Annotated in this window: 46 protein-coding genes (2 of these 46 running past the window's edge); 33 read left to right on the top strand and 13 right to left on the bottom strand. The window is 35.5% G+C overall.

What is annotated here, in order from left to right; genetic code table 11:
* Positions 1 to 465, top strand: partial view of an aldo/keto reductase gene (locus AR685_RS03730; RefSeq protein ID WP_059123751.1) — the 3' portion only. It extends 480 nt beyond the left edge of the window; only the last 465 of its 945 coding nucleotides appear in the window; its start codon lies off the left edge, out of view; it ends in the stop codon at positions 463 to 465.
* Between the two features lie 94 nt (positions 466 to 559).
* Here AR685_RS03730 and AR685_RS03725 read toward each other — a convergent pair whose 3' ends face one another.
* The 5 genes from AR685_RS03725 to AR685_RS03705 all read right to left on the bottom strand — a co-directional run bounded on the left by AR685_RS03725 (position 560) and on the right by AR685_RS03705 (position 6,649).
* Positions 560 to 2,821: a glycoside hydrolase family 3 C-terminal domain-containing protein gene (locus AR685_RS03725; RefSeq protein WP_059123750.1), complete on the bottom strand. Its 2,262-nt coding sequence runs from the start codon at positions 2,819 to 2,821 to the stop codon at positions 560 to 562.
* Between the two features lie 278 nt (positions 2,822 to 3,099).
* Positions 3,100 to 3,909, bottom strand: coding sequence for a methionine ABC transporter substrate-binding lipoprotein MetQ (gene metQ / locus AR685_RS03720; protein WP_059123749.1), 810 nt, complete (start codon positions 3,907 to 3,909; stop codon positions 3,100 to 3,102).
* A gap of 51 nt (positions 3,910 to 3,960) precedes the next feature.
* Entirely contained in the window at positions 3,961 to 4,617 is a 657-nt protein-coding gene (metI, locus tag AR685_RS03715; RefSeq protein ID WP_059123748.1) for a methionine ABC transporter permease MetI, read from the bottom strand.
* Positions 4,610 to 5,638 carry a methionine ABC transporter ATP-binding protein gene (locus tag AR685_RS03710; protein ID WP_059123747.1) on the bottom strand — a complete coding sequence of 343 codons (1,029 nt, stop codon included), beginning with the start codon at positions 5,636 to 5,638 and terminating at the stop codon, positions 4,610 to 4,612. The genes metI and AR685_RS03710 overlap by 8 nt, the downstream gene beginning before the upstream one ends.
* 12 nt (positions 5,639 to 5,650) lie before the next feature.
* Positions 5,651 to 6,649: an EamA family transporter gene (locus AR685_RS03705; RefSeq protein ID WP_059123746.1), complete on the bottom strand. Its 999-nt coding sequence runs from the start codon at positions 6,647 to 6,649 to the stop codon at positions 5,651 to 5,653.
* Between the two features lie 354 nt (positions 6,650 to 7,003).
* Between AR685_RS03705 and AR685_RS03700 the strand changes: the two genes are divergently transcribed.
* The 3 genes from AR685_RS03700 (at position 7,004) to AR685_RS03690 (ending at position 10,882) form a co-directional block, all read left to right on the top strand.
* On the top strand, positions 7,004 to 7,750 hold the full coding sequence (locus tag AR685_RS03700) for a metallophosphoesterase (protein ID WP_047445946.1): 747 nt from the start codon (positions 7,004 to 7,006) through the stop codon (positions 7,748 to 7,750).
* An 83-nt stretch (positions 7,751 to 7,833) separates the two neighbouring features.
* Positions 7,834 to 8,388, top strand: a complete 555-nt coding sequence (locus AR685_RS03695) for a DUF2652 domain-containing protein (RefSeq protein WP_047445948.1) — start codon at positions 7,834 to 7,836, stop codon at positions 8,386 to 8,388.
* A 376-nt stretch (positions 8,389 to 8,764) separates the two neighbouring features.
* Positions 8,765 to 10,882, top strand: coding sequence for a type IA DNA topoisomerase (locus AR685_RS03690; protein ID WP_059123745.1), 2,118 nt, complete (start codon positions 8,765 to 8,767; stop codon positions 10,880 to 10,882).
* Between the two features lie 40 nt (positions 10,883 to 10,922).
* On the opposite strand, the gene AR685_RS03685 is transcribed toward AR685_RS03690, so the two are convergent.
* Both AR685_RS03685 and AR685_RS03680 read right to left on the bottom strand, forming a co-directional pair.
* On the bottom strand, positions 10,923 to 12,227 hold the full coding sequence (locus tag AR685_RS03685; RefSeq protein WP_047445951.1) for a helix-hairpin-helix domain-containing protein: 1,305 nt from the start codon (positions 12,225 to 12,227) through the stop codon (positions 10,923 to 10,925).
* A 490-nt stretch (positions 12,228 to 12,717) separates the two neighbouring features.
* Complete coding sequence (locus AR685_RS03680; protein WP_047445952.1) at positions 12,718 to 13,062, bottom strand: MerR family transcriptional regulator; 345 nt, start codon at positions 13,060 to 13,062, stop codon at positions 12,718 to 12,720.
* Positions 13,063 to 13,177: 115 nt separating this feature from the next.
* On the opposite strand from AR685_RS03680, the gene AR685_RS03675 reads away from it, so the two are divergent.
* Positions 13,178 to 14,056: an AraC family transcriptional regulator gene (locus AR685_RS03675; protein ID WP_047445953.1), complete on the top strand. Its 879-nt coding sequence runs from the start codon at positions 13,178 to 13,180 to the stop codon at positions 14,054 to 14,056.
* A 3-nt stretch (positions 14,057 to 14,059) separates the two neighbouring features.
* Here the strand turns inward: AR685_RS03675 and ccoG are convergent, their stop codons facing one another.
* Positions 14,060 to 15,502 carry a cytochrome c oxidase accessory protein CcoG gene (gene ccoG, locus AR685_RS03670; RefSeq protein ID WP_047445954.1) on the bottom strand — a complete coding sequence of 481 codons (1,443 nt, stop codon included), beginning with the start codon at positions 15,500 to 15,502 and terminating at the stop codon, positions 14,060 to 14,062.
* A 246-nt stretch (positions 15,503 to 15,748) separates the two neighbouring features.
* On the opposite strand from ccoG, the gene AR685_RS03665 reads away from it, so the two are divergent.
* Positions 15,749 to 16,639 carry an SMP-30/gluconolactonase/LRE family protein gene (locus AR685_RS03665; protein WP_047446436.1) on the top strand — a complete coding sequence of 297 codons (891 nt, stop codon included), beginning with the start codon at positions 15,749 to 15,751 and terminating at the stop codon, positions 16,637 to 16,639.
* 156 nt (positions 16,640 to 16,795) lie between these two features.
* On the opposite strand, the gene AR685_RS03660 is transcribed toward AR685_RS03665, so the two are convergent.
* Positions 16,796 to 18,103, bottom strand: coding sequence for a DEAD/DEAH box helicase (locus AR685_RS03660; RefSeq protein WP_047445955.1), 1,308 nt, complete (start codon positions 18,101 to 18,103; stop codon positions 16,796 to 16,798).
* Positions 18,094 to 18,921 carry a hypothetical protein gene (locus AR685_RS03655; protein WP_131777592.1) on the bottom strand — a complete coding sequence of 276 codons (828 nt, stop codon included), beginning with the start codon at positions 18,919 to 18,921 and terminating at the stop codon, positions 18,094 to 18,096. The genes AR685_RS03660 and AR685_RS03655 overlap by 10 nt, the downstream gene beginning before the upstream one ends.
* 249 nt (positions 18,922 to 19,170) lie before the next feature.
* On the opposite strand from AR685_RS03655, the gene AR685_RS03650 reads away from it, so the two are divergent.
* The 4 genes from AR685_RS03650 to AR685_RS03635 all read left to right on the top strand — a co-directional run bounded on the left by AR685_RS03650 (position 19,171) and on the right by AR685_RS03635 (position 22,796).
* Positions 19,171 to 19,569 (top strand): PaaI family thioesterase, encoded by a 399-nt coding sequence (locus AR685_RS03650; RefSeq protein ID WP_228376381.1) that lies wholly within the window; start codon positions 19,171 to 19,173, stop codon positions 19,567 to 19,569.
* A gap of 101 nt (positions 19,570 to 19,670) precedes the next feature.
* Complete coding sequence (locus tag AR685_RS03645) at positions 19,671 to 20,015, top strand: phage holin family protein (protein WP_059123742.1); 345 nt, start codon at positions 19,671 to 19,673, stop codon at positions 20,013 to 20,015.
* A 196-nt stretch (positions 20,016 to 20,211) separates the two neighbouring features.
* A complete protein-coding gene (locus AR685_RS03640; RefSeq protein WP_059123741.1) occupies positions 20,212 to 22,206 on the top strand; it encodes a S9 family peptidase in 1,995 nt (664 codons plus the stop codon).
* 101 nt (positions 22,207 to 22,307) lie between these two features.
* Positions 22,308 to 22,796 carry a DNA-deoxyinosine glycosylase gene (locus tag AR685_RS03635; protein WP_059123740.1) on the top strand — a complete coding sequence of 163 codons (489 nt, stop codon included), beginning with the start codon at positions 22,308 to 22,310 and terminating at the stop codon, positions 22,794 to 22,796.
* A 56-nt stretch (positions 22,797 to 22,852) separates the two neighbouring features.
* On the opposite strand, the gene AR685_RS03630 is transcribed toward AR685_RS03635, so the two are convergent.
* Positions 22,853 to 23,545: an AIM24 family protein gene (locus tag AR685_RS03630; protein WP_047446439.1), complete on the bottom strand. Its 693-nt coding sequence runs from the start codon at positions 23,543 to 23,545 to the stop codon at positions 22,853 to 22,855.
* Positions 23,546 to 23,745: 200 nt separating this feature from the next.
* Here AR685_RS03630 and queA point away from each other — a divergent pair, with 200 nt between their 5' ends.
* The 4 genes from queA to AR685_RS03610 all read left to right on the top strand — a co-directional run bounded on the left by queA (position 23,746) and on the right by AR685_RS03610 (position 28,064).
* Positions 23,746 to 24,795 (top strand): tRNA preQ1(34) S-adenosylmethionine ribosyltransferase-isomerase QueA, encoded by a 1,050-nt coding sequence (gene queA, locus AR685_RS03625; protein WP_047445966.1) that lies wholly within the window; start codon positions 23,746 to 23,748, stop codon positions 24,793 to 24,795.
* Positions 24,796 to 24,888: 93 nt separating this feature from the next.
* Positions 24,889 to 25,923, top strand: a complete 1,035-nt coding sequence (gene rlmN, locus AR685_RS03620) for a 23S rRNA (adenine(2503)-C(2))-methyltransferase RlmN (protein ID WP_059123739.1) — start codon at positions 24,889 to 24,891, stop codon at positions 25,921 to 25,923.
* A gap of 213 nt (positions 25,924 to 26,136) precedes the next feature.
* Complete coding sequence (locus AR685_RS03615; RefSeq protein ID WP_059123738.1) at positions 26,137 to 27,015, top strand: hypothetical protein; 879 nt, start codon at positions 26,137 to 26,139, stop codon at positions 27,013 to 27,015.
* A gap of 71 nt (positions 27,016 to 27,086) precedes the next feature.
* Positions 27,087 to 28,064 (top strand): polyprenyl synthetase family protein, encoded by a 978-nt coding sequence (locus AR685_RS03610; RefSeq protein ID WP_059123737.1) that lies wholly within the window; start codon positions 27,087 to 27,089, stop codon positions 28,062 to 28,064.
* A gap of 57 nt (positions 28,065 to 28,121) precedes the next feature.
* Here AR685_RS03610 and AR685_RS17835 read toward each other — a convergent pair whose 3' ends face one another.
* Positions 28,122 to 28,418 carry a hypothetical protein gene (locus AR685_RS17835; RefSeq protein ID WP_047445974.1) on the bottom strand — a complete coding sequence of 99 codons (297 nt, stop codon included), beginning with the start codon at positions 28,416 to 28,418 and terminating at the stop codon, positions 28,122 to 28,124.
* Positions 28,419 to 28,556: 138 nt separating this feature from the next.
* On the opposite strand from AR685_RS17835, the gene AR685_RS03605 reads away from it, so the two are divergent.
* Positions 28,557 to 30,989: a transketolase C-terminal domain-containing protein gene (locus tag AR685_RS03605; RefSeq protein ID WP_059123736.1), complete on the top strand. Its 2,433-nt coding sequence runs from the start codon at positions 28,557 to 28,559 to the stop codon at positions 30,987 to 30,989.
* A 107-nt stretch (positions 30,990 to 31,096) separates the two neighbouring features.
* A complete protein-coding gene (locus AR685_RS03600; protein ID WP_059123735.1) occupies positions 31,097 to 31,903 on the top strand; it encodes a hypothetical protein in 807 nt (268 codons plus the stop codon).
* Between the two features lie 157 nt (positions 31,904 to 32,060).
* On the opposite strand, the gene AR685_RS03595 is transcribed toward AR685_RS03600, so the two are convergent.
* Entirely contained in the window at positions 32,061 to 33,263 is a 1,203-nt protein-coding gene (locus AR685_RS03595; RefSeq protein WP_059123734.1) for an aminopeptidase C, read from the bottom strand.
* A 226-nt stretch (positions 33,264 to 33,489) separates the two neighbouring features.
* Between AR685_RS03595 and AR685_RS03590 the strand changes: the two genes are divergently transcribed.
* From AR685_RS03590 to AR685_RS03510, 17 genes are all read left to right on the top strand, one after another.
* On the top strand, positions 33,490 to 34,008 hold the full coding sequence (locus AR685_RS03590) for an RNA polymerase sigma factor (RefSeq protein WP_059123733.1): 519 nt from the start codon (positions 33,490 to 33,492) through the stop codon (positions 34,006 to 34,008).
* An 11-nt stretch (positions 34,009 to 34,019) separates the two neighbouring features.
* Positions 34,020 to 36,473 carry a vWA domain-containing protein gene (locus AR685_RS03585; RefSeq protein WP_059123732.1) on the top strand — a complete coding sequence of 818 codons (2,454 nt, stop codon included), beginning with the start codon at positions 34,020 to 34,022 and terminating at the stop codon, positions 36,471 to 36,473.
* A gap of 67 nt (positions 36,474 to 36,540) precedes the next feature.
* A complete protein-coding gene (locus tag AR685_RS03580; protein ID WP_131777591.1) occupies positions 36,541 to 39,309 on the top strand; it encodes a hypothetical protein in 2,769 nt (922 codons plus the stop codon).
* A gap of 3 nt (positions 39,310 to 39,312) precedes the next feature.
* Positions 39,313 to 43,839 carry a TonB-dependent receptor plug domain-containing protein gene (locus tag AR685_RS03575; protein ID WP_082671880.1) on the top strand — a complete coding sequence of 1,509 codons (4,527 nt, stop codon included), beginning with the start codon at positions 39,313 to 39,315 and terminating at the stop codon, positions 43,837 to 43,839.
* A 624-nt stretch (positions 43,840 to 44,463) separates the two neighbouring features.
* On the top strand, positions 44,464 to 44,967 hold the full coding sequence (locus AR685_RS03570; protein WP_047445991.1) for a GbsR/MarR family transcriptional regulator: 504 nt from the start codon (positions 44,464 to 44,466) through the stop codon (positions 44,965 to 44,967).
* Positions 44,968 to 45,037: 70 nt separating this feature from the next.
* Complete coding sequence (locus AR685_RS03565; protein ID WP_059123729.1) at positions 45,038 to 45,382, top strand: hypothetical protein; 345 nt, start codon at positions 45,038 to 45,040, stop codon at positions 45,380 to 45,382.
* Between the two features lie 6 nt (positions 45,383 to 45,388).
* Complete coding sequence (locus AR685_RS03560; protein WP_047445996.1) at positions 45,389 to 45,766, top strand: hypothetical protein; 378 nt, start codon at positions 45,389 to 45,391, stop codon at positions 45,764 to 45,766.
* A 124-nt stretch (positions 45,767 to 45,890) separates the two neighbouring features.
* On the top strand, positions 45,891 to 46,034 hold the full coding sequence (locus AR685_RS18060; RefSeq protein ID WP_165592792.1) for a hypothetical protein: 144 nt from the start codon (positions 45,891 to 45,893) through the stop codon (positions 46,032 to 46,034).
* 1,060 nt (positions 46,035 to 47,094) lie between these two features.
* Entirely contained in the window at positions 47,095 to 47,544 is a 450-nt protein-coding gene (locus AR685_RS03550; protein ID WP_047446000.1) for an SRPBCC family protein, read from the top strand.
* 16 nt (positions 47,545 to 47,560) lie between these two features.
* Positions 47,561 to 48,292 (top strand): YqjF family protein, encoded by a 732-nt coding sequence (locus AR685_RS03545; protein ID WP_059123728.1) that lies wholly within the window; start codon positions 47,561 to 47,563, stop codon positions 48,290 to 48,292.
* A gap of 219 nt (positions 48,293 to 48,511) precedes the next feature.
* Positions 48,512 to 49,954, top strand: coding sequence for an alpha-L-fucosidase (locus tag AR685_RS03540; RefSeq protein ID WP_059123727.1), 1,443 nt, complete (start codon positions 48,512 to 48,514; stop codon positions 49,952 to 49,954).
* Positions 49,954 to 52,611 carry a glycoside hydrolase family 3 N-terminal domain-containing protein gene (locus tag AR685_RS03535; protein WP_059123726.1) on the top strand — a complete coding sequence of 886 codons (2,658 nt, stop codon included), beginning with the start codon at positions 49,954 to 49,956 and terminating at the stop codon, positions 52,609 to 52,611. Before AR685_RS03540 ends, AR685_RS03535 begins: the two co-directional genes overlap by 1 nt.
* Positions 52,612 to 52,748: 137 nt before the next feature.
* A complete protein-coding gene (locus AR685_RS03530; RefSeq protein WP_059123725.1) occupies positions 52,749 to 54,059 on the top strand; it encodes a PQQ-dependent sugar dehydrogenase in 1,311 nt (436 codons plus the stop codon).
* 115 nt (positions 54,060 to 54,174) lie between these two features.
* Positions 54,175 to 54,438 (top strand): hypothetical protein, encoded by a 264-nt coding sequence (locus AR685_RS03525; RefSeq protein WP_047446011.1) that lies wholly within the window; start codon positions 54,175 to 54,177, stop codon positions 54,436 to 54,438.
* 163 nt (positions 54,439 to 54,601) lie between these two features.
* Positions 54,602 to 55,990 (top strand): dihydrolipoyl dehydrogenase, encoded by a 1,389-nt coding sequence (gene lpdA, locus AR685_RS03520; protein WP_059123724.1) that lies wholly within the window; start codon positions 54,602 to 54,604, stop codon positions 55,988 to 55,990.
* Between the two features lie 138 nt (positions 55,991 to 56,128).
* Positions 56,129 to 56,743: a PH domain-containing protein gene (locus AR685_RS03515; protein WP_047446015.1), complete on the top strand. Its 615-nt coding sequence runs from the start codon at positions 56,129 to 56,131 to the stop codon at positions 56,741 to 56,743.
* Between the two features lie 95 nt (positions 56,744 to 56,838).
* Positions 56,839 to 57,671: the 5' portion of a membrane dipeptidase gene (locus tag AR685_RS03510; RefSeq protein WP_117584614.1), read on the top strand. It continues 742 nt past the right edge of the window; the window shows 833 of its 1,575 coding nt (coding positions 1-833); the start codon lies at positions 56,839 to 56,841; its stop codon lies off the right edge, out of view.

The following is a 57,671-nucleotide window of genomic DNA, read 5'->3' as shown; positions in this document are numbered from 1 at the left end:
AGATTGAAAGAATCTTTTGAAGTAGCAGAAAAAAATAATCTTCCCAAATATGTTGCTTTACAGCCCCATTATAATCTTTTGGAAAGAGAAAAATTTGAAACTCAATACGCGGGTTTAGTCAGAGAATATGATCTAAGTGTTTTTACTTACTGGTCTTTGGCTGCCGGATTTCTGACAGGAAAGTATAGAACTGAAGAAGATCTTGTAAAAAGTGCAAGAGGAGAAGGTGTAAGAAAATATCTAAATGAAAAAGGTTTAGAAGTACTAAAAGCTTTAGATACAATCAGCGAAAAGCATGAAACAACTCAGGCTTCCGTTGCTTTGGCTTGGTTGTTGGCAAATCCCTTGGTTACTGCCCCAATTGTAAGTGCAACAAGCGAATCCCAGTTGAAAACTTTATTTAAGGCTCCGGATTTAAGCTTAAGCGATGCGGATATTGAACTTTTGAATAAAGTGAGTCAATAACTATTCAAAATTTGTACAAATAAAATCCCGGCACTTCGAAAAGCTGAGTGACCGGGATTTTATATAAATGTGATCTGGTATTTTTTCTGTGGACTTACTTTAAAGTAAATTTCACTTTAGTTTTAATGGCATCAGAAGAGTTTCCGATTTGTGCTTCAAAATCACCGGGTTCTGCGACCCATTCGTGCTTATCGGCATCAAAGAAACTTAAAGCAGATTTATCAACGGTAATGCTCACTTCTTTTTCTTCTCCGGGATTTAAAAATACTTTTTCGAAACCTTTCAGTTCTTTCGTTGGTCTTGGAACAGATGATTTCAAATCTGAAATATAGAGCTGTACGACTTCTGCTCCTGCTCTCTTTCCTGTATTTTTTAGGTTAACTGAGAAAGTGATCTTATCATCCTGACCAATCGTCGTTTTGTCAGTCTTTGCTTTTCCAAATTCAAAAGTGGTATAGCTTAAACCGTGTCCAAAACTGAATAATGGTTTAATTTTTTTTGTATCATGCCAACGATAACCAACGAAAACTCCCTCATTATAAGTAATATTGATTGGATTTTGCTGATCTTTTCCTTTTCCGGCAGCCAATTCTTTTTTATTTCCAGGATATTCACCCATTGCATGAGCTGCATTATCTTCCAGTTTAAAAGGGAAAGAGAAAGGCAACTTTCCTGAAGGATTCGCATCACCTGCCAAAACCGAAGCAATAGAATTTCCTGCTTCAGAACCTAAATACCATGATTGAAGAACTGAAGGAACATCTTTGATCCAGGGCATTGCAACCGCATTTCCAGAAACCAAAACCACTGCAAAATTCTTGTTTGCTTTCGCTAAGGCAGCAATGACGTTATCCTGATTATATGGCAAGCCGTAGCTTTTTCTATCGTTTCCTTCACTGTCCTGATAGTCAGATTTATTCAAACCTCCAACAAAAATCACGTAGTCAGATTTTTTAGCTAACTCAACAGCTTCCTTTAATAATTCATCTGCAGAACGATCATCTTTGAGATCTTGACCTGATTTTACCCCATTGTATTCGCCTCCAATATCACCTACATAACCTCTTGCAAACTGTACATCTGTTTGTTTTCCGAATCTTGCTTTAATTCCATCTAAAGGTAAAGTTTCGTATTTCACTTTTAAAGAAGATGAGCCTCCACCGACAGTCATTATTTTGATCGCATTTTCACCGATCACAGCGATTTTTTTTGCTTTATTTACATCGATTGGAAGTACATTTCCCTGATTTTTTAACAAAACAATTCCTTCTTCACCTATTTCTTTAGCAACCGCTTTATGTTCCTCAGAAGCCACATTTCCGAAAGGCTTCTTTGTATTCATCGTAGTTTTGTAAGCTAGATTTAAAAGTCTTGTTACTTTATCATCCAGTTCTTTTGTACCTACTTTTCCAGATTTAATTAAATGTAAGTAAGGTTGTGCTAAATAATAGTTGTCATACGCATTTTTGGTTCCCGCTGAAAGCCCGTTGGTCCAACTTCCGAATTCAAGATCCAATCCGTTGTGGATGGCCTGTTCGGTATTATTTACAGCTCCCCAGTCTGAAACCACAACACCTTTGTAGCCCCATTCTTTTTTAAGAATATCATTTAAAAGATATTGGTTCTGACTTGCATATTGACCTTTATACATATCATAAGCTCCCATGATTGTCCACGAATCTCCTTCGGTAACTGCCGCTTTAAATGGTGGAAGATAAATTTCATACAACGTTCTATCATCAATATTCACATTGCTCGTATGACGGAACATTTCTTGGTTGTTGAGTGCATAATGCTTTACAGAAGTAGCTACTCCGTTTGACTGAACTCCCTTGATATAAGGAACAACCATTTTTGAAGTTAAATATGGATCTTCACCCATGTATTCAAAGTTTCTACCATTAAGAGGAGTTCTGTAAATGTTGACTCCGGGTCCGAGGAGAATATCTTTTTTTCTGTATCGTGCTTCTTCACCTAACGCTTTGCCGTAATTCCATGACATTTTTTTGTTCCATGTTGCAGATAAAGCAGTTAATGCAGGGTAGGCGATTATAGAATCATTCGTCCATCCCGCTTGGTTCCATTCGTCCCACATCACTTCAGGTCTTACACCGTGAGGTCCGTCTGTTGTCCAGAATTCAGGGATTCCCAGTCTAGGAACTCCGGGAGAGCTGAATTTCGACTGTGCGTGAAGCATTGCAATTTTTTCCTCTAAAGTCATTCTCGAAAGTGCATCCTGAACTCTTTGTTCAACAGGTTTAGATTCATCGAGATAAATTGGAAGTGTCGTATTTTGAGCCATAGAATAAGCAGATAGTAGTGTGAATAAACCTACAATGGCAGTTTTCTTTAACATAAAAAACCTTTTTATTGATTGCTAACAAAAATACGCAAAATTATTTATTATCTCAAAATGAGAAAATGAATTTTGGTTATTTTATGGTTAATTGTGATATTAATATATTCCCAATTCTTTTTGCTAAAAGATTTCTTATTTAATAATGAGAATGTAAATTTTTTCCTCCAATCCTGAAAGGAGGCTTTTTTTTGGGTAAAAAAAATCCATCTCAAGGATGGAAATTTTAGGCAATGAAATGACTATTGACCTTTCATAATCAACAATAAAAAAAATCATTAAAATCCTTTCACAGCACCGCCTTTAAAGATTTCATCAGCTTTTTTTGCTACTTCTGCAGATTGATAGGCTTTCAGAAAGTTTTTAACTTTTTCATCATTCTTATTGTCTTCTCTGGAAACGACGACATTCATATACGGTGAATCTTTATCTTCTTTAAAAATTCCGAATTCATTGGCATCCAAACCGGCCTGTGCTGCAAAATTATTATTGATGATAGCAATTATCACTTCTTTATCATCCAAAACTCTGGGTAATTGAGGCGCTTCGATTTCAAGAATTTTTAACTGTTTTGGATTCTCTCTAATATCGGTGACTTTCGGTAATAATCCGACACCGTCTTTCAGTTTCAAAAGTCCGTTTTTCTGAAGAAGAAGCAAAGATCTTCCTCCATTTGTGGGATCATTGGGAATTACTATGGTATTTCCATTCTGTAACTGTGCAATTGTTTTGATTTTTTTTGAATACGCAATAATCGGATAAACAAAAGTATTTCCGATTACAGCCAATTTATAGCCACGCTGTTTTGACTGTTCAGTCAAATATGGAACGTGCTGAAAGGCATTCGCATCGATATCGCCATTATTCAGGGCTTCATTGGGAATCACATAATCGTTGAATGAAATCAATTCAACTTCAAGATTATACTTTTCTTTTGCTACTTTTTTTGCAGTTTCGGCAATTTCCTGTTCAGGACCTGAAGTAATTCCTACTTTTATGTAATTCGGATCATCTTTTTTTGGCGAATTGCATGAAGCCAATAACAACAAACCTGCTGCTGCAAAACCTAAAATCTTTATTTTTTTCATTGTAAATTATTTTTAATTATTGTCTATTATTAACGTTAAAACTTTTTGTACTTAACGATGATCAAACTTCTTCGCCAATCGATCACCTGCAAACTGAATGATAAACACCAAAGCCACGAGTAAACCGAGAACCAAATTCATAATCACAGCATCATAACCGATATATCCATACTGATAACCGATCTGGCCCAATCCACCTGCGCCCACTGCTCCTCCCATTGCGGAATAACCCACCAAAGTAATCAGTGTGATACTCGCATTGTTGATAAGCGACGGCAAAGCTTCAGGCAATAAAACTTTTCTGATAATCTGAAACGGACTCGCTCCCAAAGCTCTTGCTGTTTCAATCAGACCCTGTGGAATTTCGAGCAGGCTGTTTTCAACCAGTCTTGCAACAAACGGAGCTGCACCAATACTTAAAGGAACCAAGGCAGCATTCACTCCAATTGAAGTTCCGACCAATGATCTCGTAAAAGGAATCATCCACACAATCAGAATAATAAAAGGGATAGATCTGAAAATATTAACCAAAACAGACAAAATTCTGTTGTAAATAATATTTTCTAAAAGCTGACCTTTTTTAGTTAAAAACAATAAAATTCCAACCGGTAATCCTAAAGCAAAACCAAAAAAGCCCGATGCGAAAGTCATAAATATTGTTTCCCAAAGTCCTTTAGATAAAAGGGAAATCACGGTTTCATTAAGCATATCCTCTTAGTATATTTTGAATTTTATTCTGGTTAAAATAATAGATTGCTTTTTGATTTTCTTCAGTTTTTCCTTTTAAATGAAGCAACAGTGTTCCGATATTTGCGCTTCCCAAATATTCTACATCGGCTTTCAGAAGCTGGTAAGGAATTTTATATTCATCATATATTTTTGAAAGCAGCTTTTCAACGCTGATGTCTTCGTTAAGTTCAACTTCAACCAACGGAAATAAGCCGTCCTGCGGTTCTTTCTGAAGTGTTTTTGTGAATTCCTGAGGTATTGTCATGTTTCCTGAATTTATAAATTGTTTGATGATCGGATGATCTCTGTTTGAGATAATTTCCTTGAGTGTTCCCTTCACGACCAGTTTACCTTGGTCGATGACGGAAACGTGATTACAAATTGCTTTTATGACATCCATTTCGTGAGTAATCAGTAAAATGGTGATTCCTAAACGGTGATTGATATCTTTTAAAAGTTGAAGAATAGACTTCGTTGTAGCAGGATCGAGTGCGCTCGTCGCTTCGTCACAAAGCAGTAAATAAGGATCGTTGGCTAAAGCTCTCGCAATGGCAACCCTCTGTTTTTGTCCGCCGGACAGACTTTTAGGATAATCATTCGCTTTATCTTCCAATCCGACAATTTTTAAAAGTTCATTGACTTTCTCACGAATCTGATCTTTTTTAAGCTGATCCAGTTCCAAAGGAAGCGCTACATTTTCAAAAACCGTTCTTGAAGAAAGCAGATTAAAATGCTGGAAAATCATCCCGATTTTTTTACGCTCTTTTGCGAGTTGTTTCGAACTTAACTTGGTGAAATCTGTCCCATTGACGATGATCTGTCCCTGATCCGGTCTTTCCAAAAGATTGACGGTGCGAATCAATGTACTTTTTCCAGCTCCGGAAAACCCGATAATTCCTACAATATCGCCTTGTTCGATGTTGAGATTCACTTCATCCAAAGCCTTAAAAGACTGTTTATTCTGATGAAATGTTTTTGATATGTTTTTAATTTCTATCATTATTTATTTTAATTACATGGGTTGATAAGGTCTGCTGATTCTGCTGAAATGTCTTACAGTTCTTCTGATTTTTGCTTTTGACCGTTTTGAAAGTTTGAAATATTTAGTGACGTTCGTTAAAAGAACCCCAATCAGAATGATGAGCAATCCATACAGCTGATTTCGGTTGATTGTCTGATTGGCAATGATAAATCCTGCAATAACCGTAACGATCGGATTGATATAGGTATGCGTGCTCACGATGGCTGCAGGTTTTACCGATAAAAGCCAGATGTACGAGATATATGCGATGATGGATCCGAAAACAATTAAAAAAAGTAAACCCAGCCAGGCCGAAACAGGAACGGTGTTGATGGAAAAACCTGTCCATTCATTTCTGAAAACTGCAACCAAAAATGATGCAAGACCTGCTACAATCAACTGTTGTGAAATATTCATAAAAGTTGAATGATCTGCCGGATTTTTCTTTGAATATAAAGATCCCAAAACCCAGGCAACCGAACTTAACGCGAGAACAATAAAGGCGATAATTCTCAAAGACGCATCCACATTTGCAGTATGTGCATTCACGCTTCCATTTAAAAATAAAAGCAGTCCGGCAAAACCTAACAGCAATCCTATAGGAATAAATTTGTCTGAAAAGTAATAACTCCAGTTCTTTTTATCGATGGCAATGAACCAAAACGGCCCGGTTGCAATAGCGATGGCAGCTTCAGAAGCAGTAACATATTGCTCACCCCATGCGACGAGACCTGTTCCTCCGGTCAGAATCAGAATTCCTGTGACTGCATTTTTCCACCAGTTTTTAAGAGAATTAGCTTTTTCACCTTTTGCCGTCAAATAACCGATGAGTAAAATTCCGGCAGCAAAGAATCTGAATCCCGAAAGTATAAAGGGCGGAAATCCGGTCAATCCGAATGAGATGGCGAGGAAAGTAATTCCCCAGATAATATAGATGTTGGCAAAGGCAATAGGAACCAGCCATTTGTTTTTAAAATCAGTTGTTTTCATATTATTTTTTTTACTGGTTTTTTTAAATAAAAAAGGCTTTACAACGTGGTAAAGCCTTTAAAAATATGTCATAATAAAAGTAAGGTCATCCACTAAAATTCATATATAAAGGCATACAGCAATACATCATCATGTGCATGATGTTTATCTTCTTCATAGAATTGTATCTGAATTTTGTATTTGTTTTCATTTCCAAACCTGATTACGGTGCAAATATAAAACATATATTCTTATTAGTCTACTTTTTTAGTAGACTTTTTAATGGTTCATATGTAAGCTTTTGATTTTTAGATATTTATTTTTCTAATGAAACAATATTTCGTTTTTTTAAAAAAATTAAGTTACTTTTAAAAAATGAACATCCAGATCATCAGTGATTTGCATCAGGAATTTGGTTTTACCGATCTGTCTTTTGATCAGTCGGATGTTGTTGTTTTAGCAGGAGACATCAATTTAGGTACGAAAGGAATTGAGTGGATTAAAACTAAAATTACTAGTAAACCCGTTATTTACGTTCTTGGAAATCACGAATATTACAAAGGTTCTTACCCAAAAACTTTAAACAAAATAAAAGAAGCTGCAAAAGATTCTAATGTATCTGTGCTTGAAGATTCTTCTGTTGACATTGATGGAATTAGATTTCATGGGGCAACTTTATGGACAGATTTTTCGATTTTTGGGGATCCTCGATTTTATGGAATGACCAGCCAGTCTGTGATGAATGATTATAAGAAAATCACCCGAGATCCTTCTTATTCCAAAATGAGATCTATTGACACCTTTAAAATTCATCAATTTTCAAGGCATTGGCTCAAAGAAAGTCTGGAGAATTCAAAAGGTATGAAAAATATTGTGGTTACGCATCATGCACCAAGTTTGCAATCTGTTCCTGAACATTTTAAAAATGATCCGGTCACTTCAGCATATGCTTCCAATTTGGAGGATTTCATTAAAGAACATCAGCCGCTGTACTGGATTCACGGTCATATTCATACGCCATCTAGATATAAAATCGGAGAGACGGAAATTATCTGCAATCCTCATGGCTATATCACTGAAAAATATAATGGTTATGAGAGAGAACTGATTATTGAAGTTTAATTTTTACACGAAAAATCTTCAAATTTTAAAGTAAAAGAAAACTTTCTCCGTCTAAAAAAATAAAGGTTTTAAAACCTAAAATTATGAAGAATACAAACATTCAAAACGGGATTATTCTGATTCCTGATTTCAGTGGATTCACTGAATTTGTGTTCAATACAAAACTTTATACCGGAGAATATATTGTAAGACAACTACTTTCTATTTTGATTGATGTAAACAATCAGTATTTTGATATTTCTGAAATTGAGGGCGATGCGATTTTGTTCTATAAATACGACCAAAAACCTTCCTATCAAAAAGTTTCTAAGATGCTTCGGAATATGAGAAATGCTTTCAATATGAAAATTCTGGAACTGAGCGAAATGTTGAATACCACCATCGAATTATCATTAAAATTCATCGTTCACTACGGGAAATTTACACAATACAACATTGGAAGTTTCAAAAAACTATACGGAAAACCCGTTGTGGAAGCTCACCAAATGCTGAAAAATGATTTGGCTGAGCAACCTTCTTACGCTTTGTACAGTCATTCTTTTTTGGAGAGTTCCCATAAAGACGAAGCAGATTCAAATAAAGAAATAATGCATGTATCAGAAGTTGGAGCGATTCAATATTTTGGAAATGTAGAGTAGTAAATATATTATTAATTCTTTGTTATTTACTTTTAGAGAAATTTGGACGTTTTGTCTTATGATTAAATGTTATCTGAACGAAATTAAATGGAGTGAAGAATCTCTTGTTGAATGTAGATATTGTTCCTTCGTCAGAATGACAAATATTAATTTTAATTATTTGCTTTAATACATCAGGCAAATTAAACTTTTGAATTTGAAAACTGTTTTATTACCAAATAGTTTAATTTATAGTTTGATGGACATTATGACGAGATAAAATGATCAACTATTAATATTTATTAAATTAAATTGTAAAGGTTTTAATCTTAACTAAATTTGGATGAATGCAAAAAAAATCCCGACTTTTGCACCCCTTTCCATAACCCGATTATTCATGAAACTTTGTATTGCCGAAAAACCCAGTGTTGCCAGAGATATTGCCAAAGTATTGGGTGCAACCATGCCTAAACAGGGCTATATGGAAGGAAACGGCTATTGTGTAACATGGACTTTCGGGCATCTCTGTACCCTCAAAGAACCTCATGACTACGGTCCGCAGTATAAATCCTGGAATTTGTTTCTGCTGCCGATTATTCCCACGAATTTCGGGATTAAATTAATTCCGAATCAAGGCGTTGAAAATCAGTTTAAAGTCATTGAAAGATTGGTCGCCGAATGCGATGAAGTCATTAACTGCGGGGATGCAGGACAGGAGGGAGAACTCATTCAGCGTTGGGTTTTGCAGAAAGCAAAATGCGACAAACCTGTACAGCGTCTGTGGATTTCATCATTGACGGAAGAAGCCATTAAAGAAGGTTTTCAGAAATTAAAACCTGCAGAAGATTACAAAAATCTATATCTCGCAGGAAACGCAAGAGCAATAGGGGACTGGTTGTTGGGAATCAATGCCACCCGACTTTTTACCAAAAAATTTGGCGGAAATAAAGCGGTTTTGTCTATCGGAAGAGTGCAGACTCCCACTTTGGCCATGCTTGTTCAACGTCAGAAAGAGATTGATGCATTCTCCACCGAAGAATATTGGGAACTGAAAACCAAATACCGTGACGTTATTTTTAATGCGGCAATCGACCGTTTAAAAACATTAGACCGTGCCGAAAAAGGTTTAGAATATCTGAAAGTGAATCCTTTTGAAATTCTTTCATTTGAAATTAAAGAAGGCAAAGAAAAAAATCCAAGACTGTTTGATCTGACCGGACTTCAGGTGGAAGCCAATAAAAAATTTGGGTATTCTGCAGACAGTACTTTAAAATATATTCAGAGTCTTTACGAGAAAAAGCACGTCACATATCCCCGTGTTGATACGACGTATCTATCCGAAAGTTTATATCCGAAAATTGGTGGCATTCTTCAAAGCATGGTCATTTATAAAGAGTTGATTTCGCCTTTGCTCGAACAGCCGATTCCAAAATCGAAAGCAGTTTTTGATGATGCTAAAGTGACGGATCACCATGCAATTATTCCGACTGAAATTCCGCCTTCTCAAAATTTGACGAGAGAAGAGAAATTGATTTATGATTTAATTGCGAAGCGTTTTATCGCCGTATTTTATCCTGAATGTAAAATTTCAAATACTTTGGTGGAAGCTCAGGTAGGCACAATTCCGTTTAAGACAAGCGGAAGACAAATTCTTGAACCGGGCTGGAGAGCCGTTTATGCCAAAGAGGAATCAACGACGGATAAAGAAAAAGATAAGGACGAAGAACAGACCATTCCTGAGTTTAAAGTTGGGGAAACCGGGCCTCACGAACCGATGATTCATCAGGGAAAAACTTCGCCGCCAAAAGCCTACACTGAAGCAACTTTACTTCGAGCTATGGAAACTGCCGGAAAGCAGGTCGACGACGAAGAACTTCGTGAAATGTTGAAGAATAACGGAATCGGAAGACCTTCAACCCGAGCCAACATCATAGAAACGCTTTTCAAAAGAAAATATATTGAAAGGAAAAAGAAAAATTTAGTAGCGACTTCTACTGGGATTCAATTGATTGATACGATTGAAGATGAGTTGCTGAAAAGTCCCGAATTAACGGGAGAGTGGGAATTAAAACTTCGTAAAATTGAGAGCGGTGAATATGAAGCCAATCAGTTCAAAGACGAATTAATTCAAATGATCAGGGAACTCACCAAAAAAGTTGTTGACGGAAAAGCTAAAGTCTTCACCCTGCACGAAGAAAAAGAAGAAGTCAAAGAAAAGAAGAAACGTGAACCGGCCGTAAAGAAAGAATTACAGTCCTGGGAAGAAACGAAATGCCCAAAATGCAAATCTCACAACCTGATGAAAGGGAAAACCGCAGTCGGATGTTCCGATTTTAAAAACTGCGGCTTTAAAGTTTCGTTTGACATTTTTGGCAAAAAACTTTCTGATAAGCAATTGATGGATTTGGTTTTAAAAGGAAAAACTTCAAAGCTAAAAGGCTTCACCACGCATCCGGAGAGTATAGCCGAAGGAATTGTCTCGCTTTCCCCCGAATATTTAACGGTTTTGGTTTAATTAAAAGTAGCCAAGTGAAAATTAATTTAGCAATTAGCAACTATTTCAGATAAAGCCTCATTCTCGCTTCATATTCAGGTTTGGTTTTTAATAATTTCCAAATTTTCTTATCATCGGTATTGCTCACTCTGTAATAAATAATTTTATCCGCAGAATATTTGAAATAAGGATGATTTTTGAGCCATTCTTCAGGTGCATCCACCAAAGTGTGTCGCTCAACTTTCGAATTGTCGAGTGGGGCAGTGCTTAATAATTTTTGAACCAGTTCTTTGTCAATATTATAAGTTTCTAAAATCTGATCTTTAGTCATAAAACCGCCCAGCTTCTTTCTGAAACCAATCATTGAACCTGCGCTTCTTTCGTCTAAACCAAATTCCAGAAGCTGTTTGAAACTAATGGAGTTCATATCAACTTTTGAGAAATCTGTTTTTTCTTGTTTAAATTCCGTTTTTCTATCATCAGAACTTTTCGTCATCGTAGCCGTGTTGAATTTGATGAAGGGTTTTAATTCTTCAAATTTTTCGGCTGAAATCACAAAACAGTTTTTAATATCATCTAAAGTTTTAAAACTGCCTTTAAGATTTCGATCACGGTAATTAACAATCACATTTGCCTGCTTTTCAGAAAATCCTAAGTTCATCCAGCCTTTTATATCCAAAGAATTAGGATCAAAAGAAGTCTGTGGACTCATAGATTTAAGCGATCTAGATTTTCCGGCATAAGCATTAAAATTAGCTGGAGTATTTGTGGGAAGAATTAAATAAGGTTCAAGTTTAGCATAATTCTCTTCATTGATGATAAAACATTCTTTAAACTTTTCTTTGCTCAAGAAACTTCCACCGAGATAACTTTTATATTTTAAGATAGCGGCGGCTTGTTTGTCGGAAAATCCCATATTTTCCCAATCTTTTTGTGAGAGATGATCAGGATTAAATTTCCGTGTAATGTTTAAAGTTTTCTTTTCATAAGTTTTGAAACCGGTATTTCCTTTTGCATCAGCGTTGTTTTCTGGAAGTAATAGAAATGTTTCAAGCTGGTTAAATTTGTCCTCAGAAATCGCATAGCATTTTTTGAACTGTTCTTTTGAGATAAATTTCCCACCGACAATTTTCTTGTATTTTAAAATAGTTGCCGTCTGCTTTTCAGAAAATCCTAGTTTTCGCCATTGGTTCTCATCTAAATCATTCGGATCGAACTCAGAAAGAGATTCAACGGGTAAACTTTCAGAAATAAAGGTGACTTCAGGAAAAGGCTCATCAGATTTCTCTGTATATTTCTGAAATCCCAGCAGAATAAGTAGGAGCGTTCCGAGCACTGCCATTTTTTGGTAATAACTTTTTTTCATCTGTTTATTTTATGCTCTATTTGGTGAGATATTGAAATTTTGAGCAATTTCATCGCTAAACGAAAAATCTTAAAAGTGAAATATCTTAGAATAAAGTTAAGAATTAATTTAATTCAAAACTGAGTTCAAATAAAAAATAATTTAAACAATTGTTTGATATTCAGGTTATTTAGTAGGGAAATTCAACTGGGGATGTGAATAGCTCAGGATTTCTTAAGGTAGTTATTAAGTGTCCTTATAGATTTTTAAATTACAGATTCAGAAAAATTCGGAACTGACTATACGTTTAATGACTAGAAAAATGAAGCTAGAACTTTGTTTTTTTATTGTTGATCATCTGCACAATTGAACCAGGAAAAAGTCCAATCAGAGCACTCCTGAGAAAAAGATTGAATTTAAAAATAAAACTAGTAATAATGAGGCAAAATAAAACTCCTGCAATCATCATGAGATACTTTTGGTTTGTAATTTTAATCATTCGAAAAGTATTTTACTCTGAATCTTTTTCAACCAAAGATTCTTTCAGTTTCAGCAGTTCAGCCTTTACAAATTCCAATCGGTCGATTAATGTAACTGTTTCTGAGATTTTTGAGTTGGTCGTCAGCGCAATTCTCGCTCCGTCAAGCGTATAACCTTTTTCTTTCACCAAATGATAGATTATTTTCAGGTTTTTAATGTCTTCCGGAGTGAAATATCGGTTTCCTTTCTTGTTCTTTTTAGGTTTGATGATCGGAAATTCTTGCTCCCAATATCTTATCAATGAAGCGTTTACGTCGAATGCTTTCGCAACTTCTCCTATCGAATAATACAGTTTGTCGGGTAAATTTGTCTTCATTGTACAGTCCTGAAAATTCAAAGATAATTATTTTTTAAGCTTTACTACAAATAGACGTTGTAAAATGTTCAGGTTAGATGTACTTTTGTTCACCTTCATATTAAATAAAATCAGGATGAATTCTATTTCGGTATTGCATATCAATCTTTTTCAGTCAGAGAAAAATGCTCCGGATTTTTATTTTAATACGTTGAAAAACCATTTGGTTTCCAGCCATAAGCATATTGAGAAGCCGCACCGCCATGATTTCTATGTTACGGTTATTTTTACGAAAGGGCAGGGAATTCATGAGATAGATTTTCAAAAGTACGATGTTTCAGAGGGAAGTCTGTTTTTTCTTTCACCCGGACAAGTTCATAGCTGGGAACTTTCGGCAGATACTGATGGTTATATTTTCTTTTTTTCTCAGCCTTATTATGAGATGCATTATGTGAATCAAAAACTGAAGAATTTTCCGTTTTTTAATTCTCCCGGCTTTTCAAGAAAGCTTCAACTGCAGTCGGATGAATTGAATAATATGATTTCCCTTTTTAAAACCATTGAAAAGGAGCACCAGTCTCAGGATTTAATGGAGCAAAGCTTTATTCTGTCCGTGATTACTCAGATTTGCATTCATTCTTTGAGAGAATTTTCGAAATATGAAAATGAAAGTTCAACTGCAAGCGCATCTTATTTTAACCATTATCAGGTTTTTGAAAATTTGGTAGAAGAATTTTTCGTTTCGCAGAAATCAATTTCCCATTATGCGTCATTGATGAATATTTCGGCAAAACACCTGAACAGAATTACACAAACAGTAATGAAAAAAAAGGCATCCGACATTATTACAGAAAGAGTGATTCTTGAAGCTAAAAGAATGCTGATCTTCCTTGATGAAAGTCTGGTGGAAATTGCTTTCAGGCTGGGTTACGAAGAGTATTCTTATTTCGCAAGAGTGTTCCGTAAAAGCACCGGAATTACACCGTCATTATTTATTAAAAATCATAAAAACTAAGCTTTACAATAAAAGTTTAAATGGTCCTTCGAAGGTTGTTTCAAAGGTGTCTAAAATTTCTCCTTTTTCATTGACAACGGCGATGGTGATATTTTGTTTAGAAAATTTAACGTCTTTTTCAGGAAAAGAAATACTGATGGATCCTTTTAGAATTTCGTCACCTTTTAGTATAATTTTGCTCGAACCTGAAGAAATTACTTCTGCATGATTGGGATCAAGTACTATTATAGAAACTGATTTTTTCTCGTTGGTTTTGTTCAAAAAAGTATAGGTGAAATTGTTGATGATTTTTCCGTCCCTCACAAAGAAGGTGGAACCTGCAGGTTTGATAAATTTAGCTTCCATTGAGCCTCGATCATTGAGTAGGTATCCCAGAAAACCAATAAGCAATCCCAGGAAGATCGTGGTAAGCATCATTCTTGAGGTGATTCCCAATTTTTTTCCGGTTTCAATTTCCGCTTCGGTAGCATAGCGGACCAATCCGGTTGGCAATCCTACTTTTACCATGACCTCGTCACAGGCATCTATACAGGCGGTACAGTTGATGCATTCCAGTTGCTGTCCATTTCTGATGTCAATTCCTGTAGGACAAACAACTACACACTGACCACAATCGATACAGTCGCCTTTGGATTGAGCTTTTCGGTCTTCTCCGTTTCGCCACTTTGATCTGTTTTCTCCTCTCTTGGTGTCGTAATATACATTAATGGTTTGTTTGTCGATCAAAACGCCCTGAAGTCTTCCATAAGGACAAATCAAGGTACACACCTGCTCTCTCAGCCACGCAAAAACAAAGTAAAAAACCAAAGTGAAAGAAAGCATTGATGTGAAATGCAAAGGATGTTCCAGCGGTCCTTCTTTCATGATACGGAATAAATTCTCATAACCCACGATGTACATGAACATGAAATGAGCAATGACCAGTGAAATGATCAAGAAAACAGACCATTTTAAAACTCTTTTTTGAATCTTTTCAGAATCCCAGCTTTGTCTGTCGAGTTTCATCTGTTTGTTTCGGTCGCCTTCGATCCAATATTCTATTTTACGGAAAACCATTTCCATAAAAATGGTTTGCGGGCAGAGCCATCCACAAAATATTCTTCCAAAAACTACGGTGAAGATCATTACAAAAATGACAGAGATCACTGCTCCAAGAGCCAAAATAAAGAAATCCTGCAGATAAAAAGATTGCCCTACAATAAAGAATTTCCTGTCAATTAGATTGATGAGAAGAACCGGATTATTATTAATTTTTAAAAAAGGAATTGAGAAAAATAAGGCCAATAAAATATAGCCTGTGTAATTTCTATAATTGGTAAATTTACCTTTTGGTTTTCTCGGAAAAACCCATTTTCGTTTTCCCGAATCGTCCATTGTTCCTACAGAATCTCTGAAAGCCTCCCCATCGCTTTCCGGATTTTTTTTATTGTCTTGCTGAATACTCATCTTAACATTTTATTTAATTAAAAAAGGACTTTTAGAATGTTGTGAAATCATTTTCACGGTTCGTTTTGCCTTATTAAAAGATGATGCAAAGCTCCTGAATATTCGTTTTGATAAATAATATTATACACTTACATAATAGGATAAAAAGGACATTTTCGTATTTTGATTTTAAGGATAATAATCAAGAGTATAAAATTGGCAGAACTTTTTACAAATCGTAAATTGTGGGCTTTAATTTTAAGCAGAATGAAAAATATACTGAATGTAGGTCTTGTTGGTTTGGTTTTGGCATTTCTAAGTTGCAAATCAACAAATTACAATGCTATGCTGGAGAACACTGAGCCCCAATTAATATCAAATCAATTTACCTTCACAGAAGGCCCTGCAGCCGACAAAAACGGAAATGTCTACTTTACAGACCAGCCGAATGATAAAATCTATGTCTGGGACTGGAAAACCGATCAAGTGACTTTATTTTTAGATAAAACAGGAAGAGCTAACGGAACTTATTTTGATGAAAATGACAACCTGATCACTTGTTCAGATAATGAGGGTGAGATCTGGAAAATAAGTAAAGATAAATCTGTTGAAGTTTTATCTAAAGGTTTTGAAGGGAAAAGATTGAATGGTCCTAATGATCTTTGGCTTGATGGAAAAGGAGGAATTTATTTCACCGATCCTTTGTACAAAAGAGATTATTGGGAGAATTTCAAAGTGGAGATTCCTGAGAAAAATCTTTACTACAGAAGTAAAGAGGGCAAAATTTCAAAATTAGAAACTTTCGTACAGCCCAACGGAATTATTGGAAGTGCAAAATTAAATAAACTATATGTTTCAGATATTGATGCCGGAAAAACATACGTCTACGATATTTTAGGAGAAGGAAAATTATCTGAAAAGAAATTATTTTGTGAAATGGGTTCTGATGGAATGACTCTGGACAAAGAAGGAAACCTTTATATTACGGGAGATGGCGTGACTGTTTTCAACAGCAAAGGTGAAAAAGTTCACCATATCAAAATTCCTGAAGAGTGGACCGGAAATGTGACTTTTGGAGGAGAAAAAAATAATATTCTGTTTATTACCGCTTCAAAATCAGTCTACACTTTGCCAACAAAAACGTCTGCACTGAAGTAAACTGTTTTACTGAAAAATTAGCAAAAGGTTTTTGCATTCAAAGTTTAAAGACTTTGGAATTAAAAAAGAAGGATACTTATGCGTCCTTCTTTTTTTGATTTTTATACGTTAAATAATAACAACTGTAATTTCTTTGCGATTCTTGTGGTGAAAAATTTAGTACGCAACTTCCATTTTCACTTTCTTGCCTTTCAGTTTTTCAGTGCTCAGTTTTTTCAGTAATTCTCTCACTTTAGTTCTTGAAACCGCCACATACGAGGTGGTATCTTTCACTTCAATCAAACCTAAATCTTCTTTCTGGAGTTCTCCTTTTTTCAAAAGATACCCAACGATATCCACTTTATTCACCTTGTCTTTTTTTCCCGCGCTGATGTAAATCGTCTGAAATGGAGGATTGGCAGGGACTTTCGAAAACTCTTTTACCGATTCTTCAGGTGTGTCTTTTTTAATGAAAGGAAACTTTTCTTCCTCTGTCATTACGAGATAAGCAAAACCTTTCGCATTCATTCTCGCTGTACGGCCATTTCTGTGAATAAAAGCGTCTTCTGTGGTCGGTAATTGATAATGCACGATCGATTCAACTTCAGGAACATCTAAACCACGAGCAGCCAAATCGGTTGTGATCAAAACTCTCGCTGTGTCATTTCTGAATTTCAGCAGTGCACGTTCTCTTTCATCCTGTTCCATACCACCGTGGAAGGTTTCTCTGGCAATTCCTTTATCAAGAAGCAAATCTGCAATACGGTCAACGGTTTCTCTGTGGTTACAGAAAATCAGCGTTCTTTTATTTCCTATTTTACAGATTAAGTGAAATAACGTGTCAAGTTTTTCCTCAGAAACCGTCATGACTTTTCTTAACTGAATATCAGGTTTATTTTCTCCTAATTTTAAGAAATCTACTGTTTTTTCATCTTTCAGACCCGTAAATTTCGGAATTTCGTCCATAGAAGTTGCTGAAGTCAGGATTCTCTGAAAAAGGTTGTACATATTTTCAATGATATATTCCATATCATCATGGAAGCCTAATTCCAAAGCCTTATCAAATTCGTCCAGCACCAGATTTTTAATTGTCTTTACATCGAGATTTTTATTTCTCATGTGATAGGCAATTCTTCCCGGAGTTCCGATCAATACTGCCGGAGCTTCCTTGAGATTGTTCATCTCAATCTTTTTATCGTGACCACCGTAGCAAACTGTCACTTTAAAATCTGTTCCCATCGATTTGAAAACCTGCTCGATCTGCAATGCCAATTCTCTCGCCGGAACCAATATCAAAGCCTGAATTCCTGTGGATTCTTTCTTTAGATTTCTTAGAACGGGAAAAAGAAAAGCAAGCGTTTTCCCTGAACCGGTAGGCGAAAGTAAAACAACATCAGTATTGTTTTCCGTAGTTTTGTATGTAGATTTCTGCATCTGATTCATATCCTGAATCTGCAGTTTTTTGTAAATAGATTCTAATTCCATTTTGCAAAGGTAGGGGATTTTGGATTTATATTGCTGAAGGAATTTCGAGAAGCGATTCTAAAGTTACTTAAGCATTGATACTTCGGAGCTAAATCTTCTGTACATAAAAACTCTATCAAAACAAGTTGTAATTTTTTCGTAATATTTATTTCCTGATAATAACTGTAAAAATCCCAACCTTCAATTATAAGCAACCATTGCTCATCACAAAGTTTATATTTTTTTAAAGAGTTATTTTTTTTTGCTAATATTTTATCTAAATTTTCATCAGTGAAATCAGGAATGACTCCGAACGTTGACTCCATATGAGTTGAGTTTGTAATATTATCATTTCTCGTTATAGCAATTGTTGAAATTTCAATTGGGAGTTTGCGGTAGCCTTGAGCCAAAAGTTGTTTTTTTATTTCATTGTTTAAATCACTCCAATCTAATTCCAGATTTTCAAAATGAATTGTTTCATATGAATTTAAGCTAGCAAACTCTTTAACGCAAAACTTTTTTAGATTCTCAATGACTAATTTTCTGTTATTTTGTTTAAGTTTAATCTTAGTATTCAGCGTAATATCAATAACAAATTTAAAAGGTAATTCATCTTTGAGTTTTTCTATAACATCATAGTTGAATTTGATTTGTCCCTCTCTACTGCCGATAGACTTCTCATCGTAAACAGCTTCTGTTATTTCAATTCCAATAATCTTCCCACTAGGCAACCTGTAAGTTACGTCAGGCGCATCGCCAAATTCAGCTGTTCCTAACGGCATATTCTTAAATGCTTTTTGGAATAGCTTGAAAATGGATTTTTCTTCGAAAGTATTCAATTCATTATTGTTTTAAATTATTTGATTTAAAATAAAAGTATCTAATAATTGCTATTAATCAAAAACAGCATCATTAACAAAGATGAAAAATGTAACCTTGAAGCGAAGATAAAAAAAACAATCTGCATGAATTAAAGATTATTTTAAAGAACTTTGTAACCATCAACCATCAACCATCAACCATCAACCATCAACCATCAACCATTAACCATCAATTATTATCCCATGACTCAAGAGAAAAAACAACTTATGACCGACAGTTTCAACCGCTCAGAAACGTTGAAATTCTACAAAGCCGAACTTCTGGAAGTAGAAACCGATTTTGTTTCTATTAAAATTCCAAAAATGGAATTGATGACCCGTACTGCAGGAATGTTTAACGGTGCCATGATTGCTTCTCTGGTTGATGTCTCGTCCGGTTACGCAGCAGTGAGTCATTATCCGGAAGATGCATATGTAGTTACGGTGGAATTAAAAGTAAATTATCTGCGTCCCGCTATCGGTGATGCATTAGTTTCGAAAGCTTATGTGGTGAAGGGGGGAAGTAAAATCTGTGTCATAAGAACTGAGATCTATACTGTGAAGGAAGATCGCACATCAGAAAGTCATGTTGCCACTTCTTTGGTAACGATGATGAAAATTAAATAGAATTAAAAATTTAATTGCCGGTATGTTTAGAATTCATCGGTGTTTTCATAGATTTGGAATGACATTTGTTCCGCAGATAACATAATATTAAAATTAAAATCATGAACTTAATAATTCGTCTACTAATCACAGCTGTGGTAGCTTTTCTATTGACTAAAGTTTTACCGGGAGTCCATTTTGAAGGATTTTCTACGGCAATTATCTTCGCTATCGTTTTAGGAGTTTTAAATCTTATTTTAAAACCTATTTTAAGTCTTTTCGGGCTTCCGTTGACAATTATCACACTAGGCTTCTTCGCCTTGGTCATCAATGCGATCATCGTTTTAATAGCTGACTATTTTATTGATTCTATGGAGGTCAATGGTTTTTGGTGGGCATTTATTTTCAGTATTTTGCTTTCAATCATTACTTCGCTGGCGAATTCGATGTTTGCTGATAAAGATTAAATCAAAGATTATTTACAACTACTTATAATCGTCAGTTTTTCAGCTGGCGATTTTTTATTTGGGATATTTCTGGTTTAAAAATTAAACTAAACTGCTTATTTTTTAGTTCATTTTTATTTTAAATATTAACTTTGGCAATCTTTGAAATAAAATAAACGGATGAATTTTAATTCTGAAGTTCTTAAATGATCTACATATGAAATTAAAGTACAGTCTGCTCGCTTTGGCAGCACCTCTTTTAATGAATGCACAACAACTCATGACGCCCGAAATTCTATGGACTTTAAAGAAAGTCGGGGTACAGGCGGTCTCTCCAGACCACTCATCGCTTATTTACAGAGTAGGACAGGTCGATCTTAAAACTGAAAAAACAAAAAACGAGAATTATTTTCTGAATGCTGTCAATAATCAGTCTTCCAAAATTGATCTTGGTAAAAAAGCTTTAATTCAGTGGGATAAAAACGGATTGTATGCTCAGGAAGGAGATAAAATTTTCCTTTCAAAAGACAGCGGAAAAACCTGGTCAGAATTTTATACTATCGGTGAAGTGGATAACGTTGTCATTTCTCCCGACGGAAAGAAAATTGCTTTCAGCAAACAGGTTTTGGTTGAGAAATTAATGGGCAAAGATAAATATGCGGACACTCCAAAAACGACAGCTCAGGTTTATACCGATTTGAACCACAGACATTGGGATTATTTCAATGAAGGAAAATACAATCATGTTTTTGTCGTGAATACTTCTGCTAACGCAGATTCTGCAAAAGATCTGGTGGAAGGAAAAACCTGGGATTCTCCGCAAAGACCATTCGGTGGAGCAGAAGATTTTGTATTCAGTCCGGATTCTACCCAGCTATTATATGTTACAAAACCTAAAAGCGGGAAAGAATATTCTACAAGCACCAACACCGATATTTTTGCTTACGATTTGGCTTCAGGATCAACAAAAAATCTAACTGAATCAAATAAAGGGTACGATGTGAATCCAAAATTCAGTCCCGACGGAAAATCATTGCTTTGGCAAAGTATGGAAAGAGACGGCTACGAAGCGGATAAAAATGATATCAAACTGATGGACTGGAAATCAGGGAAAACTTCAAACCTAACCAAAGCTTGGGACGAAAGCGTTTCCGGAGATGTTTTCTGGGCTGGAGATTCTAAAGCAATTTACTTCACAGCGGCTTTCAGAGGAACAAAGCAATTATTTTCTTTAAATCCTAAAGATTCAAAAGTTCAGCAGATCACAAAAGGTGACTTTGATGTGAATGAAATTTTTGCGGACCAGAAAAGTTCATTGCTGGTTTCAAAAACAGATATCAATCATGCCTCAGAAATATTCTCTGTGAATCTTAAAAATGGAGAACTGAAGCCAGTTACCGAAGCGAATAAAGATGCTTATGCAAAATTAGCCCAAGGGAAATCTGAGCTGAAAATGGTCAAAACGACAGACGGAAAAGAAATGGGCGTATGGTTTCATTATCCAGCCAACTTCGATCCAAGTAAAAAATATCCGACTCTAGTGTATTGTCAAGGAGGTCCACAATCCGCATTAACCCAATTCTTCAGCACAAGATGGAATTTTGCTTTAATGGCAGCCAACGGATATATCGTGGTGGCACCAAACAGAAGAGGGATGCCGGGCTGGGGAACAAAATGGAATGAGGAAATCTCAAAAGACTGGGGCGGACAACCGATGAGAGATTATCTGGCAGCAACAGATTTTGCAAAAACATTACCTTACGTTGATGGTGAAAGAGTAGCAGCAGTTGGTGCAAGTTACGGTGGTTATAGCGTTTTTATGTTAGCTGGAATTCATAACAACAGATTCAAAACCTTCATTGCTCACGATGGATTATTTGATATGAAATCTTGGTATTTGACGACTGAAGAACTATGGTTTGCCAACTGGGACCTAGGTTCGCCTTGGGAAAAACCTTTACCAAAAGCCTATACAGAATTCAACCCAAGCAACTTCGTTGACAAATGGAACAAGCCCATCATGATTTTCCAGGGTGGAATTGACTATAGAGTTCCTTATGAGCAGGGGCAGGAAGCTTTCCAGGCTGCGAAATTAAAAGGGTTAAAATCAAAATTAGTGTATTTTCCCAACGAAAATCACTGGGTGCTTCATCCTCAAAACGGTTTGGTTTGGCAAAGAGAATTTTTTGATTGGCTAAAAGAAACTTTGTAATTTAAAAAATAATTCTTTAAAATATCAGTAGAAGCGGACTTTAGTCCGCTTTTTGTTTTTATAATATTGTTAGGAGTTAGACAAAATTGATATATTTAACCATGCAAAACCGTATTTCTTCTTTTTCCCCAATCATCGACAATGCGTCTAAAATATTAATTTTAGGTTCAATTCCAGGTGTGAAATCTTTAGAAAAACAACAATATTATGGTCATCCGCAAAATAAATTCTGGAAGATTATTTTTGAATTATTTCACGAAGAATTTACCGAAAATTATAAGGAAAGAATTGCTATTTTAAAAAAGCATCACATTGCTCTTTGGGATGTCATCGATTCCTGCGAGAGAAAAGGAAGTTTAGATTCTGAGATAAAAAATGAAGAAGCCAATCAGATTCCTGAACTTTTAGAAGAATATCCAAATGTAAAAGCAATTTTCTGTAACGGAGGGAAATCTTATAAAAATTTACAGAAACTATTGGGCAAAAACTTTAAGATTCCCGTTTATTTATTGCCCTCGACAAGTCCTCTTCACACGATTTCTTTCGAAAAAAAGCTGGAAGATTGGAAAATGATTGTAGAAAATATTTAAATGCAAAAGCAGGAGTGTTCGCTCCTGCTTTTGCATAAATAGTAGAATATTTGCTGTTATTTCTCGATCGTATAAACCTCCTCATAAGGCTGTATCAGTACCCATCCATTTCCGGAAAACTTCATCTGAAATTCTTCACCGCTTCCTCTTCCAATCAAACTTTTAAAAGAAACGTTGGTTTTCAGTTCAGGGCTTAAATTTCCTGACCATGCAACTGTTGCATTAGGATCCGTGAAAACTGGAGCATCCGGAGTGACCATCAAAGTCAGTGGTTCTCCGTGAGTTGTGATGGCGATATGCCCGGTTCCTGAAAGTTTTACTTGAAACAATCCGCCGGACATCATGCCTGCAATACTTTTCAGCATAGTGATATCGCTTTTAACACTTTGTTCGTGCGCTAGGACATCATTTCCGTTTACGAAAAGTGTTTCGTTGTTTAAATACAGAATTCTGACCTTTTTTCCGGAGTCAGCAACATAAAGTTTGCCTGTTCCTTCTGCTTTCATCAGTTTGGCACCTTCACCACTAAGTGCTTTTTTCAACAGATTTCCCAATCCGCCGGAAAGCATTCCTTGTCTTTCAAAGTTGACGTTTCCTACATATCCGACCATACTTCCGGTTTTTGTCCAGACTGCCTGATTGTTGAGGTTGATTTCTAAAAGTGCAGGTTTTTCCAATTCGAAATAATCTCTCTCAAGGGGATTTTCTTTGGTTTCTTTTACGAATTCTTCTAAAGAATATTTGCTCATAGGTGTAATTTTAAATCAGCCTAAAATAGTGTTTTTTTATCAAATAATTCCATTAAATAAAAAAATGTCATGCTTTAAAATCCCTGTCAGTACCGATTGTGAAATAAAGACTTGACAAAAGGGTATTGAATGTTGTATATTTGCAGTCCGAAAAATTACATCCGTAATTTTCGTGTAATTTTTAAACCGTAATTTAAAAAATGAAGACATCCGATTTTAATTTTGATCTCCCTGAAGAATTATTGGCAGAGCACCCGTCTGAGCACAGAGACGAGTCAAGGTTGATGGTTCTTGATAGAAAAACTCAAACGATAGAGCATAAAACATTCAAAGACGTTGTAGATTATTTCGACGAAAAAGATTTGTTCATTTTTAACAATACTAAAGTTTTCCCGGCTCGTCTTTATGGAAATAAGGAAAAAACCGGAGCTAAAATTGAAGTTTTCCTTTTAAGAGAGCTTGATAAAGAAACCCGCGTTTGGGATGTTTTGGTTGATCCTGCAAGAAAAATCAGAATTGGAAATAAATTATTCTTTACAGAAGATGAGTCTTTGGTTGCTGAGGTTATCGATAATACAACTTCAAGAGGAAGAACGTTGAGATTTTTATTCGACGGTTCTTACGAAGAATTCAGAACGAAATTGAAAGAATTAGGAGAAACTCCTCTCCCAAAATATATCAAAAGAGACGTAGAACCTGAAGATGCTGAAAGATACCAAACTATTTATGCTAAAGTAGAAGGAGCTGTAGCAGCACCTACTGCAGGTCTGCATTTCTCAAGACATTTGATGAAGAGATTGGAAATTAAAGGTATCGATTTTGCTGAGGTGACGCTTCACGTTGGTTTGGGAACTTTCAACCCGATCGAAGTGGAAGATTTGTCTAAGCACAAAATGGAATCTGAAGAGATCATTATCGACGAGTTAAATGCTGAGATTATCAACAAAGCTGTTCAGGAAAACAGAAGAGTATGTGCAGTAGGAACGACGACGATGAGAGCGATTGAAACTTCAGTTTCTTCAAACAGGAAAATTTCTGCATTCAATGGCTGGACAAATAAATTTATCTATCCACCTCATGATTTTGGAGTTGCCAATACAATGATTACCAATTTCCATACGCCAAAGTCTACTTTAATGATGATGATTGCAGCGTTTGCAGGAAAAGATTTCCTAATGCAAGCATATGAGGAAGCAGTAAGAGAAAAATATAAATTCTATTCTTACGGTGACGCAATGCTTATTTTGTAATTAATTTAAATTATAGATTATGAATTTTAGATTGAAATCCAACTGTTGTGAGGGATTTTAGTCTAAAATTTATAATTTAAAATCTACAATATTTTGAAAGATATCAGAACTCTATCACTCGACCAACTCAAAGATTACTTTGGTACCATTGGTGAAAAACCTTTTCGTGCTAAGCAGGTCTATGACTGGATCTGGAGTAAGAATCTTCATTCATTTGAAGAGATGACGAATCTTTCAAAGGATCTGAGAGAGCATCTTGTCCGTGATTTTATTATGAATCCGGCAGCGGTAGATCAATTTCAAAAATCTACTGACGGAACGATAAAAAACGGCGTTAAGCTTCACGATGGGCTCATGGTAGAATCTGTTCTGATTCCTACTGAAACGAGAACTACAGCTTGTGTTTCTTCACAGGTTGGCTGTTCGTTAAACTGTGAATTCTGTGCTACAGCCAAACTCAAAAGAATGAGGAATCTTGAAGTGGCGGAAATTGTAGATCAGGTCGCCCTCATAGACAGGCAAAGTAAAGAATATTATAACCGTCCTTTGACCAACATCGTTTTTATGGGAATGGGTGAGCCGATGATGAATTATAAAAATGTTGTTGAAGCCATCAAAAAAATCACTCAACCGGAAGGTTTGGGAATGTCTCCGAGAAGAATTACTGTTTCTACATCGGGAATTCCAAAGATGATAAAAATGTTGGCAGATGATGAATTGCGTGTAAAACTTGCATTATCTCTACATTCTGCGGTAGAATCTACCCGAAACGAAATCATGCCGTTTTCAGATAAATTCCCTTTAACGGATATTATGGATGCGCTTCAATACTGGTATAAAAAAACAGGTTCAACCATCACTTTTGAATATTGTGTCTGGAAGGGTATTAATGATAAGGATGAAGACATTAAAGCTTTAATTAAATATTGCCGACAGGTTCCTTCTAAAGTGAATTTAATCCAATACAACCCGATTGGTGAAGGTAAATTTGATCACAGAAGTATAGCTGCTGAAGAAAAGTATGTTCGCGAACTCGAAAAAGCCGGAATTACAGTTATGGTAAGAAAAAGCCGTGGTGGAGACATCGATGCGGCTTGTGGACAGTTAGCCAATAAAAACGCTGAATAATTTCTTATTCATTTTATAATTACAAGGGATATATAGTAGCGACATAACAAAATATAGGGTGCAAACCTTTGAACGAACGCAGCCTTAGTTTAAATTCTTAAACTCATACATTCCATTTGATAATCAGATTTGAAAACCATGACGTGGTTTTGCTATAAAATCATCTCTACATTCTTAACAATCCATTCATACCAAAATCCGTAATTTTGTGCTATGAAGAAGGTTTTTCTAATATTTATTGTTCTCACGTTTCAAACTGCTTTTTCTCAACAGGCAGAAATTTTTAAGCTTAAAAAATTCAGAGTTTCAGTTTTAAATGATTCCATTCAGGAAACTTCTGGATTGAATTTTTTTGACGGAAAACTCTATACCTTTAATGATAGCGGAAATCCTGCAGAATTGTATGAAATTGATAAAAATTCAGGAAAAATTCTCAAGGTTTTAAAAGCGAATGCAGAAAACAAGGATTGGGAAGCGTTAGCCAACGATGGAGGGAATTTTTACATCGGGGATTTTGGTAACAACGCAGGAACGCGAAAAGATTTAAAAATATATAAAGTTCCTTTTCAAAATAACGAATTACAGAATGATTTAATGAAAGCCATTTCATTTTATTATCCTGAACAAAATGATTTTACTTCTAAAAACATCTCCACAGATTTCGATTTGGAATCGATGATTTATTTAAACGGAAAAATTCATGTATTTACCAAAGAATGGAACTCAAAAGCAACATCCCATTACACGATTGATCCTGAGAATTTTGAAAATCAGGCTGCTCAGAAAACTGAATCTTTCCAGACGGATTTTATGATTAGCGATGCTTATTATTACGATAAAAAACTTTATGTTGTAGGGTATACCAGGAAAACTGAAGTTTTTCTCAATATTTTTAAGGAGTCCGAATCGGGAATGTTTTTCAAAGAAAATCCGAGACATCTTTATTTAGGTAGCGCATTGACCATTGGGCAGATAGAAGGAATTGCTGTTGATGAAAAAGGAATTTATATTTCAGGGGAAAAATTCTATTCGCCGATCAAAAAAACCAAGCCGTTTTTTTATTTTATTCCTAAAGATAAACTCAAACTTTAATTTTGTTAAAATTGGTTTAAAAAAATTATCTTTGTGAGAATTAATAAATACTCACCCATCATTCTCAGATAGTGGCCAATATTGTAGAAGAAATCAAACGACCGATCAATGAGGAAATGAAACTTTTCGAACAGAAGTTTTATGAATCTATGCAGAGCAAAGTCGCTTTACTTGATAAAGTTACCCGTTTTATTGTTACCACAAAAGGGAAGCAGATGCGTCCGATGTTTGTATTTTTATGTGCAAAACTGATAGGGAACGTCAATGAAAAAACCTATCGTGGTGCTTCGATGATCGAGTTGATTCATACTGCGACTCTGGTACATGATGATGTTGTGGATGAGAGTTTTAAAAGGCGTAATTTCTTTTCCATTAATGCATTATGGAAAAATAAAATTGCTGTCTTGGTTGGTGATTTCTTACTTTCAAAAGCGGTTTTGCTTTCTACAGACCATAAAGATTACGATTTACTTTCTGTAATTTCAAGAACGATCAGAGAAATGTCTGAGGGAGAACTCCTTCAATTGGAAAAAGCCAGAAAACTTGATATTACCGAAGATGTTTATTACGAAATCATCCGTCAGAAAACAGCTACTTTGATTGCGGCTTGCTGCGAAATCGGAGCTTTATCCAACGATGCTGATGAACATTTAGCTAAGAAAATGATGCAGTTCGGGACGTACACAGGGATGGCTTTTCAAATCAAAGATGATTTATTCGATTATTTAAGTTCAAACGTCATCGGAAAACCAGTTGGAATTGATATTAAGGAGCAAAAAATGACGCTTCCTTTGATTCATACTTTGAAAATTGCCAGCGAAACCGATAGAAAATATTATTTCAATACCATAAAACGCTACAACAACGACCAGAAACGTGTGAAAGAACTGATAGCTTTTGTGAAAAGTTCAGGTGGATTGGATTATGCAATTACCGTCATGAAGGATTTTCAGCAGAAAGCAAAAAATATTCTTGATGAATTTCCTGATTCTGAAGTTAGAAAATCATTGCACATGATGTTGGATTATGTGATTGAAAGAAAATTTTAATTATATCCTTTATCGAAATTCCAATGTTAATTTAAAGACAACAAAAAAACTGGAAATTTAATCCATTATTGCTGTTGTTATAATAATGACAGACAGAATAATACAAAATAAAGCGATTAAAAATAAATAATCCGCAATACTCTCGTATCTGTTTCCCAGGCTTTCCTTCTTAGTTCTTATCGACATAAACGAAAATAAACTGCTGCAAGCAAAAAGTACACATGCGATGCCTGCAAACTCATCTAAAAATGTATGATGGCTCGTTTTAGTGATTTTCAATGAGGTGATGATGATCATAGAAAACCCTAAAAGATTAGACGATGCATTGAGAATATGAGTAGACTTTTTTTCCATATCAGAGAGTTTTATTCAAAGTATATACCTGTTTTTTCATTATCAAATTTATAAAAAACATTCTTGAAAATTAAAATTAATATAAAAAGTGTATATTAGCAAAATACTTCAGAATTAAAAAATATTTAATATTTGGCTATGCAGACAACCTATATTGAAACTCAGCAGATTTCTTTTCAAGATTTTAAAAATCAGATACTTGAAGACTATAAATTAGGAAGAATCTCTCGTGAAATGTCTTATTTGGGCAGAAGAGAAGTTCTTACCGGAAAAGCGAAGTTCGGAATTTTTGGAGACGGAAAAGAGTTGCCGCAGTTGGCAATGGCGAAAGTTTTCAGAAACGGAGATTTCCGTTCAGGATACTATAGAGATCAGACGTTTGCTTTGGCTGCAGATGCTTTATCCGTTGAAAGTTTCTTTGCGCAATTATATGCAGATACCAGTGTGGAAAGAGAGCCAGCGTCTGCCGGAAGACAGATGAACGGTCACTTTGCTACAAGAAGTCTAAACGAAGACGGAAGCTGGAAAGATTTGATGGCTCAAAAGAATATTTCTTCTGATATTTCTCCGACTGCCGGACAGATGCCAAGATTATTAGGTTTGGCTCAAGCTTCAAAAATATATAAATCCGTAAAATTTGACGGTTCTGAGAAATTCTCAAATGAAGGTAATGAAATCGCTTTTGGTACCATCGGAGATGCTTCTACAGCAGAAGGTCATTTTTGGGAAACTTTAAATGCTGCTTGTGCACTTCAAGTTCCAATGATTGTTTCAATTTGGGATGATGGTTACGGGATTTCTGTTCCTACTATGAAGCAGAGAGCAAAAGCTGATATTGCTGAAATGTTGAGCGGATTCCAAAGAAAAGAAGGGGAGAATCAAGGGTGTGAAATTATTCAGGTGAAGGCTTGGGATTATCCTGCTTTATTGGATGCTTACGCTAAAGCTGAACATTTTGCAAGAACTGAATCTGTTCCTGTTGTTGTTCATGTGATTGAAGTAACTCAGCCGCAAGGTCATTCGACTTCAGGATCTCACGAAAGATATAAAAATGAAGACCGTTTGTCTTGGGAAGCTGATTTTGACGGGTTGGTAAAACTCAGAGAATGGATTTTAAACTACTCCATTGAAATTGAAGGAAATGAAGAAATCATTGCAAGCGTTGAAGAATTGGATGCAATTGACGAAGAAGCGAAGAAAAAAGTAAAAGCCGGACAAAAAACTGCCTGGGAAAATTATCAGAAAACGATTACAGAATTAGCTTTTTCAGTTTTGCCTTTAGTAGAAAATCTGAAAGGTCAGAACTCAGAGATTGAAACCTACATCAATCAATATAATAAATTAGTTTCTAAAGCTAAAAAGGATGTTTTCCATTTAATCAGAAAATCTTTGTTAGCAACAAGAGGAACCAATTCTGCAGAGAGAACTCAGTTGATGAACAAATACAACGAAGTTTTTGAAGTTGAAAAAGACAATTATTCTTCACACTTATATTCGCAGTCTCAGTGGAAAACTGAAAATGTGAAAGAAGTAAAACCAGTATTCACAGAAGCGTCTCAGGATGTTGACGGAAGAGTAGTGGTAAGAAACAATTTTGATAAAATTTTTGAAAAATATCCTCAAACTTTGGTCTTTGGTGAAGATGCCGGAAATATCGGTGACGTGAACCAGGGTCTTGAAGGAATGCAGGAAAAATACGGTGACATTCGTGTGGCTGATACCGGAATCCGTGAAGCGACCATTCTTGGACAGGGAATCGGAATGGCGATGAGAGGTCTAAGACCAATCGCTGAAATTCAGTATTTAGATTATATCTTGTATTGTTTGCAGGGAATGAGTGATGATTTAGCAACAGTTCAATACAGAACAAAAGGCGGTCAGAAAGCTCCTGTCATCATCAGAACGAGAGGTCACAGACTGGAAGGAGTTTGGCATTCAGGTTCGCCAATGGCGGGAATTTTGAATCTTTCAAAAGGTATTTTGGTTTTGGTGCCAAGAAACTTAACAAAAGCTGCCGGATTCTATAACACGATGCTCCAAAGCGACGATCCTGCTGTGATTGTTGAATGTTTGAACGGATACCGATTAAAAGAAAAACAACCTGATAATTTAGGTGAATTCACGGTTCCTGTCGGGAAAATTGAAGTGACAAAAGAAGGTAAGGATGTCACTTTGGTGACTTACGGTTCTACATGGAGAATTGTCATGGAAGCAGCAGAAGAACTTGAAAAACTTGGCATCTCTGCAGAAGTTATCGATGTTCAGTCGTTAATTCCTTTCGATTTAACGCATGAAATTGCTGAATCTGTGAAGAGAACCAATAGATTGGTTGTGATCGACGAAGATGTAGAAGGTGGAACTTCAGCGTTTATCCTACAGCAGATTTTAGAGAAGCAAAAAGCGTTCAGATATTTAGATTCTGATCCATTGACAATCGCTGCAAACGATCACAGACCTGCGTATGCAAGTGACGGTGATTATTTCTCTAAGCCATCTTCAGATGATATGGTGGAAAGAATTTATGCCCTATTTAACGAAACAAATCCTCAGAAATATCCTGCGATATTTTAATTGAGATTTTAAATAAATTTTATAACCGCTTTCTTTTTGGGAGCGGTTTTTTGTTGCTTAAAATTAGTATATTTTTACCTTATATTTTATACTAAATACAGTTATTCATGAAAATAGTTTTTTCTATATTCTTTTTATTACTAATTACAGGTTGCACGGATAAAAACCTTGAAACAGAAAGTGTAGATGAAGTAATCCCTAATCCACAAGAGGTTTTACGTGATTATGTTAAAAATCCAAAAACTAATGATAGAATTTGCAAAGATGATATTGAAAGAGCGCAAAAAGACCTAGGGAAATATAAAAATATTTATGTCTCAACATCTTGCTTTGGATGTAAATCCTTGCTTTATGAAGATGAAATTTTAGAATATTCCACAAAACAAAAATTTAAAGTAATCAACTATGACTTTAGCTGTGTTATTATTGATGGCCAAACTCAAGGATGCTACAAAGCGTTTATTGATTTAGAAATGGAAAAAGTTCACGGAAAAAATTTTAGACAGAAAATTGAGAAAGAGGCTGAAAAATTAATGATTGAGAATATTAAAAATCATGATAAAGTCTTAAGTATTTTTGACTTATCAGAAAATGACAAACCGCATTTTATAAAAGAGGATAATTTAATTAAACAAGGTTATATACCCACAATTAAAACTGGATTGCCACTGAAAAATGCTAAAAGCAATTCTATTTTTCTAGACGTTAGTTTTATCATTGAAAAAAACGGAAAGGTTAGTACTTTAAAAAATGAAAATTGGGTCACTGAAGCAGTAGAAAATGAAAAATATAAAAGTGAACTTGAAATTATTGCAAAAAATACAATTCTAACTAACTATAATAATTGGAAACCAGGTAAATATAAAAATACCATTGCAAGAGTAAAAAACTATTTTAGAGTTGATTTTGAATAAAAAAAATAATAGTAAAATTAAAAAACGTGTAATAATTTGTTTTTTAACATACCAAATGTGAAAGAATAAAAAACCGCTTGAAGAAAAAATCTCAAAGCGGCCTATTAACAAGTTTAAAAATATCTAAAACTGTCAAATAAATGACAATAATGATTTCCTACAAACCAATATTTTTGCTTGGTTTCAGTTGTTTTCTGATGTTCTTTGGAATTGCATTTTTGTGAACCAAAATTGCTGTTGATTTGTATTCAACATAAGGTTTTGTCACATACAGATAACCGTCAAAATCGTTGGTTACACCCCAGGAATTTTTCACCATATAATATTCTTTTCCGGTTTGATCTTTTGCCAAACCTACGATGTGCATTCCGTGATCATCTGTTGTGGTAAGGTTGTTCAAAGCTTTCTGACGAAGATCTTCGGTAATGGTTTTATCTTTTTTAGGCTGTGTAAACAGTTCTTTTTTAACTTCCGGAGTAATCTGATCCAGATCTACATCAGGAACATACGCAACACCATTTTTATAAGAAAAATAAGGCTCTGAAACATCAGTTGCCCAACCTACAGAATATCCTTTGTTAACCGCATTGTCAATAATAGCCGTCATTTCATTCATCGGAATATTCCAGTCAGAATCATGGCTCCAGTTATCAGGAATCGGAACGACAAATTTCTGATAGTACGGATAATCTTTATAAGAAGACAATTCCACATAATCTTCAGGATTAATACCAACAACTTCTTTCGCAAAGGTTTTTGGAGTATAATTTTTTCCTTCATACATAAAGTTTGTCGGAACTTTTCCTAAATATTCATCAAGAATTGCATCCACAGAATCCATCCAGTTATCTTGAAGTTTTCCTTTTGCAGATGCCGCAACCAAACCTTCTAAAACAGGCTTCAGTTTCCCCTGCATTTCATTGAAATTATTTAAAGCTTGTCCTGATTTCAAACCTGTATAAACATCTTGCGGAACGGCTCCGTATTTTTTGTACATGTTAACAACGTCATGTAATTCTCCGCCGTCGCCCCAACTGATCGCTCCACCGTTTAAAACATATAATTTTGCCTTATCGTGATAAGAATTTCTTGCCGTAAAAATTTCTGCCAAATCAACAGGTTTTTTACCCATTCTCTGCATTTCAGATTCAAGAAAAGAGTTTCCCGAATAACTCCAGCAAGTTCCCGATGAACCTTGGTTTTTCACCGATGTTGCACCCACATCTTTTAGTGTGGTGAACTGGAAATTAGCATTTTGTGACTGATTGTTTTTCAACTTGTTGATCAGATCATCCTGAGCAAACATCATACTTCCTGCGCATAAAACAAAAAGTAATGACGCAAATCTTTTGTTTTTCATTACTGTAAAAATTATAACTGAATAGTCGACAATGTTAAATTAATGTTACAGATTTGAGTGTTAAAAACGGTTAAATTTAATTAGAGTGATTTAAAGTATATAGCTAATACAATTGGACAACTTTTTAACTTTTTTAGTTTGAGTATTTCCTTATTTTTAGAAAAAGTTTACAATGTTTCCAACCTTTTTGAAATTTCCTGCATCTATTAGAGTATAAAGCCTGACTATGGAAAAAGAATTACTGATAGAATGCCAACGGAACGACCGCAATGCCCAGCGGAAAGTTTACGAGAAAATGGCGGGCAAGCTATATTCAGTCTGCAAACGTTATCTGAAAAACGACGAAGACATCGAAGAGGTATTGGCAGATACGTTCTACAAGATTTTCACAAAACTGAATCAACTTCAAAATCATGAAATTTTCGAAGCCTGGGCAAAGAAAATTGCAGTGAACGAATGTTTGCAGAAACTGAGAAGTATGAAAGCACTTGACGTTTCTTTAGAAGAAGAGTTTGTAGAGTCAAAGGAAGCACCAACAGACAATATTTTGTTTGAAAAGGATATTCTGAAACTGCTGAATTTTCTTCCTGAAGGTTGCAGGGCAATTTTCAATCTGTTTGCGATTGAAGGATACCCTCATAAGGAAATTGCGACAATGCTTTCAATAAGCGAAGGAACTTCAAAATCCCAACTCAATTTCGCAAGAAAAAAATTGCAGGAACTCTTGGTGAATAACAACATTTAAACTTGTACACAATGGAAAACAATCACGATATAGATAAAAAATTCAATGAGGCTTCTCATTCTTTGGAAGAACCGGCAACTTTTCCGGGTTTTGACAAAGTTTGGGCAAAAGTTGAAGAGAAATTAGATAAAAAAGAAGATAAGAAAAGAGTAATTCCCATCTGGTTTTCTTACGGAATTGCTGCGAGTCTAGTTATTGGTTTGGGAGCATTTTATTTTATCAATAAAAAAGAAGTTGTTGATATTTCAAAACCTCAGATTACTCAAAATACAGTGTCACCAAAAGTAAATCATAAAGTTCAGGTAATTGATAGTACTGTGAAATCAAATATTGAAAAGGAAATTGCTGTTATAAATTCTCAGAAAGAAAATCAAGTTTTAGTTTATTCAAACATAGTTCCTGAACCTGTAGAACCTCCAACTATTTTGACTCCACAACAAGGAGATTATAGAGTTGTAAGTACCCCAAATTATATGGAACCAGATCATGACGGAGTTTTAGATAAAGATGATGAGCCGCAAGAGATGAGAGAAATTGTTGTAACGGGTACTTTAGGAATTAGAAAAAGACAAGATGCTACATCATCCTCAACTCAGATCTCAAATTTTAATGTAGTTCAATCCCTACAAGGTAGTGTTGCAGGAATTAAGATTTCAAGTAATAACAATGGGTGGCTTAATAATCAATCATACAACAATAATCCGGTAAATTCTCTTCAAGGACAAATACCAAGTAGTACAAGTTCAGGCAGTCTATCACAAAATATTCTTATCAGAGGTTCTGCAAGTTTAAATGGGAATAATCAACCTCTGATTGTAATTGATGGTGTGGTTAAAGATCAAAATTCTCTATCCAAGCTGAATCCTCAGCAGATAAAAAGCATAGACATTTTAAAAGATGCATCTGCAACCGCCCTTTATGGAAGCCGTGCCGCCAATGGAGTAGTCGTTGTAACCACCAAAAAACTTTCCAGAAAAGAGAGAAAGGCTTTTAAAAAACTGCAAAAAGTTCAAGACAGCATCAACCTTTCGAAACAGATTCAGAAGCAAAATAACTCAGAAGAATACGATGCATTCGTAGAAAATCCTTTTGAATTAACGAAAAATCAGTCCGTTTCTACTTTTTCAATTGATGTGGATAAAGCTGCGTATTCCAACATCCGGAGAATGATCAACAATGGTGAAGTCGTGAATAAAAATGCGGTGCGAATTGAGGAAATGATTAATTATTTTAAATATAATTATCCACAACCAAAAAATGATCGACCATTTTCCATCAACACAGAATACAATGATTCTCCGTGGAATTCTCAGCATAAATTATTGAAAATCGGACTTCAAGGCAAAGATTTACCGATGGATAAATTGCCGAGTTCAAATTTTGTTTTTCTGATTGATGTTTCGGGTTCAATGAATGAAGCGAATAAATTGCCGCTGTTAAAATCATCTTTCAAAGTTTTGTTGGATCAATTAAGACCGCAGGATAAAGTGGGAATTGTAGTCTACGCCGGAAGTGCCGGAATGGTTTTACCTCCTACTTCAGCAAAAGAAAAAAACAAAATTATAGAAGCTTTAGATCAACTTCAGGCAGGCGGAAGTACAGCCGGAGGACAAGGAATAGAGCTGGCCTACAAACTCGCTCAGGAAAATTTCATTAAAGACGGAAATAATCGTGTGATCATTGCAACCGACGGAGATTTCAATGTGGGAACATCTTCTACGGGCGACCTTCAAACCTTGATTGAAGAAAAAAGAAAATCGGGAGTTTTCCTAACGTGTTTAGGTTTCGGAATGGGCAATTTCAAAGACAATCGCATGGAAACTTTAGCGAATAAAGGCAATGGAAATTATGCTTACATAGACAATATGCAGGAAGCCAATAAGTTTCTGGGAAAAGAGTTTGCTGGAAGCATGTATGCGATTGCAAAAGATGTGAAAATTCAGATTGAATTTAATCCGAAATATGTGAAATCTTACCGTTTGATTGGTTATGAAAACCGTAAACTGAAGAATGAAGATTTCACCAACGATAAAATTGATGCAGGAGAATTGGGAAGCGGACATACCGTAACTGCTTTATATGAAATCATTCCAGCTGATGTAAAATCTGAATTTTTACCACAAGAAAATGATTTAAAATATACAAAAAACACAAGTGATGAAAATTTTAATGATGAATTGGCAACTGTAAAATTCAGATACAAAAAACCTGATGGCAATACGAGTTCGGAAATCGTTCAGGTCGTGAAAAATTCAAATGAAAACCTATCGTCTGCGAGTGATGATTTTAAATTTGCTTCTTCTGTGGCTTGGTTTGGCTTGGTATTGAGAAAATCAGATTTAATTAAAAATAAAGATTTGAAGGAGGTTGAAAAGTTGGGGAAAAAGGGCAGAGGAAATGATGAGGACGGCTACAGAGCAGAGTTTGTGAGACTCGTGGAAACTTACAGAAATTCAAACAAATAAATTGAATCACAAAAAAGAAATTTCTTCGGAGATTTCTTTTTTTTCTCTATTTTTAGACATATTATCCATGATGAAAAAAATCTATCTGTTTCTGCCTTTTTTTGCAGCTCAGCTGATATTTGCTCAGAATTCACAGCAGTATTATTCCGGAATATTTTTAGATAAAGACAAAAAACCTAAAGCTTTTATTAAAGTTTTTAATAAAAATACAGGCGTTTACGAGGAAACTGATGAAGAGGGTTTTGCCATTATTCAGGCGCAGAAGTACGATACTCTTGTCTGGAACAATAGTAAAAATATTCAGGTTGTGTATGGAGTTCAGGAATTGAAATATATTCTGGAAAACCGTATTCCCAAGAAATCTGTGTCAGCCATCAGATCAAAAGATTATGACAGCCTTATCGTTAAACCCAAGTCAGATGAATACAGTATTTCAAAGCCGGATTATTATCTTTCGAAAAACTCAGATTCTTATTTTACTAAAATCCGGAGATTGAAACAGAAGAATGGCGATACTTTAAAAATAAAAAAGCAGGAGCAGAACAAATTGATTATCAACGGAAGTTTCAATACTTCATTTGAGGTCAGAAACCGAAATGCAATTCCACAAACCCAAAACAGATATGTACAGGGAAGATCTCAGAGCGGAAATCTTATCTGGCGCGGTCCCGAGACCAACGAAATTTTCAGTTACGGCCCGGATATTTCAACATTAGCCTACAATTTTCAGCCCTACGATTACGATATCAACGGTCAGCTTGTTCCCTTTTCTTCAGGAATGGTTTCTGCAAAACCGTATAACAACTCACTTTTCTCAACCACCGTCGGCTTTCACAATCAGCTGCAGATTAATGCTTTCATAAAATCAGAAAATTACAATGAAAAAACCAGGCTCTCACTGGACTTTGGACAGCATAAAAATCAAACCTATTTCATCAGTCAGTACGACACCAACAATACTTTTAAAGCAAAAGTGAATGCGAATGTTTTGAAATTTAAAGTTCAGGCATTATTTGATTTTGATGAAACAAAGGCGACGAATACAAACAGAATTGCGCTTTTCAACCGTGCTTATCAGGAATCTCTGCTCACGCCAATTTCGTTTTCCAATAATCAGGGCGGTTTTCTTGCTGACGGACAGCAAAGAAGTTACAGTCAATTGGGTGATAATCCGGAATTTCTTTTTGGTCAGAATAATAAATATAATTTTCTTTCAAATCAGAAAAAGTACAGTTTCAATCTCTCAAGAAGATGGGACGATTTTAATTTCAGTATCAATCAAACCTACGAAAATGATCAGTTCCGGAATACGGACGTTTACAAACCGTCAACTAATGGATTTTCTTTAGGTTTAACGAACGACAGACTTCAGAACAACAGCCTTTACAATGCCAATGTCTCTGCAAATTACTCTTTTGGCGACTATGACTTCAGAAATACTTTCAACTTAAATTTTATTGTCAACGAAAGAAAATCTGATGTTTTTCACAGTTCACAAAACCGGAAGTACCTTTACCAAAGGAGCTCACAGGATTATATTTTTAATTATGATCTGAAATTCGATGACGGTGATTTTGAATTTGGTGCTAATCTTGGAAACTCATTTTACGTCTCAAACACTTCTTTGAATAATAAATTTTGGTTGCCAAAAGTCAATGGGTACGTACATTTCAACGACATTTTAGATTGGAGAGGCACCCGTCTGAAATTTTTTGGCGCCTATACTCATCAGAGTTCTGAACCTGATATTACCAGCTCGTTTTCGTCGTATTCCACCACGCAGTTTCTGGCTCAAAATGCCAGTCAGTATTTTCCGGTACGTGAGGTCGAAAGTTTTAAAAATCTCTCAACAGTTGATATTGCAGAAACGAAGGCAGGATTTAACTTCAGTATTTACAACAGATTCAATTTCGGAGCTGAATATTTTTCACGAAAGATTACCAACGATATTTTTCCGGTGTTTGAAAATAACAGCCTTTTACTTAAAAATCTTGCGGATCATACTTACAGCGGTGTTGAGCTAAATGCTTCTTACGAGAATTTCAGAATTGCACAGGATTTTACAATGACCCATCGGGCTTCATTTTACAAATATCGGGATGTGGTTGATAAGGTTGAATCTGGATACAATAATCTTGCATTGTCAGGTTTTCAGAATGTTTACAAAACTTTGTCCGAAGGTCAGGTTTTAGGCGCTGTTGTCGGAAATTATTATGAAACCAATGCTGCCGGACAAACCATTATTGATGATTTCGGATTTCCTGTAGCATCAAACAATAAAAAAATTATTGCTGATCCCACGCCGGATTTTGTGATGAAATTTACCCATACTTTCAACTATAAAATGTTCACGCTCGACGTCAACTGGGAATGGAAAAATGGCGGACAACTGTGGAACGGAACTCAGGCAGTGCTCGATTATTACGGACGTTCTAAGACTTCGGGTGATGACAGAAGTCTTAAAAATTATGTTTTTTCAGGAGTTCAGGCAAATGGAAATGTTAATCAAATTCCCGTTGATTTCTACGATCCAAATCTGTCCGTTTTTGAAAACCGCTGGACGCGCTACGGCTTTACAGGCGTTGCAGAAAATTATGTGCAGAATGCCGATTATGTGAGAATCAATTCAGTTTCGCTGGGAGCAAAATTTGATGTCGGAAATTTCAGACGAAGTCTGGGCGTTTCTCTTTTTGTGAATAACATAATGCTTTGGCAGGCCAATTCCGGTACAGATCCGAGTCAGAATTTATACGATTTGGACAGCGGTCGTGGCTTAGATTTCTTCAATCTTCCGTCTTACAAAAGTTTCGGATGCATGGTTTCATTTCAATTTTAAATTATGAAAAGCAGATTTACCCTTTATATATCGCTTCTGATCTTCATTTTAATGAGCTTCAGTTTAAAAGCCCAGCAGAAATTTAGCGATTTCAAAAAAGAAAAAACGTACATCCAGACCAATCATGTCTTTTACAAACCTGGTGAGGAAATGTTTTTTAAAATCTACATCGTTCAGGCAGAAAGTCAACTTCCTGCAGATCAGTCGAAGGTGGTGAATTTTGAACTGGTAGATCCCAGCGGAACCGTTGTCAAAAAAGACAAATACGCAATTACAAACGGTCATGCCGAAGGTTATTATTACTTCGGAAACGAAATGAAAGGCGGAATTTACAAAATGAGAGCCTACACCGACTGGATGCAGAATGAAACCGGGAAAAACATTTTTGAAAAAGAAATTACACTTCAGAAAATTGTCTCGCCAAGAATTTTGATGAAACTTGATTTTCCTAAAAAAGGCTATGGTGCAGGCGATGATGTTTTAGCAGATTTCTCAATGCGAAGTCTAAGCAATCTTCCAATTCCTTTTTATGAAGCCAATTTTACGGTAATGCATCAGGGTGAAAAAATAAACGAAGGGACTTTGATTACCGATAAAGAAGGAAAATATTTGCTGAAATTTAAACTTCCTGAAGTCTTAAAATCTTCAGATGCTCTGTTAAATATTAAAGTCAGTTTTGATGGTTTTACAGAATCAATTTCGAGAAATATTCCGATAGTTCTCAATAATTTAGATTTAAAATTTATGCCTGAAGGCGGAACTTTTATTAATGGAATCCAGCAGAATATCGCATTCAAAGTTTTGGATGAATTTGAAAAACCTGTAGATGCGATTTTGGGAATTTATAATCAGAATCAACAGAAAATAGAAGAAGTTTCAGCCTATAATTTTGGAATGGGAAGTTTTTATTTAAATCCAAAGAATGGGGAAAAGTATTATGCAAAGGTTTTAAAACCGGAAAATATCAATCAAATTTATCCATTACCAACAGCGAAAAATGATGGAATTGTTTTAAATCTTAAAAAAGAAAACCAAATCATCAGTTTTAACATCAATTCAACTTCAGAAAGAAACGTTGTAATCTCCGGAAACTTCCGTGATAAAGAGGTTTATTCTAAAAATTTAAGTTTAAAAAAAGGTTTAAATCAAATTGAAATTTCAGAAAAGGAACTTCCAAGTGGAATCTGCAGATTTACTGTTTCAGAAAATAATGTTCCGCTGGCTGAAAGAATTGTTTTCGCCAATGAAAACAGTCAGATGAAGGTGAAAGTTACGCCTGTAAAGAAAAACTATTTGCCGAGAGAAAAAGCTGTTGTCAATATTGAAACGACCGATGAAAATAACCAACCCATTCCTGCAAACCTTGCTGTAAGCGTTGTTGACGATAAATTATGGACGTATGCTGATGATAAGCAAAATCACATTCAGTCATGGCTTTTGATGGATTCTGAGTTGAAAGGTAAAATTGAAAAACCACAGTTTTATTTTGATAAAAAAGAAGAAAAGGCTACAAAAAGTTTGGATCTCGTGATGCTGACTAATGGATACAGGTTTTTCGAAATCATTCCCGAAGTTGAAAAGTCAGGCAAATACAAATATCTTCCGGAAAAGAAAAATCCGATCTACGGAATTGTGGAAGACGAAAATAAAAAGCCTGTTGTCGCTGAAGTTTATCTTTTCAACGGAAAATCTCTGAAAAAACAAATCACCTCAGACAATGGACTGTTTTACTTTTCAGACCTTAATGCCGGTGAGGGAAACAGAGTGATTGCAAAAGCTTTGAAACCAAAAAAAGAAGTCAAAATAAGATTTTTATCCTACAAACTTCAAATCAATCCTTTAGAAAAACAAATTCTGAAAAATATTGATGTTGAGGAGATTATAAAAGAGGCAGAGATCAAGGAAAAGCCTCAAAATGCCTATCAGGGAATTGATGGATTAATCAAAAATAAAGCGTATGTAAATTCAAGAGCAGATACCATCAGTAAAGAAACGAGTATTGAAGAAGTAGTTTATGTTGGAGCAATTTCCAGAAAAACAGATCAAACGTCGGCAGTTCAAACTGTCTGGTCAGACGAAATAAATTCTTCAAGCACAATTTCTGCAGTGGCGGGAAAGGCATCCGGCATACGAATCAATGAATCCGCAACTCCGGGAATTTCTACACAATCTATTGTTATTCGTGGAGCTGCAACAATTGGAAGTCAAAATGAACCATTGTATATTATAGATGGTGTAGTTTCGAATTCTGCAGAATTAAAAGCTTTGAACCCAAAAAATATCAGCGATATTTCGATCTTGAAAGATGCTGCAGCGACTTCTGTATATGGAAGTAGCGGAATGTCTGGAGTGGTGATTATCAACTCAAAAAAATATCAGAATGCTCTTTTGAAGTTTGATATTACCCCAATTTCTCAGTATGCTCTCAAAAATTTGCCGCAAGACAGCCTCACAAACTACGCCTACAGCCGAAATTTTGCCTATCCCGAATACAAGACAACGACTACAGCTTACCGCCACGATTACCGTGAGACATTATACTGGAATCCCATCGTAGAAACCGACAAAAACGGAAAAGCTCAGATAGAATTCTATCAGTCTGATGCCAGTTCAGCGTTCAGAATAATGACCGAAGGCATTTCCGCAAAAGGCTTAATTGGAAGAGATGAAACTACGTATGCTGCCCAAAGTCTGATTTCAATTGATGCCAAAATCCCGCAATATCTGACCAGAACAGATCAGATGACAATTCCGGTGGTGATTAAAAATAATTCAGCTGAAACAAGAAACTTAAAACTAAATGTCATCGTTCCAAATCATATTAAACTGATGAGAGCTGACAGTTTGATTACGTTGAAACCTTTGGAATCGGGAAGACTGTTCGTCACCATGCAGACGGATAAACTCATCAGTTCAAATATTCAGTTTGCTGTAAAATCAGGAGAATTCAGAGAAACCATGATTTTACCATTGAAAGTTGAAGAGAAAGGATTTCCACATTATTTTTCGATCATCAACAATAAAAACGAAACCTACAAAATTGATGTTCCGGAATATGTGAACGGAAGTTTTATGTCTTCATATTATGTCTATGAAAATTCAGCACTTCAGATGTTTGAAGATCTCGAAAGACTGAAAAGGGAGCCACACGGCTGTTTTGAGCAGCTTTCTTCAACGGTTTATCCCGATATTTTTATTCTGGATTATTTAAAAGCGACAAAAAAAATTGATGCAAATACAGAATCTACGGTCATCAGAAATCTGAAAAAAGGCTATCAGAAAATGCTGTCGTACAAAAATAAAGATGGTGGCTTCTCCTATTTTGGCTCTACTGAATCTGATGTTGCTTTATCAGCTTTCGCTCTGCTGGAATTCAGAGATTTAAAGAAATATGTGAATGTTGATGCGAAATTAACTCAGAATCTTACCTCATTTATTTTTTCTAAAAAAGGTGCAAACGGACTCTTCGAAGTTAGAAAAGAGTATGAAAGAAAAACTGCTTACTCCGAATATTCATGGTCACGAAATATGTATGTTCTGTATGCCTTGTCAAAACTCGGTTTTAAAAACGAGTTGCTTCAGAACTACGACTACAGCTTAAAGAGAGTTTTAGCAACCAAAGATTCATATCAACTGGCGCTGATGGCAAATACGGCAAAAAATTTAGAGAAAAATGAAGATTATAATACTTTACTCAATATCTTAAATAAGCAATACGAATTGAAAAATGTGAAGACCCAGACCACATTTACAGGATCCGGAGGAATTTCTGCCAATGCAGAAACGCTTTCTCTGTACACGATGGCACTGCAAAAAAATGAAAAGACAAATCAACTGAAAATTGCTGAAGCCGCAGACGAATTAATTAATTACAACGGGTATTACGGATTTGGCTCTACGCAGGCAACTGCTTTAGCTCTAGAATCGCTCTCCGGTTTCTTTGCTAAAAATGAAAAATTATTTGGAACCGAAAGACCGACTATTAAAGTAAATGGTGCTGTTGTTTCAGACAAAAATATCAGTTTATCATCTGCTTTCAGAAAAGGTGAAAATGATTTGAAGGTGGAGTATTCAAGTAAAAAAGGTCTGCCTTTTAAATTAGATTATCAATACTACACTTTAGAACCTCCAAAAAGTGATAATATTCCGGTGGCTTTAGAAACGAAACTGAAATCTGAAATTTCAAAAGTAGGAGAGACCAACAGAATGACGGTCACCGTAAAAAATAAAATCAACGGAGATTTACCGATGACTACCGCAAAAATCGGAATTCCGGCGGGTCTGACTTTACAGAATGCTCTGCTGAAAGATATGGTCGATAAAAAGCAGGTTTCTTATTACGAAATTTTCGATAACTATCTGGTTTTGTACTGGGAACACTTTGATGCGAATGAGACGAAAACCATCAATTTAGATTTAAAAGTGGAATTTGCTGGAGAATATACAGGGAAAGCAAGTAATGTTTATCTTTATTATATGCCGGAAGCTAAGTTTTGGAATGAGGGAATTAGGGCGAAGATTGAACCGTAAAATATAATTTTGAATTTGTACATCAATAGGAGCGTGCTTCAGCCCGCTTTCTCCATTATAGTACGCAATGGCTTTAGCCAAAGCTTAAGTAAATATTATTATTTTCAAAAATTACGTTTAACATTTCCAATTGTCCAAAACTGTCATGACTAATGAACTTTGTATTTCTTCGTTAAGCATACGCATTGGTATATCTATAAAACGATCAAAATTTTAAATTCTTTGTATTACTTTGCGTTAAATTAAGCATTGAAGTTGTTTAAAGTAAATAAAAGTTTACAATTCACTTTGCATCAGGAAAACTCCATTGGAGTTTTATCTGTGTAGAAATAAACGTTCAAAAGAAATCTGCGTTCCGTAGGAGCGCTACTTATAATCTTGAATCTTTTTGTTTTTATTGCAATCCTACGGATTGCACTTGGTTTAATTCTCTGTTGTTTCTACACATATTTTGCTCCTAAAGGAGCATTTTATAACTTATGCGATAATTTCTTTTACTTTAAACAACTTTATTATTAAAATTAATTTTATAAAGAAAAGAATTATTCCAGATAAACTTTCAAAAATTATTGAAAATTCAAAAACTATTATTATATTTGTAATAGAAATTTTAAAAAAACGAAAATGCAACTTTCAGAAGCCAAAGAAAAATACATCCAAACCTGGGGAACATTCGCAACGAGTTGGGGAATCAACCGGACAATGGCGCAGGTTCACGCTCTACTTTTGGCCAACGGAAAACCACTTTCCACCGATGAGGTTATGGAATTATTGCAAATTTCAAGAGGAAACGCCAACATGAACCTCCGGGCATTAATGGATTGGGGAATCGTGAAAAAAGAATTCATCAAAGGTGACCGGAAAGAATATTTTACTGCGGAAAAAGATGTCTGGTTTTTGTTTAAACAAATCACGAAAGAACGCAGAAAACGTGAAATTGAGCCCGTAGTTGCTTTTTTAGAAGAGCTGAAAAATATTGAAGACAATGATTCAGCTGAAGCCAAAGAATTTATTAAACTGATGGAAGATTTCAGCAGCGTAACAAGCAAAATTAATAATATTATGGATCTTGCCATTAAAAGCGATGATCACTGGCTGGTGGGAAAGATTACCAACTTATTGAAATAGAAAGGACTTCAAAATCCTTTTTTATTTCAATTAAAGTTTCAAAAATTATTGAAAATATAATAACTACAAGATGTTTAATATAATTTCATATCTCATTTTCATCATCATAACTTTTTTTATCACGATCGATGTGGGCAGAAGATGCTTCAATGCAGGCAAATTGTATCTGGAATATTTGATTAAAGATGAAGATTTCTGCCTCACCGTTAACAGAATTCTGCTCGGAAGTTACTACCTCGTCAATCTCGGTTACATTTCCATCAGTTTGAGTTTCTGGGGCACAATTTCAAGCATAGAAGAATTGCTGTACACCGTTTCCAACCGCATTGGAACCATTGTTTTAATCCTTTGTGCATTACATTTTATCAATTTGTTCATGCTATATATTCTAAGAAAAAAATTAACAATAAAATAAATTATCATGATAGCAACCATCCTTACCCAAACGTATAACTTTTCAGCGTATATGATTTATCTGCCAATCGTCATCACACTCACCGTGCTGGTTTCACAGTTTCTGTTTAAAAATTCCAAAACCTTTATGATTGATATTTTTCATCAGAAACAGGACATTGCAATGGCAACCAACTCACTTTTTAAAATTGGTTTCTATCTTCTAAACATCGGTTTTGCTCTCTGTATCATTGAGTTTTTCCAAATCGAAACGGTAGAGAGATTAGTTGTTGCTTTAAGCAAAAAAATCGGAGGATTTTCAATTTACCTTGGCGTGATGATGCTTTTAAACTTGTTACTTTTCTTAAAAGGTCGCAAACACGCAATGAATAAAGACAAAATTTAAACTGAAGAAATTTCTGAACTATAATTTTCAAATTTAAATATTATGAAAAATCTAATCGTTCATCTGTTCCTCATTTTTTACTTCGGAGGAAAAACAAAAAAATCAACTTTTAAGGTTAAATGCTATGAAAACTTTTCTGAAAATTGATTACTACGCTCAAATCACCGTGTTCTTCGGTTATATCATCTTTGCTTTGATTAATTCACTGTTGCAGAATGGATTTGCTCAGGTTTGGTTCAAATTTTATTTCGTGGTCGGAGGATTTTAATTAATAAGTTATTTATTAAGAATTATTTTGGGATTTTGGACAGATTTATTCATGAAAATTTACGGCATAATGATTTTACCAATTTGGCTTGTACTTCTGCTTGAGAAATGTTGCATTACAATTGATGCGCTTTTTATTATCCCGTTTTATGGCTTATTAACCAGTCCTGTCATGGCCTTTTTTTATCTGTTGTATTGCCGGGATAAATCAAAAAATCCATTATATCAGCTTTAGTCTCTAGTCTGAAATTTAAAACAAATATCCATGAAAACTGTTCTGAAAATTGATTATAAAATTCAGATTTTTGGATTTATAATTTTACTTTTAGGTTTTACTGTGCAAGGTTTTGTCACTAAAGAATTCCTTATTTTTATTAGAGCATTTCTATACATATCCCTGTTACAGTTGGCAAGCATGATAGTACGATTGATGATGAATCGCAAAAATGGACTGTTTTTCCATTTTTATCTGCTGTTTTCCTTTTCTTTTTGGATGTATATTATGTACGAAAAATCAAAGTTTAAATTTTCGTATTCATTAGAAAGTATTTGGCTACAGCTGAGCATTTACAGCGGATTTATTTATTATTATTTTTTAATATTCTATTTATTTTATATGCACAAATTTGTAAAAAATAAGAAAACTTAAATAACAAAATCAAATTGCTGTGTTCAACCATGATTATAGAATATTTGAGAAGATGTAAGATTTGAAATCGATCTGTCTGCCAATTATTTCAGAGATGGTTAAAGAATGACTGTTTTGTAATGTTTATTTAAGATTAACCTCTAAAACTTAAAAAAAAAATGAATCATTTGGAACTGACAAAAAAAATAGAATGGAAAGTCCTGCGGTCTCTTTCAACAAAAGAGATGTTGATTGAAACCAATATTACCTGAGTTGGCAGAAAGAATAGATAAATTTTACTGGAACTAAGTAAAAAACAAACATTTTAAAACAAACCTAAAAGTCCCAACGGGACGGCTTAAAAAAGGATAGGATGCAATCCTATCAACAAATTTCAATATCATTTCATTTCATTTCTTTAAAAATTAAAACAATGTCCACAATTCATCTGGAAACCTTAATCCAGGCCGATAGTCACAAAGTTTTTGATCTCGCAAGAGACATAGATCTCCACCAAAAATCCACTTTCCAAACCGGAGAGAAAGCCATCGCTGGCCGAACTTCAGGCTTGATCGAATTCGGAGAAACGGTAACCTGGAAAGCAAAACATTTAGGTTTTTATCAAACTCACACCTCAAAAATTACCGACATGCAAAAGCCATTTAAATTTACAGACGTCATGCTGAAAGGAAGATTTAAATCTTTTAAACATCAGCATATTTTCAAGCAGAACGGCAAATTCACAGTGATGACAGACATCTTAGAATTCGAATCTCCCTTTGGAATTTTTGGTCAATTGTTTAATTATTATTTTCTCAAAAATTATATGACTAAATTTCTCATCGAACGCAATAAAGTAATCAAACTTGCCGCTGAACAATAAATCTCAAATCTAAACAATGAAATTTCTTCAGGCCGAATGGCGAAAATTAGCCATCATCAATTACGAAATAAATCCAGAAGTTCTGACAAATTACCTTCCCAATGGCACCGAACTCGATTTCTACAACGATAAATGCTACGTAAGTCTGGTGGGATTTATGTTTCTCAATACGAAATTGCTAGGATTGCCGATTCCTTTTCACAGAAACTTTGAAGAGGTCAACCTGAGATTTTATGTCAAGAAAAAAGAAGGGAATGTGTGGAAGAGAGGCGTAGTTTTCATCAAAGAAATTGTGCCGAAATATGCGTTGAGTATTGTTGCCAATTCGGTTTACAAAGAAAATTACAAGACCCTGAAAATGAAAAATCAGATGCATTACAGCGAAGACGATCTGATTGTAAAATATTCATGGAAAGACAAAGACTGGTACTCCATGGAAATCACTGCTGAAAGCACCTCCCGAACGATGGAATACGAGTCTGAATTTGAATTTATCACAGAGCACTATTGGGGTTTTACCAAAAGAAGACAAAAAACTTCCGAATACGAAGTCTGCCACCCGAAATGGGAATGGTATATGGTGAAAAACCACCAGCTTGAAATAGATTTCAAACAGGTCTACGGAAAAGATTTCGAATGTCTCAATGATCAGAAACCTTTATCAGTAATGCTTGCTGAAGGCTCAGAAATTGAGGTGAGAGTGAAAAAATATTTGGTTGAAAAAATAGAGGAGACACATAAAAACTAAACAGTAAAAGAGAAAACCAAAAGGAGCTAACGAAAATGTTATAAACACCGTTTCGGTCAATTAAAAATCTTGTATTTTCAGACTAATTTGCGCTAATATTTTCAAGTTTTTAAATTTAAAAGTATGCGACTAATATGTCAAAAACCTCAAAAATTATCATATTCAAAAATCTTTTGCCTCTTTTGTGCTTAAACATTAAATTAGCAAAAACTAAACTTCATGTTCGCCAAATCAAAAACGAAAACGCTCTTTCTCTCATCATTATTCTTTTCTACCACTTTTTTCTCACAGGCCCACAATGTTTCAGAAGGCTATCAGAAACCGACCGATCCACTTGTCGTTCAGAATCTTGAAAATTGGCAGGATCTGAAATTCGGACTTTTCATGCACTGGGGAAGCTACAGCCAATGGGGAATTGTGGAAAGCTGGAGTCTTTGTCCTGAAGACGAATCATGGACACAACGCAAACCTGAACACGGAAAATCGTATAATGAATACGTAGAAAATTACGAAAAACTGCAGACAACGTTTAATCCGATTCAGTTTAATCCACAAAAATGGGCAGATGCTGCAAAGAAGGCTGGAATGAAATATGTCGTTTTTACGACCAAGCATCACGATGGTTTTGCGATGTTTAATACAAAGCAATCAGATTATAAAATTACTTCTTCAAAAACCCCTTTTTCCAAAAATGCCAAGGCGGATGTGACGAAGGAAATTTTCAATACATTCAGAAAAGATGGCTTTAAAATCGGAGCTTATTTTTCAAAACCCGATTGGCATTCTGAAGATTATTGGTGGCCGTATTTTCCACCTAAAGACCGGAATGTAAACTATGATCCGAAAAAATATCCTGAAAGATGGAACAATTTTAAAAACTTCACATTCAGTCAACTTAACGAAATCACTTCAAACTACGGTAAAATCGATATTCTCTGGCTCGATGGAGGCTGGGTTCGTCCGTTTCATACCATTGACCAGAATGTGGAATGGCAAAGAACCATAAAGGTAGAGCAGGACATCGACATGGATAAAATCGGAAAGATGGCGCGAAAAAATCAACCCGGAATTATCGTTGTAGACCGAACGGTTCCCGGGAAATGGGAAAATTATGTGACTCCCGAGCAGGCCGTTCCTGAAAAGGCACTATCAATTCCTTGGGAAAGCTGCATCACGATGGGCGACTCGTTTTCCTATGTTCCTAATGACAATTACAAATCGTCTCAGAAAATTATTGAAACTTTGGTAAAAATCATTTCCCGGGGCGGAAATTATCTGATGAACATCGCTCCAGGACCGAATGGCGACTACGATGCGGTGGTTTATGAAAGATTAAAAGAAATTTCCGGCTGGATGGATTACAATCAATCGGCGGTTTTTGCGACAAGAGCAGTGGCACCATACCACGATGGGAATTTTTATTATACCCAAAGCAAAGATGGTAAAACGTTGAATGTTTTTCATTTGGATGAAAAGGTAAATTATCAGTCGCCATCAAAATTAAGCTTTATAATTCCTGATAATTTTAAACCAAAATCATTGAAAGTTTTAGGTCTAAAACATAAAATTCAATGGAAAAAATTGGGTAATTCAATTGAAATTCAGTTGCCTGAAGACCGTAAAAAATTGAACTATGCAACCGTAATTCAAATAACGCAGTAATGAAGTTTAAATTAAAATTAATTGGAATTTCATTGTTGAGTTCTGTCTTTATATCAGCTCAAAAACCACTGTACAAGGACCCAAAACAACCAATAGAAATAAGAGTTCAGGATTTGCTGAAACGCATGACGCCTGAAGAAAAATTCTGGCAGTGCTTCATGATTCCCGGTGATTTGGACAACGTTCCAAAAGGACAATATGCCCATGGAATTTTCGGGTTGCAGGTGAGTGCGGGAAATCAGGGTGGTGGAGCTGCCGGACAACTGTTAAAATACAATGCGAACGAAGATGCGGAAAGACTGGCAAAAAAGATCAATGCTATCCAAAAATATTTTGTTGAAAAATCCCGATTGGGAATTCCGATCATTCCTTTTGATGAGGCTTTACACGGATTGATGCGTGAAGGAGCGACTGCATTTCCACAGGCAATCGGTTTGTCGGCGACCTTCAATCCTGATTTGATGAAAGAAGTTTCGACGGCGATTGCAAAAGAATCAAAACTGAGGGGAATCCGTCAGATCCTGACTCCGGTGGTAAATCTGGCAAGCGATGTACGGTGGGGAAGGACGGAGGAAACGTATGGTGAAGATCCGTTTCTGACTTCGGTAATGGGAGTGAATTTCGTCAGTTCATTTGAAAATATGGGGATTATTACCACTCCGAAACATTTTTTAGCCAATGTGGGTGAAGGCGGAAGAGATTCCTATCCGATTCACTGGAGCAAAAGATATCTGGAGGAAACACATTTGGTTCCGTTTCAGAAAGCTTTTCAACAGGGGAAAAGCCGCTCGGTGATGACTTCCTATAATCTGTTAGATGGAAGACCTTCAACCGCCAATCACTGGTTGCTGACTGAAAAATTAAAAAAAGAATGGGATTTTAAAGGCTTCATCATCAGTGATGCCAGTGCGGTGGGAGGTGCCAACGTTCTGCACTTTACGGCAAAAGATTACGACGATGCTTCTGAACAGGCGATCAATGCAGGACTTGACGTGATTTTCCAGACAGAATATCAGCATTATAAATTGTTTATGCCGCCGTTTTTGGATGGCAGAATTTCAGAGGAAAGAATTAATGATGCGGTGGCAAGAGTTTTAAGAGCAAAGTTTGAGCTCGGTCTTTTTGAAAATCCTTATGTTTCTCAAAAAGATATTGATGAATTAAAAAAGATCAATCACAAACCTTTGGCGGAAAAAACAGCGGTTGAATCTTTTGTTTTGCTTCAGAATAATAATCAAACCCTTCCAATTTCAGAAAAGATAAAAAAGATTTTGATTGTCGGAACTGATGCTGTTGATGCGAGATTGGGCGGTTATTCGGGACCTGGAAATAAAAAGATGAGCATTTTAGATGGAATTAAAAATTTCGTTAAGAATAAAAATTTTGAAATCACTTATTCAAAAGGAACTGACTGGAATTTAAAGAATTTTGCAACCGTTCCTGCTGAATTTTTATCTTCAGAAAATCAAAAAGGTTTGAAAGGATTTTACTTTTCAAATTCTGATTTAAAAGGAAATCCCGCATTTGAAAGGCAGGATGAACAGGTCAATTTCAAGTGGACTTTATATTCCCCTAATCCTGAAAAACTGCAGCCAGACAGTTACAGCGTTCGCTGGAAAGGGAAACTGGAAGCTCCAGATTCCGGAAAATACGAGTTGGGACTGCGTGGGAATGATGGTTTCCGATTGTATTTAAATGGAAAATTAGTCATCGACAATTGGGAAAAGCTGAGTTATTCAACCAAAACGATAAATGTAGATTTTGTGAAAGGTCAAAAATCTGATATAGTAGTGGAATTCCACGAAAACAGAGGCGAGGCCAACATCGAATTGGTCTGGAATTATGGTTTGAACAATTACCAAAAAGATTTTGATGAGGCTTTAAAACATGCTCAAAATGCAGATTATATTATCGTTACAGCAGGAATTCATGAAGGTGAATTTCAGGACCGCTCTTCGCTGAGTCTGCCCGGAAATCAGGAAGAATTTATTCATGAAGTTTCCAAATTAAATAAACCGACAACCGTAATTTTGGTGGGCGGTTCTGCCATAAAAACTACAGACTGGAAGGATAAAGTAGGAGCTATTTTAGACGTCTGGTATCCCGGAGAAGAAGGCGGAAATGCTGTAGCAAAAGTGCTTTTCGGAGCAGAAAATCCTGTAGGAAAATTGCCGGTCACGTTTCCGGTTGAGGAAGGCCAGTTGCCTTTGACGTACAATCACCATCCGACCGGTCGCGGAAACGATTATCATGATTTGAGTGGCGAACCATTGTATCCGTTTGGTTTTGGATTAAGCTACACAACTTTTGAAATTTCTGATTTATATTTAAACAAATCAAAATTTAGTAAAAGCGATAAGGTCATTGCAAAAGTAAAAGTTAAAAATACAGGTTCAAAAGCCGGAAGTGAAGTGGTTCAGTTGTACGTTAGAGATTTGCTGGCTTCCGTTTCACGACCGATTTTAGAATTAAAAGGTTTTCAAAAAGTATATTTAAAACCTGGAGAGTCAAAAGAAGTTTCGATTGAAATTCCAGTTAAAGAACTTCAGTTTTTAGATGAGAAAATGAACTGGATTGTAGAAAAAGGGACATACCGGATTATGGTAGGAAATTCATCTAAAAATCTTCCTTTAAAGCAAAATATTGAGGTGGAATAGTAACTGACACAATTTAAATGATGGTCGGAAAAAAGGCTATCACCAACTCAATTTCAAAAATGTGCAACCGTTTTCTTTTAGGGAACGGTTTTTGCAACTTTTGAGACAAATATTTCTAATACATCACATCATTATTTATGAAAAAATATCTTCTACCGACAGTCGCAGTGCTGTTTTTCAGCTGTAAAGAAAACAAAGACCAGAAGACTTCAGAAACAGAAGTGGTTACCAAAACAGATACTTTAAAACTTCCGGCACCCGATGAGAAAGGTGCAAAAAATAAATTCAGTAATGTCGTTGGTTGGTCTGCAGGAAAAACTCCGACTGCTCCGGAAGGATTTACAGTTACCCGTTTTGCGGAAAATATTAAAAGTCCCAGAAACATGATTCAGGCTGCAAACGGAGATGTTTTTGTTGTGCTTTCCAATTCTGAACGAACAAAAACGGAAAAGATTAAAAATGACATCAGTGGGAAAAGTGACGCTGAAGTGGGCGGGAAATCTGCCAACCGAATTATTTTATACAGAGACGCAAACAAAGACGGCGTTGCAGAATCATCTTCTGTTTTTCTGGATAATTTAAACCAGCCTTACGGCATTCTGATTATAAAAAATCAATTTTATGTGGCCAATACTGATGGACTTTGGGTGTATCCGTACAAAGAAGGTGAAACCAAAATTACGAAACCCGGAAAGAAAATTGTGGATCTTCCTGCCGGAGGTTACAACAATCACTGGACGAGAAATATAATTGCGAATAAAGATCAGTCTAAGATCTATATTTCTGTCGGTTCTGGAAGTAATGTAGGCGAAAACGGAATGGAATATGAGGTAAGAAGAGCCAATATTCTTGAAGTCAATCCTGACGGAAGCGGAGAAAAGATCTACGGAGCCGGTCTACGAAATCCTGTTGGTATGAGCTGGAATCCAGTTACTGGAGAACTTTGGACAGTGGTGAATGAAAGAGACGAATTGGGTGATGAGCTCGTTCCTGATTATCTGACAAGTGTGAAAAGAGATCAATTTTATGGTTGGCCATACGCTTACTTTGGAAAGAATGAAGACCCAAGAAGAAAAGGAGAGAAACCGGATTTAGTTGCCAAAACCATTGTCCCTGATGTTCCTTTGGGGTCGCACACGGCATCTTTAGGACTTACTTTCTACACAGGAAATCAGTTTCCTGAAAAATATAAAAACGGTGCTTTCATTGGGCAACACGGCTCGTGGAACCGATCGTCTCTAGTTGGCTATCAGGTTGTTTTTGTACCTTTTGCCAATGGGAAAGCTTCAGGACCATATCAGCCATTTTTAACCGGATTTATAGCGAATGAAGAGAAAGGTGACGTGTACGGAAGACCTGTAGGTGTTTTACAAATTGCTGATGGGTCGCTTTTGGTGGCAGATGATGTAAGCGGAATTGTCTGGAGAGTAGCATCTTCTAAGAAGTAAGTCTGTTGACTGATTCTGTTGAGAAAGCCAGATTAAATTTTGTGGTATGAAATATGCAAGAATCATTACATAACCAATTGAAATTTATAAATTTTAATTATTAAAGTTAAACATCATGAAAAAGTTATTAATAGCAGCCGTTTTTTTAGTAGGATTATCGTTTAACGCATATGGACAGCAACGTCCACCTGCACCGCCACATCCATCAAAAGCACAGTTGACGAAGAGTAAGGCAAGCGAACTGGATAAAAGATACAGAGCAGAAAAAAGACTGATAATGAATCATCCTGTTGCCACTAAGAAAATGAAAAATGAACAGCTGCGAGCTTTAAACCTGAGATATCAGAATGAAAAGAAATTGCTTAGAGCAGCAAGATAGTGAGTTTACATACGATAAAATCCTAAGAAGAGAATGCGAAAGCATTCTCTTCCTTTTTTAATATAGAATCATAAGAATTATTTAGAAAACACGAGTATATCCATCTTCTGAAACGCAAAAGATCCAATATTTTTGCGTAAATTCGCATAAAAATTTTAAGCTAATGAATTACGATATTATTGTCATCGGAAGTGGTCCTGGTGGATATGTTACAGCAATCAGAGCGGCACAGTTGGGTTTTAAAACCGCAATTATCGAGAAAGAAAACTTAGGAGGAATCTGCCTAAACTGGGGATGTATTCCAACAAAAGCTTTATTGAAGTCTGCTCAGGTTTTTCATTACATCAATCACGCTGAAGACTATGGTTTAAATAAAGTGGAAGCGAGTTTTGAGTTTCCAAATGTAATCCAGAGAAGCCGTGGTGTTGCCTCTAAAATGAGTAAAGGAATCGAGTTCTTAATGAAGAAGAACAAGATTGACGTAATTCTTGGTACAGCTAAAGTTCAGAAAGGTAAAAAAGTTTCTGTAACTGATAAAGAAGGTAAAGTATCTGAATACACCGGAACCAACATTATCTTGGCTACAGGAGCTCGTTCTAGAGAATTGCCTAACTTGCCGCAAGATGGTAAAAAAGTGATAGGATACAGACAGGCATTGTCTCTTCCGGAGCAACCAAAATCTATGATCGTTGTAGGTTCTGGGGCTATTGGAGTTGAATTTGCTGACTTCTATAATACAATGGGTACGAAGGTAACTGTTGTTGAATTCTTACCAAACATCGTTCCTGTGGAAGATGAAGAAATCTCAAAACACTTAGAGAAGTCTTTGAAGAAAACAGGTATCGAAATTATGACCAACGCATCTGTTGAAAGCGTTGATACAAGTGGAAACGGTGTGAAAGCGACTGTAAAAACTGCAAAAGGGAACATTACTTTAGAAGCTGATATTTTATTATCTGCAGTAGGAATTGCAGCAAATATTGAGAACATCGGTCTGGAAGAAGTGGGAATCCAGACAGATAAAGGAAGAGTTTTAGTAAACGAATGGTACGAAACTTCAGTTCCTGGTTATTACGCAATCGGAGACATCATCCCGACTCAGGCTTTGGCTCACGTTGCTTCTGCTGAAGGAATCACTTGCGTTGAAAAAATCAAAGGATTGCACGTTGAGAAAATTGACTATGGCAATATTCCTGGATGTACTTACTGTCACCCTGAAGTGGCTTCTGTTGGTCTTACTGAAAAGCAGGCAAAAGAAAAAGGGTATGAAATCAAAGTGGGTAAATTCCCTCTATCTGCAAGTGGAAAAGCAACTGCAAACGGAAATACAGACGGTTTCATCAAAGTAATTTTCGATGCTAAATATGGAGAATGGTTAGGTTGCCACATGATTGGTGAAGGTGTAACCGATATGGTTGCTGAAGCTGTCGTTGCTAGAAAACTGGAAACTACTGGTCACGAAATCATCAAATCTATTCACCCGCATCCAACAGTTTCTGAAGCAATTATGGAAGCTGCTGCTGCTGCATACGGTGAAGTGATTCACATTTAATTATTTGCTTTGAAAGAGGTATAAATCTTTGACAAAGTTTAGCAATATCAAACCACAGATTTTTTCTGTGGTTTTTGTTTTTATCTCAGTTATTTTCTTAATTTTATTGACTTAATAAACTACAAATTACAATAAATTATGTTTAAAAAATTAGCCGCAGAGGCTTTAGGACTTGGAGATATTGGAAAAATCATCCCTTCTCAGGATTATGACAAAGTAGATTCTGACGATTATATTTTATCGGAAGATAATGAGAAAATTTTCTTTTTGATTAAATCTAAAAGAGACGAATACTGTTTTACCAACAGAGCTTTAATTCACATTGACGGAGCAAGTGCTTTGGACAGAAAAAGAGTTTTGAAAAGATATGAGTATTATCAGTTCCCTTTTTCAAATATCGCATTGCAGACTGCTGGAACAATAGATTTAGATGTTGAGATCTCATTCAATGTTGGAAATGTACCTTTGTTAATCAGTGTCGCAAAAGGTCAGGTTGATCAGTTGAAAGATTTGTATAAAGCACTTTTGGCGATAGAGCAAGTGGTGCATCATAATCATTCTTTGTTGAATTTTTCCAATGACAGTTTGATGAAAGCGGTAACTACCGTAGCTTCAGGTAAACAGGAAAATGTTTCTAAAAGTCAGGAACTACGTGCAATCAACGAATATATTTTCGCTTGGAATACCACTAGTTTTGATAAATATAATCAAAGAGATTTTTCAAAAGTTTTTGAGAAGTATATTAATAATTAGAATTTTAATCCTAAAATATAAAGTAAACCACAGATTTTTGTCTGTGGTTTTTTTGTGAAAAAGTTCTACCTTAGAGTACACCAAAAAGCCTGATCATGAAATATTTTGACTTTCACTGTCACCCTGTGTTGAAACAGCTTTTCAACGACGATCCGAATATTGATTCTTTCATATCTAAAAAAGATGTGGCAGCAATCCCGAGGTCATGTTCTGATCTTCCGAATATTATTGAAACCCAAACGCACCAGTCACAGCTTGCCGAGTTTAATGATGAGGTGATTGTAGGAGCGGTTTTATACAGCGTAGAACGTTATGTCGCACAAACAGTCATTCCGCTTCGGAAATATCTGAAAAAAGCCTCGCAGTTTAAACTTTCCGAGCAGCTTCTCCAAGATATTGTTCAGAATAACAATAGACCCTTCTCAGATTTTTTAATGAAAAGAACTTTAAATGAATATATTCAGGCGACTTCATCGTTTAATATTTTGACAAAGGACAGTTTTAAAAGTGCTCTTCCAAAGAATAAAGTGAATGTATTTTTTACCATTGAAGGGTGTCATTCTTTGGTTGACAGTCCGAATTTCTGTGATGCGACAAATAAATATGATCCTAATGATATTCTGAATAATTTAGATAAAGTTGAGGAGAATGTGAAAGTGCTTTCTATTAATATCACGCATCTTCAGCAGTCAAGTTTGTGCAATCAAGCGTTTGGAATGCAGGTCGCCGATTCTACAGTGTTTTTCCCGTCAGGAAATGGTTTTGAAGATGATGGAAGAAAAGTGGTTCAGGGAATTTTTGACCGAAAAATCTGCGTCGATGTCAAACATATGAGCTACAAATCCAGAAAAGATCTCATGAATGAAATTGACTTAGGAAATTTTAATAACGTTCAGCCTTTAGTCTGCACCCATACCGGATTTACTGG

Origin of the sequence: Chryseobacterium sp. JAH (assembly GCF_001507335.1) — a bacterium.
In the GTDB taxonomy this organism is placed as follows: domain Bacteria; phylum Bacteroidota; class Bacteroidia; order Flavobacteriales; family Weeksellaceae; genus Chryseobacterium.
The sequence above is the reverse complement of the archived record's forward strand: the minus strand, read 5'-3'. Positions and strand labels throughout refer to the sequence as shown.

Coding starts and splice junctions, on each gene's coding strand:
- AR685_RS03580 (WP_131777591.1), top strand. CDS start 36,541: ATGATGAAAAAAATCTATCTGTTTCTGCCTTTTTTTGCAGCTCAGCTG.
- AR685_RS03600 (WP_059123735.1), top strand. CDS start 31,097: ATGAAAATAGTTTTTTCTATATTCTTTTTATTACTAATTACAGGTTGC.
- ccoG (WP_047445954.1), bottom strand. CDS start 15,502: ATGAGTATTCAGCAAGACAATAAAAAAAATCCGGAAAGCGATGGGGAG.
- AR685_RS03535 (WP_059123726.1), top strand. CDS start 49,954: ATGAAGTTTAAATTAAAATTAATTGGAATTTCATTGTTGAGTTCTGTC.
- AR685_RS03700 (WP_047445946.1), top strand. CDS start 7,004: ATGAACATCCAGATCATCAGTGATTTGCATCAGGAATTTGGTTTTACC.
- AR685_RS03650 (WP_228376381.1), top strand. CDS start 19,171: ATGACCGACAGTTTCAACCGCTCAGAAACGTTGAAATTCTACAAAGCC.
- AR685_RS03585 (WP_059123732.1), top strand. CDS start 34,020: ATGGAAAACAATCACGATATAGATAAAAAATTCAATGAGGCTTCTCAT.
- AR685_RS17835 (WP_047445974.1), bottom strand. CDS start 28,418: ATGGAAAAAAAGTCTACTCATATTCTCAATGCATCGTCTAATCTTTTA.
- AR685_RS03575 (WP_082671880.1), top strand. CDS start 39,313: ATGAAAAGCAGATTTACCCTTTATATATCGCTTCTGATCTTCATTTTA.
- AR685_RS03640 (WP_059123741.1), top strand. CDS start 20,212: ATGAAATTAAAGTACAGTCTGCTCGCTTTGGCAGCACCTCTTTTAATG.
- AR685_RS03705 (WP_059123746.1), bottom strand. CDS start 6,649: ATGAAAACAACTGATTTTAAAAACAAATGGCTGGTTCCTATTGCCTTT.
- AR685_RS03710 (WP_059123747.1), bottom strand. CDS start 5,638: ATGATAGAAATTAAAAACATATCAAAAACATTTCATCAGAATAAACAG.
- metQ (WP_059123749.1), bottom strand. CDS start 3,909: ATGAAAAAAATAAAGATTTTAGGTTTTGCAGCAGCAGGTTTGTTGTTA.
- AR685_RS03695 (WP_047445948.1), top strand. CDS start 7,834: ATGAAGAATACAAACATTCAAAACGGGATTATTCTGATTCCTGATTTC.
- AR685_RS03675 (WP_047445953.1), top strand. CDS start 13,178: ATGAATTCTATTTCGGTATTGCATATCAATCTTTTTCAGTCAGAGAAA.
- AR685_RS03560 (WP_047445996.1), top strand. CDS start 45,389: ATGATAGCAACCATCCTTACCCAAACGTATAACTTTTCAGCGTATATG.
- AR685_RS03615 (WP_059123738.1), top strand. CDS start 26,137: ATGAAGAAGGTTTTTCTAATATTTATTGTTCTCACGTTTCAAACTGCT.
- AR685_RS03690 (WP_059123745.1), top strand. CDS start 8,765: ATGAAACTTTGTATTGCCGAAAAACCCAGTGTTGCCAGAGATATTGCC.
- AR685_RS03630 (WP_047446439.1), bottom strand. CDS start 23,545: ATGAGCAAATATTCTTTAGAAGAATTCGTAAAAGAAACCAAAGAAAAT.
- lpdA (WP_059123724.1), top strand. CDS start 54,602: ATGAATTACGATATTATTGTCATCGGAAGTGGTCCTGGTGGATATGTT.
- AR685_RS03660 (WP_047445955.1), bottom strand. CDS start 18,103: ATGGAATTAGAATCTATTTACAAAAAACTGCAGATTCAGGATATGAAT.
- AR685_RS03545 (WP_059123728.1), top strand. CDS start 47,561: ATGAAATTTCTTCAGGCCGAATGGCGAAAATTAGCCATCATCAATTAC.
- AR685_RS03665 (WP_047446436.1), top strand. CDS start 15,749: ATGAAAAATATACTGAATGTAGGTCTTGTTGGTTTGGTTTTGGCATTT.
- AR685_RS03725 (WP_059123750.1), bottom strand. CDS start 2,821: ATGTTAAAGAAAACTGCCATTGTAGGTTTATTCACACTACTATCTGCT.
- AR685_RS03550 (WP_047446000.1), top strand. CDS start 47,095: ATGTCCACAATTCATCTGGAAACCTTAATCCAGGCCGATAGTCACAAA.
- AR685_RS03570 (WP_047445991.1), top strand. CDS start 44,464: ATGCAACTTTCAGAAGCCAAAGAAAAATACATCCAAACCTGGGGAACA.
- AR685_RS03680 (WP_047445952.1), bottom strand. CDS start 13,062: ATGAAGACAAATTTACCCGACAAACTGTATTATTCGATAGGAGAAGTT.
- AR685_RS03645 (WP_059123742.1), top strand. CDS start 19,671: ATGAACTTAATAATTCGTCTACTAATCACAGCTGTGGTAGCTTTTCTA.
- AR685_RS03530 (WP_059123725.1), top strand. CDS start 52,749: ATGAAAAAATATCTTCTACCGACAGTCGCAGTGCTGTTTTTCAGCTGT.
- AR685_RS03540 (WP_059123727.1), top strand. CDS start 48,512: ATGTTCGCCAAATCAAAAACGAAAACGCTCTTTCTCTCATCATTATTC.
- queA (WP_047445966.1), top strand. CDS start 23,746: ATGAAGACATCCGATTTTAATTTTGATCTCCCTGAAGAATTATTGGCA.
- AR685_RS03635 (WP_059123740.1), top strand. CDS start 22,308: ATGCAAAACCGTATTTCTTCTTTTTCCCCAATCATCGACAATGCGTCT.
- AR685_RS03590 (WP_059123733.1), top strand. CDS start 33,490: ATGGAAAAAGAATTACTGATAGAATGCCAACGGAACGACCGCAATGCC.
- AR685_RS03515 (WP_047446015.1), top strand. CDS start 56,129: ATGTTTAAAAAATTAGCCGCAGAGGCTTTAGGACTTGGAGATATTGGA.
- AR685_RS03565 (WP_059123729.1), top strand. CDS start 45,038: ATGTTTAATATAATTTCATATCTCATTTTCATCATCATAACTTTTTTT.
- AR685_RS03605 (WP_059123736.1), top strand. CDS start 28,557: ATGCAGACAACCTATATTGAAACTCAGCAGATTTCTTTTCAAGATTTT.
- AR685_RS18060 (WP_165592792.1), top strand. CDS start 45,891: ATGAAAACTTTTCTGAAAATTGATTACTACGCTCAAATCACCGTGTTC.
- AR685_RS03595 (WP_059123734.1), bottom strand. CDS start 33,263: ATGAAAAACAAAAGATTTGCGTCATTACTTTTTGTTTTATGCGCAGGA.
- AR685_RS03525 (WP_047446011.1), top strand. CDS start 54,175: ATGAAAAAGTTATTAATAGCAGCCGTTTTTTTAGTAGGATTATCGTTT.
- AR685_RS03685 (WP_047445951.1), bottom strand. CDS start 12,227: ATGAAAAAAAGTTATTACCAAAAAATGGCAGTGCTCGGAACGCTCCTA.
- metI (WP_059123748.1), bottom strand. CDS start 4,617: ATGCTTAATGAAACCGTGATTTCCCTTTTATCTAAAGGACTTTGGGAA.